This window comes from Aequorivita lipolytica (genome assembly GCF_007997135.1).
In the GTDB taxonomy this organism is placed as follows: domain Bacteria; phylum Bacteroidota; class Bacteroidia; order Flavobacteriales; family Flavobacteriaceae; genus Aequorivita; species Aequorivita lipolytica.
The window spans coordinates 1-57,671 of the sequence record NZ_VORU01000011.1 but is presented as its reverse complement, the minus strand read 5'-3'; the positions used below and the strand labels follow the sequence as shown (position 1 = coordinate 57,671).

Sequence of the window (57,671 nt, the reverse complement as noted above, 5' to 3'; positions counted from 1 at the left end):
CCAATAATAGTTCTGGATTGTTGATTTGTTGAAAGTACGAAATAAGAGCGACGAAATTTTGAATTATTCACCTTCTTCAATTTTGGTATCTTGCATTAATAAATCGGTATTATGAAATTAAAATTATTGTCTTGTGATGCGCAGCGGCCAGATAGAAGAGCGATAGCCCAATCTATTGTAGCGATTTCATTAAACATAAACGAATCCTTAGCCAATGAACTTACAGATATCCTCTTAGAAGGAGACGCTGTAGAAATTGAAGTGGAAGACAAAGACAGTGGTTCTGCTTTGAGAGCACTGCGAAAACTAGCTATTGACTATGAGATTATAGAATGAATTAAATTACTATTTTCAAATTACTTAGAATTCAAAAAAGAACATTTAAATGATCTACAGACTTATACTATTCTTAATACTTAATTTTGGTTCCATTGGCCTTGGAAGTTTAATGGCAGGAAAAGGTCCACGGTCTGAATGGTATGCCGGTATTAATAAAGCCCCTTGGACTCCCCCAGGTTGGGTCTTTGGTGCCTCGTGGACCGTAATTATGATTTGCTTTAGTATTTATCTGGCGTATTTATGGCCTGTGGTGGAGAATAAAAAACTGCTTATCGGAATGTTGATTCTTCACTATATTTTAAATCTAGCCTGGAATCCAGTTTTCTTTTATTACCACCAACTTTTGGCGGGACTCTTTATAATATCGGCGTTAACGCTAGTTATTGCGTTTTTTATGTTTTTCTATTGGCCAGAAGTAACGTATAAATCCCTTTTAGTAGCTCCATATTTTATTTGGTTGCTTATTGCTACTTCCTTAAATGCGTATTCTTTAATAAAAAACTAATCAGAAAAATCTCCGTAGGTATAAGGATCTTTAGTATGGAGGATTTTGATTTTGCGGCGAAAGGCTACACCAAATTCTGCGAGTATGCCTTAACGCTTGTTACATCCATATATCTTGGTTTTGTAGTTAATTTAATGATTTAATAAATTCATATTTGGAATAGAAATGAATACCAATTGAATTTTTAAAAGGAAGTTGAATTCACGAAAACCTATTTGAATTTTAGAAATGTATTTTATTCCAAATGGAATCACTACACAATTAAATAAAAAAAGCCATTGCTGGAATGCAATGGCCTTAATCTTCTTTTTCAGACTGCGTTTCTTATTTCGGCATCACCACAGCATCCAGTGCGTGAATAACCCCATTTGAGGCTGCAACATCGGCCATAACCACCGTAGCGGTTCCGCCCTGGGCATCTGTCAATATTACATTACCATCTTTTAGGCTCAAAACAATATTATCCCCTTGAACAGTAGTTACCGTAAATTTGCCTTTGTTTGAATTAATGGCTTCAATAACCGCCGCTGCCTCAAATTTTCCCGATACCACATGGTAGGTCAAAATTTTAGATAGTGTTGCATTATTTTCAGGCAGTAAGAGACTCTCTACTGTTCCAGCAGGTAATTTTGCAAAAGCTTCATTTGTTGGAGCAAATACCGTAAACGGACCATCACTACTTAACGTTTCAACCAATCCTGCAGCTTTTACCGCAGCCACCAAGGTGGAAAAGTTCTCATTTCCTGCGGCAACTTCTACAATATTAGGTGCTTTCTGTTCCTGAACTTCCATTTCTGTAACTTGAGCAACAGGCTCTTCTGTAACTTCTTTTTGTTTTTCGCCACAGGACAAAAATAATAGTCCCGAAAGAGCGAAAAAGCTTAGTACTTTCATTGTTCTCATAATATTTAAGGTTTTTAAGTTGTGTTAAAGATACACGGACTTTTTATTTGTTTAAACTATTTAACAAAAGATTAAACAAAATTATTAAGCTTTCATATTTTTGTATTCGAAATTTATGCTCCTTAAGCAATACATAGTTTGTACTAAACCCTAGTTTAAACTAATCTCCTAAAATATTGAATCAGAAAATTTCATAAAAAAATATTGGCTTTAAATTTCGCCTATTCCTAGATATTTCACATATAAGGAATTTGCACACCTACTGGCTATCTTTTAAGATACCCAAAGAAAGTCTGTTTTGAAAATAAGGCTCGGGATTATAGCCGATTGGTTTTTTAAAAGGTTTAGTTCCATACCAATTAATCGTTTTTGTACTATAAATATTAATTTGAATTGCTTAGAAATTTTCTTTTCTTTAATTGAAGATTAACTTTATTAATCTACCATTAAGCATATTATATCAATCCTGATACGCGCAATAGAATTACGTATCTTTGATAAAAACAATTGGATTTACTTACTGTACTAACTTGGTTCTCAAGTCTAGCATTTATTTACTTCGGTATTAACTGCTTTTATTCACAGTTTATTATTTCAGAATTTAGTAGGTATGGGTTGCCGACGTTTAGAAAACTGGCTGGATTTCTTCAATTAATAGGATCAATGGGATTGTTGATTGGTCTTTATTTCAGTCCAATATTACTCGTAGCAGCTTCCCTAGGATTGTGTTTATTAATGCTGGCTGGATTTATAGTTAGATTAAAAATTAAAGATAATTTTATTAAATCTTCACCAGCTTTTACTTTTGCAGTTCTAAATTTAATTATTGCCTTAATAACCTTAACTAAATACTTTTAAATAGTGCAACGCTATAACAAGATTCATTACTATAAATAAAAAGGCAGGAAATGATTTATACAATTCGTCTTTTACTTTAAGATGCATAATTATTGATCCTAACAATAAAACGGCCAATCCTAAACTTCCAATTAAAGTTAAGTTCACAAAGGCAATTGAAGCCAGCAGAATTAATGCTAAACTTACCTTTAAAAAGCCAATGATGTAACAAAATGTCTTTGATAAACCATAAACTTCAAATTCTTCAACAATAGTTTTTGCGTCACCGCCTCTCCACTTTGAAGGTTTTTTTGGCTGGATTAACCACACATTTAAAATGCTGATTCCAACAATTACTTTTAATGCAATAATTATGTAGTCAATTAGGTCCATTGGTCTTTATTTATGTACTGTTTCATTTTAACGAATTTATAAAAATAGATCAATTTAAACGATTTTAACTGGCGTTGAAATGAATATTTCTGTTAAGCATTCTGAATTTCACATTTGGTCGAAATGAATTGTTAGTTTATCTTATCACAACCATCTCTTCCTTTTAAAATACCAAAGCATCCCAATAAACACCACGATCATTGCACCCCAGAGGTAATAGTAACCGTATCTAAAGTGTAGTTCGGGCATATGGTCAAAATTCATCCCATAAATACCAGCCATAAATGTGAGGGGAATGAAAATGGAAGCCATAATGGTCAATACTTTCATCACCTCGTTCATTTTGTTGCTGATAGTGGTCATATACATATCCATCAAGCCCCAGATCATATCGCGGTAAATCTCTACACTTTCATTCACCTGAATAATGTGGTCATACAAATCGCGGATGTATTTATTGGTACGTTCTTGAATAAGTGGGGTTTCTATTTTCTCCAATCTATTTATTACTTCACGTAAAGGCAGTACGGCGCGACGAATTTTTAGTATTTCTTTTTTAAGTTCTTGGATTTCCTCTGTAATGTTTGAATCTTCTTTATCGTCAAAAAGTTTGTCCTCTAGCAATTCTACTTTATTGCTCAGAAATTCAATAACGGTGAAGTAATTATCAACCACAGCATCAAGAATCGCGAACATTAAATAATCTGCTCCAGCGCCTCGTATTCTCCCTTTGCCGTGTTCCAAACGTTCCCGAAGGTCTCCAAAAACATCACCTTCGGCTTCTTGAAGCGTGAGCACGTAATCTTGGCCAACTACCATACTTATATGCTCAATTGTGAGGTGTTCTTCATCATAGTGCAGCATTTTGAAAACTATATACAAATACTCTTCGTACTCATCTATCTTTGGGCGTTGGTTGGTAGAAACTATATCTTCCTGAATAAGTGGGTGCAGCTCAAAATGATTTCCGAGGGTAATAATATCTTCTGTATTGCTTAGTCCGTTTACGTTTATCCAAGTAATGCGTGTTGAGTCTTCATACTTAAATACGTCTTCAATATTGTTTGTTTCAAAACGGTCATACGTATCTAAGGAATAATCTATTATATCAAGTTCCGTAACCGTAGTAGTTTTTTTTCCGGTATAGGCAACGGTTCCCGGCGAAAGATTCCTGGCTCTTTTGGGTTGTATTTTTGTAGTTTGAGCCTTTTTTCTTCTTTTTGCAGCCATAAAAAGTGGATTATTTTTTAAAGGTAGGAAAAAGTATAAAGATTATTCGGCTTTATGACGCTGCCGAAGAATTTTCTCAACATCTTGAAGTGTGAAACCCTTTGCCTGAAGCAAAATCAAATAGTGAAAAAGCAAATCTGCGCTTTCATCTAGAAAAAGATCATCATTATTATCTTTCGCTTCAATAACCACTTCCACAGCCTCCTCTCCTACTTTTTGAGCAATTTTATTGATGCCTTTTCTGAAAAGTGAAGCAACATAGCTATCTTCATTTTCAGCATTTTCTTTTCTATTTTGAATTATATTTTCTAATTCTGAAAGAAAGCCAAAATCTGAAACATTTTCTTCCTGCCAGCAAGTATCAGTACCTTTGTGGCAAACGGGGCCTTGAGGATTTACTTTTATTAATAGCGCATCATTATCACAATCTACCGCAATGGAAACCAGATTTAAAAAATTGCCACTTTCCTCCCCTTTTGTCCAAAGCCTTTGTTTGCTTCTACTATAAAAAGTAACTTTTTTTGACTGATTGGTTTTTAGAAACGCTTCTTCGTTCATATAGCCAAGCATCAGCACTTTATTCGTTGTGTTATCTTGAATTATTGCAGGAACAAGCCTATCGTTGTATTTTTTAAAATCTATATTCATATTTTACTTTTTTTACTTTTTACCCAAATTATATGCCTAACGGCATTCCTTCCTTGTGGTACGCATTATTAATAACCATAATAAAATCAATATACGGTAGGCATATCTTATTAATTCAAATAGCAAAATAAAACTTCAGAATTCTTAATTTATTTTTTCGTCATTCGTCATTCGTCGCTCGTCGTTCATCAATCGCATTGGAATTCCCTGAATTAATAATTCATTTTTTAAATCTGAAATGGTAATCTCCTTAAAATGAAAAACGCTGGCAGCCAAAGCCGCATCTGCCTTTCCTTCAATAAAAGTATCAGTAAAATGCTGCATAGTTCCTGCTCCACCTGAGGCGATTATCGGAATATTTAAATCTGTTGAAAGTTTTGCCAAGGCTTCATTTGCAAAACCATTTTTGGTGCCGTCGTGATCCATAGAAGTGAAAAGAATTTCTCCAGCACCGCGACGTTCCACTTCTTTTGCCCAATCAAACAAATCCAACTCGGTTGGCACCTTCCCTCCTACTAAATGAACCTTCCAGTTCCCGTCAATCTGTTTTGCGTCAATGGCAACAACTATGCACTGTGATCCAAACCTTGAAGCCAGCTCATTAATCAACTGCGGATTTTTTACTGCGGAAGAATTCACCGAAACCTTGTCTGCACCGTTATTTAAAAGAATTTCTACGTCTTCCACGGAAGAAATGCCGCCTCCCACCGTAAAAGGAATATTGATTGTTTCGGCTACTTTTAATACCAAATCTGCTAATGTTTTTCTGCGTTCTTCGGTTGCTGAAATATCCAGAAAAACCAACTCGTCCGCTCCGTTTTCGGAATAGAATTTTGCCAACTCCACAGGATCTCCAGCATCGCGTAAATCCAGGAAATTGATTCCTTTTACGGTTCTTCCGTTTTTGATATCTAAACAGGGTATTATCCTTTTACTAAGCATTTAGTATATAGTTTTCAAGTTGTTTTAAACTTATTCTATTTTCATAAATTGCTTTCCCTATTATTGTTGCCTCACAACCTATTTCTGCAAGTTTTGGAAGTTCTTCGAAAGTTGATATTCCACCGGAAGCGATTAGTTTAATTCTGTTTCCATTAGGTCTTCGACACTTCGACAGGCTCGGTGCGGCGCTGAGCTCAGACTGACATTCGCTAATTATTTTTTTATATAACTCAAACGAAGGGCCTTGTAACATTCCATCTTTGCTGATGTCTGTACAGATTACATAGCTAATGCCTTCTTCAACGTATTTTTGGATAAATGGAATGAGGGCTTCATTTGAATCTTCGGTCCAACCGCTTATTGCTACTTTTTCATCTTTGGCATCCGCTCCCAAAATTATTTTTTCATTTCCGAATTTTTGCAACCAACTTTTAAAAACTTCTGGATTTTTAACAGCTATACTGCCGCCGGTAATTTGACTCGCGCCACATTCAAAGGCTATCTTTAAATCTTCATCAGTTTTTAACCCCCCACCAAAGTCAATTTTTAATTTGGTATTTGAAGCGATTTCTTCCAAAACCTTATGGTTTACGATGTGTTTACTTTTGGCGCCGTCCAAATCCACCAAATGTAAATATTGAATTCCGTGTGCTTCAAACTGTTTGGCAACCTCTAGCGGATTTTCATTGTAAATCTTTTTTGTACTGTAATCGCCTTTTGAAAGGCGAACACATTTGCCGTCTATAATGTCTATTGCTGGTATTATTCTCATAGATTTTAGATTTTAGACGTTAGATTTTAGATTTTAGATTTAAAAAGTTCTTTAAAATTTGTTCTCCTGCAGTGCTGCTTTTTTCAGGGTGAAATTGTACCCCGTAAAAATTGCCCTTTTGTAAAGCCGATGAATATTGAATTCCGTATTCACTGCTTGCAATCGTTCCTTCACATAGCGGCGCGTAATAGCTATGCACCAAATACATAAACTCATTTTCTGAAACATTTTTGAACAGGCCTGATTTAAGATTCTGAATTTGGTTCCACCCTATTTGCGGCACCTTTACTTCGTTAGAATATCGTATTACATCTACATCAAAAACTCCCAAACCTTTAGTATTTCCTTCTTCGGAAGAATTGCAGAGCAGCTGCATTCCCAAACAGATTCCCAAAACGGGTTGTTTTAATGTGGGGATTACTTTGTCCAGTCCACTAGCTTTCAACTTTTGCATCGCGCTACTCGCCTCGCCAACACCTGGAAAAATTACCTTATCTGCATTTCGGATTTCAGTTTCATTGTCGGTCAAAATAGCTTCCACGCCCAGTCGTTTCAAAGCAAATTTGATACTTTGAATATTCCCTGCGCCATAATTAATAATTACGAGTCCCCCCACCCCCAAAGGGGGAGTATTTTCCATTATTTTTTTTAATTCCTTTTTCATAAGAGTTCCCCCTTCGGGGGTTAGGGGGCTTTACAACAATCCTTTAGTAGTTGGCAAAATCATTTTTTCAGCATCGCGTTTCACTGCCATTTTTATTGCTTTTGCAAAAGCCTTGAATATTGCCTCAATCTTGTGATGCTCGTTGGTTCCTTCGGCTTTAATGTTGAGGTTTGCCTTTGCGCCATCGGTAAAACTTTTGAAAAAATGGTAAAACATTTCAGTAGGCATTTGGCCAATCATTTCGCGTTTAAAATCTGCATCCCAAACCAACCAATTTCGTCCGCCGAAGTCAATAGCCACCTGCGCCAAACAATCATCCATTGGCAAACAAAAACCGTAACGCTCCATTCCCAACTTATCTCCCAGAGCCTTGTTGAAAACTTCACCTAGCGCAATAGCTGTATCTTCTATGGTGTGGTGCTCGTCTACTTCTAAATCGCCTTTTACGGTGATTTCTAAGTCCATTTGACCGTGCCGTGCTAATTGGTCAAGCATATGGTCAAAGAACGCAATACCAGTGTTAATTACGCTTTTTCCAGTTCCGTCTAAGTTCAATCTTATTGAAATATCGGTTTCGTTTGTTTTGCGATAGATTTCAGAAACACGTTTATTTAGTTTTAAAAATTCATAAATATATTGCCAATCGTTTGTTTCCAAAGCGATGTATTTTTGAAGTTCTTCAGCTTTTACTGAAACTTCATCAGTTCCCAAGTTGGTATTATCATTAATAAAAATTCCTTTGGAACCCAGGTTTTTGGCCAGTTCTATATCGGTAAGCCTATCCCCGATTACAAAAGAATTTTCAAGATCATAATCTGCTGAAAAATATTGCTGCAATAATCCCGTTCCAGGCTTGCGGGTATCAGCATTTTCATGTGGAAATGTTCTGTCAATCAACACATTTTTAAAAACAACACCTTCGTTTTCAAAAGCTTTCATTATAAAATTATGTACTGGCCAAAAGGTAACTTCAGGAAAAGAGTCTGTTCCCAAACCGTCTTGGTTGGTTATAATAACCAATTCAAAATCTAATTCCTTTGCGATTTTTCCGAGATAGGTGAACACTTTAGGATAAAAAATCATTTTATCAAAAGCATCAATTTGTTCATCCACGGTTTCTTTTATGATGGTGCCGTCACGGTCTATAAACAGTACGCGTTTCTTCATTATTTAAATGTTTTTAGAGTGGTGATTAGTTTTTTATTTTCTGCATTTGCGCCAATAGTTATACGAAGTGTATTCTCACAAAGCGGTTGCGAACTTCTGTTTCGCACTACGATGCCATTTTCCAACAATTGTGTGTAGCGCTTTTCAGCATTGTCAACCTTTAGAAGTATGAAATTAGCATCTGTTGGATAAACTTTTTCAACGAATTTGACTTTAACTAAAGCTTTAAGTAATATTAACTTTTCCTCTAATAATGAAAAAATATCATTTTTTAACTTCACAGTATTCTGAAGTTGTTCAATTGCACTTTGTTGCGTAAGTTCATTGATGTTGTATGGAGGTTTGATTCTTTTTAATACCGAAATTATTTCTGCGGAAGCATAACATATCCCTAATCGAATTCCTGCCAATCCGTATGCTTTTGATAGTGTTTGGGTAATAATTAAATTAGGGAATTCATGCAGTTTTGTAATCCAACTTTCCTCGTTTGCGAAATCAATGTAAGCCTCGTCAATTACTACCAAGCCATTAAAGGTTTTCAACAGTTTTAAAATCTTTTCCGAAGCTATTAAATTACCCGTTGGATTATTGGGAGAGCAGATAAACAAAAGCTTGGTACGAGTATCTGCTGTTCTTGAAATTTCGTCCATATTGGGTTGAAAATCTGAATCGAGCAGCACTTCTCTATTTTCAATATCGTTCAAATTTGCTAAAACGCTGTACATTCCATAGGTTGGCGGCAAAGTGATTATGTTGTCTTTAGAAGGTTCGCAGAATGCCCGGAAAATTAAGTCGAGCACTTCGTCGCTTCCGTTCCCCAAGAGTATTTGATCGGTAGTAATATTTTTTTGTTTTGAGAGTATGCTTTTCAGTTTTCGCTGTTGCGGATCGGGATAGCGATTCACATTAGTTTCAAAAGGATTTTCGTTTGCATCAAGGAAAATCATTTCACTATCAAAATCTTTAAATTCATCGCGAGCCGAGCTATACGGCTTCATTTTGGCCACGTTTGGACGGATGAAAGTTTGTATATCAAATTTGTTCATCATATATCTTAATTAAGGTCTCGACCCTTCACAGGCTCAGGATGACACTGCGCTCGACCTGACATTTTCTCTAAGCTCTTTAATCGTAAAGTAACAGCGTTTTTGTGCGCTTGCAGTCCTTCGGCTTCGGCCATTATTTCTATTGCCTTCCCAATATTTTGAATTCCCTTTTCTGAAATTTTCTGAAAGGTCATACTTTTCATAAAACTGTCTAGGTTTACACCGCTGTATTGCTTTGCATATCCATTGGTGGGCAAAGTGTGATTAGTGCCCGAAGCATAGTCACCCGCACTTTCGGGGGTGTAGTTTCCTATAAAAACCGAACCTGCATTTTGAATGTTTTTGAGGAAGAAGTCTTCGTCTTTTGAAACGACTATAAAGTGTTCTGGGCCGTATTCATTTATCAAATCGATGGCTTCAGAAACTGTTTCTACCAAAATCAATTTTGAGTTGTCAATAGCTTGCTCAGCCGTTAATTTACGCGGTAACACTTGAAGTTGTTTTTCAATCTCCTTTTCTACTGAATTCAAAAGCTTTTCGGAAGTTGTAACCAAAATTACTTGGCTGTCAGCGCCATGCTCCGCTTGCGATAAAAGATCTGAAGCAACGAAAGATGGATTGGCGGTTTCATCTGCAAATACCAATAATTCCGAAGGGCCAGCAGGCATATCGATTGCCACGCCATATTTGGTGGCAATCTGTTTTGCAACGGTTACAAATTGATTTCCCGGTCCGAAAATTTTATAAACAGGAGCAACGCTTTCTGTGCCAAAAGTCATTGCGGCAATGGCTTGGATTCCGCCGATTTTAAAAATTTTGGTGACTCCGCACAGCTTGGCTGTATATAAAATAGCAGGATTGATACTACCATTTTTATCGGGTGGCGTACATAGAACAATTTCGTTGCAACCTGCAATATTTGCTGGAATAGCCAACATTAAAACCGTTGAAAATAAAGGCGCAGAACCACCGGGAATATAAAGACCCACTTTTTGAATTGGCCGTTTTTCTTGCCAACAACTGACGCCTTCCGTAGTTTCGATGGTTATTCTTTCAGTTTTTTGTGCGCTGTGGAATTTTTCAATGTTTCCTTTTGCAAGATTGATAGCGTCTTTCAATTCTTCGGAAACTTCATTTTTTGCAGAATTAATTTCTTCTTCACAAACCAATAATTCTTCTATTGAAACTCCATCAAAAAGTTGGGTGTATTTCGTTACAGCTTCATCGCCTTTGGTTTTTACTTCAGAAAATATTTCTTTTACCGTCGCCTCTATATCGGCAATGGTTTTGGTGGGCCTTTTTAAAAAATCTCTCCAAGTTTCAGGTTTTGGATTGTATATTTTGTTCATTTTTTCAATTTAAAGTTTATTGCTTAAAGCCTATTTCGTAGTTCGTCGCCCGTCGTTCGTCGCTCGTAGTTCGTCGCTCGTCGTTCGTCATTCGCACCTCGTCGTTCGCACCTCGTCGTTCGCACCTCGTCGTTCGCACCTCGTCGTTCGTCGTTCGCACCTCGTCGTTCAAAATATCATTTTTTCAATTGGGCAAACTAGAATTCCTTCTGCGCCGGCTTCTTTCAGTTCTTCAATTACTTCCCAAAAAGTATCTCTGTTAACAACGGAATGGATGCTGCTCCAGCCCTCTTCGGCCAAGGGAAGTACAGTGGGACTTTTCATTCCGGGGAGGATTTTGATTATATCGTCAATTTTATTGTTGGGAGCATTTAAGAGCACGTAACGAGAATCACGGCCTTGTAAAACCGATTGAATTCTGAAGTGAAGTTTGTCCAAGATATTATTTGTGCTTTCTGAAATATTTGGAGATACGGCAAGCACGGCTTCACTTTTCAGAATTACCTCCACTTCCTTTAAATTGTTTTTGAACAGGGTGCTGCCACTGCTCACAATATCGCAAATTGCATCTGCCAGGCCTATATTTGGTGCTATTTCAACACTACCGTTAATAATGTGCAGCTCTGCTTCTACTCCTTTTTCTTTTAGGTAATTTCGTGTTGTTTCAGGGTAGCTAGTGGCGATTCGTTTTCCGTTAAAATCGTTGATGGAATTGTATTTAAAAGTTTTTGGCACTGCGAGGGAAACTCTACATTTTGAAAAACCCAATCGGCCTACTATTGAAATTTCTTCGCCTTTTTCAACCAGGAGGTTTTCGCCAATAATAGCACAATCTACCACGCCATCTTTTAAGTATTGTGGAATATCACCATTGCGCAGGTAATATATTTCCAGAGGAAAATTAGTGGATGTAGCCTTTAATTGTTCACGGCCATTGTCTATGTAAATCCCGCAATCCTTTAACAAGGCAAGCGATTCATCGTGAAGTCTTCCTGATTTTTGTACCGCAATTTTTAACTTTTTCATTTTGATATTTTATTTGAGTTTTGAGTTGAGGGAATAAAAAAAACCCGTTTGATTGCTCAAACGGGTTTTTGAATATTGTTAAGTTATACAACAGCCATATCACCTCGCGAGCGCGCGGAAAAAAATATGATGATGATGTAAAATTGTTTTGTTCATAATAGCGAGGGCAAATCTAAACAAAAATTATGTTTAAAAAACTGTGAATATAAAATTTTAACGGTTTATTAATTTTTAATGCAATTTCTTTACTTTCACCCGAGCAATTTTGAACTGCTGAAAAATCACTATATATTATGCAACTAAGCACCATCGATTGGATAATTATTATTTCTTTTTTTATTGTTTTCATTGCTATAGGATTAATTGTAGCAAAAAAATCTGGGAAAGATTCAAAATCCTTTTTCCTTTCAGATAGAAATATGCCTTGGTGGTTGCTTGGGGTAAGTATGGTTGCGACAACCTTTGCGGCCGATACGCCCAATTTTGTTGCTGGCGTTATTCGCGAGGATGGCGTTTTTGGAAACTGGATTTGGTGGAGTTTTTTATTAACGGGAATGTTGACCGTGTTTTTTTACGCCAAACTATGGCGCAGAAGTGGAATAACAACAGATCTGGAGTTTTATGAATTGCGCTATAGTGGCAAAAGCGCCGCTTTTTTAAGAGGATTTAGAGCAATTTATCTTGGGGTGTTTTTCAATATCATTATTATGGCAAATGTTTGCTTGGCTGCTATTAAAATTGGCCACGTAATGTTCGGCTTATCTTCTTATGAAGTTTTATTGATTGCCTCCCCAGTAGTGGTAATTTACTCAGCTTTTGGTGGGTTTAAAGGCGTTTTGTTGACAGATTTTGTTCAGTTTATTATTGCGATGGTTGGTAGCATTTGGGCAACCATTTATATTGTAAATATGCCTGAAATTGGCGGAATTGAAAAACTACTCTCCACCCCTGCTGTTGCAGCTAAAACAGCGATGCTTCCAGATTTTTCAAAACCTGAATTATTGATTCCGTTGTTAATAATTCCGCTTGCTGTGCAATGGTGGAGCGTTTGGTATCCGGGTGCAGAGCCTGGCGGTGGTGGTTATATTGCCCAGCGAATGCTTGCGGCAAAAGATGAAAAACACGCTACTTATGCAACCCTATTTTTCAATTTTGCGCATTATGCAATTCGTCCGTGGCCTTGGATTGTTATTGGGTTGGCGTCAATAATAGTTTTTCCAAATCTTGAAAGTTTACAAGCAGCTTTCCCAGACTTGAATCCCGCTTTTGTGAAAAATGACTTGTCGTATCCTGCAATGCTTACGTTTTTACCGGCGGGTTTATTGGGAATTGTTATAACATCGCTCATTGCGGCATTTATGAGTACCATATCAACACACTTAAACTGGGGAAGTTCTTATGTAGTAAACGATTTCTATGTTCGCTTTCTTCGGAAAAAAGCAACAGGTAAAGAACAAGTAGCCGTTGGAAGAATTTCTACGGTTGTAATGATGATTTTTGCAGGATTACTAGCACTCGTTTTAGAAGAAGCTCGGGATGGTTTTAATTTGCTGCTTTCAATTGGCGCTGGAACTGGTTTGCTATTTATTCTACGCTGGTTTTGGAGCAGAATAAATCCTTATAGTGAAATTGCTGCAATGCTAATTTCTTTTATAATCGCAGCTTTCTTCTTTATAAACGGAAAAATGGAAACACCTATGTTTGAATTGGCTGGCCATTGGCAATTGGTTTTAGGCGTCGTAGTAACAACAATTGGTTGGGTAGCTGTAACGCTTTTAACAAAACCATCAAAAGCAGAAACCTTAAACAGTTTTAATAGCTTAATCTTTGGAAATGAATCTAAATTTAAAGGTTTTGGAATGAAGATACTTGGATTCTTTGCTGGTGTTGTTGGGGTTTATTGCACGTTGTTTGCCATTGGAAATTTCATTTATGGAAACAATATTTTAGCCTTCAGTTTATCTGCTGTGGCTGTAGTTTGTGGATTGGTGATTATTAAATCTTTTCAGAAGACTGATTTATAGATAGAATTTATTTTATAATATCAAATATATCATCATTCAACTGTAGGTTATAGTTGTAGACAAAATTCATCCCTTGAACAACTTATTGAAATAGTTTGAGTGCAAAAATAGCAAATCTTTAAATTTGAATGAAATACTAAAAACGTAACTATAAAAACGATATTGAAAGTATTTGGTGCATTAAAAACCAATGTAAAATTTAGCGTTAAAATGAACGAATCTCAATTTAACGTGGCGTAATCCACTTTTAATAATTATGGTTAGGTCTCCAGATTAATTATTAAAAAAGGGTTAGACTTTAAAAAAGTCTAACCCCTGTTTTTTCAACCTACACTCTTTGTGGTATAGTGTTGCCTATTTTATTTTAATAGCGAGTTATAGCTACAAAGCCATTGAAATCTGCTAATTCTCCTTTTGGCAAGAACACCGTATCACCTCCAAATTTCATATTGGCTTCAATTAGTTCGTCGTATATATCATCAGTTACGGATTTTTTGGTTCTTTCTTCTTCTGTAACAAAGCTTATACTATTGCCATCTATAATACCAGGCTGAAATAGGCCTTCCTCTAAAAACAGTGTTTGAACTTTACCTTCAAGAATTGCCCTATAAATGTCATTAATATCGCTAAAAAATTTGTCGCTGTTTTGTGCGTTTAGCAATTCTTGTTTTCTAGAATTATTTTTTTCAACGGTTAGCTTTTTCACTATTTCCCAAGCGTGTTCTACAATTTGGTGTGCTTTTTCGTCCAATCTATTTTTGTTGAGGTACGCTTCAAAAATGCTTTGTTTTTGGTCAGCTATTTTTAAATATTCGTGGTAATTACTTTCTTCAGAGCAAATGAGTACTGGAAGTGGGTTTTCATTTCTTATATTATTTACTTCTTTATCAACCCTATTGAAAAATTCTGCAATCAAGTTTGTTTGCCTGCTTGCGTTTGATAATTCTACTTTGTTAGTAGAATAAAATTGGCTGTTTTCCATGGGGAAGCTATCGTCATATTCCTTTACAACCTTACCATTAAAAGCCTCAATTAATCTAACTTTATGATGACTTAACAAAAGAATGAGGTAATTTGCCTCTTGGTGTAATGCCCTAATTAAATCTCTTGTAGCAAAGGTGTTATCTATTATTACGCGATCTTCTACTGAAATGGGTAAGCGTGTATATTCCGCAATATTTTCATTTACAAATAAAACCAAACTTTCCAAGTTATAATTATGGTCTATTTGTGATGTTAATTCATGCATCCGTTTTATTAAATTTTTCGCATCTCTTTTGTCTTCATCTACCAAAAGCCTATCTTCTGCTTGTTTACAGAGATTTTTCAAAGTTATGGCATCTTTTGCACTGTCGGGACTGGTTCTGTGTGTATTTAATATTATTGTAATACAGCTTTCAGAATTGATGTTTTTAAGTTCTTTTAATGTAATGTTCATATATCAGTTTCTTTTAAATGAGTGCTAGAGTGTAGATAAAAACATCTAAATCACATTTTTCATAAATATACTCCGTAACGCATTGTTTAATTTCAATTTTAACATAACAATATAATATTTATGAGCTTGTTGGTGATAATAAAATCTTTTCAGAAAACTGATTTGTAAGGTGTAGAAAAATCTAATTGAAAATATTTTTTAGAATACTAAAATATGCTTAAAACGCTCGATTTATTATTTAGATGTTACCTTGGTTCTTTTGCCAAATAGCCACATTAAAATTCCACCAGTTATAAACATCCATATTGCATAGGCAGCTGTTGGAATGCCCATTTCTACATTATTTAGTATTGTTGTAGCTATTATGATTGCTAAAGTTCCGTTCTGAATTCCGCTTTCTACAGTAATTGAAATTGCACTTTTTAAATTCAATTTAAACAATCTAGCTGTTAGATATCCCAATCCCATTGTTATACTATTTAATAGCAAAGTAACTATTCCCACTTGTTTCATTGCTGCACCCATTATTTTGAAGTTTGCAGCTATAACCGCTATAAATACTAAAATAAAAATTACGGTTGAAGCTATGCGCATTGGCTTTTCCATTCGCTTTGCAAAGTCTCTTTTGTATTTACGAATTATCATTCCAATTGCAATAGGAATAACTGTAATAACCATTATTTGAAGAATTGTATTTAGTATAGGTAATTTTATGGTAACGTCTGTGCCACCAGCAAAATATTCCAAAGCATACGCCAAAATAAAAGGGATTGTTATTATACTAACAATACTGGCAATAGCGGTTAATGTTACCGATAATGCAATATTGCCTTTGCAAACTTGTGTTATTAAATTACTTGTTGGACCGCCCGGGCAAGAAGCCAAAATCATCAATCCAACTGCCATTATTGGACCTAAATTAAATACAATAGCCAATGAAAAACCAATAATTGGCAAAAAAATAAGCTGATTTGTAAGCCCTATTAAAATGGCTTTGGGGTATTTAAATATTCTTGTAAAATCTGCTGAAATTAAAGTCATTCCCATGCCTAGCATAATAATGGCGAGCGATAATGGTAGGAATATTTTACTTACAATTTCGGCTGTGGTCATTTATAGGTTGGTTTTTTATTTATTTGAGTATATTCATAAAGTTTAGGTTTTAGGGGAAACTAATACCTGCAACTAGTTACTTTAAATATATTAAAATTTAGCAAAACAAAACAATATTCAAACCCTAGTATAAGTATAAAGAATTTCAGAAAACTATAGACAAAAAAAACCTTCCATAAGGGAAGGTTTTAGTTTCTAGTAAAAATATTTTAAAGAGGTTTTGACTGCGCTCAACCTGACATAAATTTTAGTTATTCCCCAAAATCAATGGCATTCCACTATCGCCAGAACCAACAATTACCACTTTGGCATTTGGTGATTTGGCTAGTTCTAAAGTAGCATCAATACCTTTATCTTGAAGAACTTTATCTGTAAGTGAGGCGCTCAAAATGGCGTTTGCATCTGCTTTACCTTGTGCCTCTATACGTACTTTTTGGGCTTCTTTATCTGCTGTTACCAATCTAAATTCATATTCCAAAGATTCCTGTTCTTGTTTCAGTTTACGCTCTATTGCATCTTTTATTGTTGCAGGCAGCGTTACATCGCGAACCAAAATTTGGTTTAGTTGTATGTGCTGTTCGTCTAAAATTTTCTTTGTTTCTTCAAAAATCTCTGTTTGAATAGCGTCACGCTTGGTAGAGTAAAGTTGTTCTGGAGTATAACGTCCTACAACACTTCTTGCCGCACTTCTAATTGCAGGCTGGATAACGCGTTGCAGGTAGTTTTCACCCTTCTCTTGGTGCAGTTTTGCAACATCTGTAGCTATAGGTTGATACCACGCAGAGGCATCAAGCTTTATTTCAAGTCCGTTAGAAGAAAGTACTTGCATTTTTTCGCTAAGTTCCTGTTGACGTATTTCGTAAACAAAAACTTTGTTCCAAGGTGCGATTATGTGAAAACCTTCGCCAAGTGGCGGCTCATCAGTAACCACACCATTGCTGAATGTTTCATAGAGCACTCCGGCGTGACCAGAGTTAATAGTGACCGACGATTTTGCTACTAAAATAATGAGTAGAATGACCCCTACGACTACGGGTATTGTGAGTTTTGGTAATTTTTCCATATATATTATTAAATTATTAAGTTTTAAATAAGTCCGTTATATTTTCTGATAAACCATTCTGCAGCGAGGGCAAGAACGATAAGTGCAAGTAGCTGTTTCCAATCGATCAAAGGTACTACTTTTTGCTCGCTTCTTTCAATGTTTTGGTAGTTAGTATTCCCAATTAACGCATTAATTAATGAATCGCTCTGTGTTGCGAAATATGCCATTCCCTTGGTATTTTCTGCAAGCCGCCGAAGTTTGGAAACATCAGCATTAAGAAATTGCTGCTCTACATTGAAATCTAAAATGGTAAAGCTTCCACTGCTGGAAATCGCTTCATTTGAAACCGAAACAGTATAGCTGTACTCTCCGGCCGGCAGACTGTTAAGATCAACTTCATAATAATTGTTGCGTAAGAGCATCGGGAAAACGGTCTGTTTTTCGGTCTCTTTATCTTTCACTGAAATATTTAGCGAGGAACGACCGTCAAACACATAGTTTTTATCAAAAAATTGCGCGGAAATCTTGATGGGATTGTTATTATAATAAAATGTTTCCGAAGAAACTTCCAGCCTACTTCGTCTTTTGTTTGAAGCCAAGTATTGAACAAGATTACCTATGAAATCATCAAAATTCTGAAAGCTTTCCGTTTCAATAAAACTGCGTGCTCGCCAACGCCAAAAACCTTCACCATCCCAAATAGCATTTCGTTTGCCGTTTATTTCCATTGTGGCCAGTAAAGGATTACCGTTAGTAATGCCACTTACGGTTTGTTCCAGCATTACTTCGTTCGGGGCGCTTATAGTTAATGTTCCAAACGCTGTATGCAGGGGCGGAAGATTATCAAAACCAATATCATCCACAGCAAAGGTACCATAATTGCTATTGAGCAAGGCTTGCACGTTATCGCTTTGGTTTGAGGCCTCTTTGTTGAAATTATCCTGTGCTCCGTTCAAAAAATACCAATCTGTTTGCAGGCCTGAAAATACTAAAGTGTTTTTATTGAGTTTTTCAATTTCTGAAAATACCGCTGCAAAACTTCTGTCAGGTTGATAAAGCATCACAAGCTGATAATCATTCAAAATGCTAGTAGCTTCTGCTGGCTTTTTGAAAGTAACCGTACGCCGCTCGTTGGTGGTAATTGCCTTCTTTAGGGCTCCCAAATCTGGATGTGTAATTTTGCTTATTACCAAAACATTAGTAGCTTGGTCTATCACTTCAACGGCGAACTGCTTGCTGTTATTGGTTTTGTTTTTTTCGTCTGCAAGCGGTAGTATTTGTGCCGTATATTTTTGAAGTCCGACGCTATTAGCAGAAAGCGTAAAATTCAGCGTTTTTGAGGTTTCATTTTCAGAGAAGGAAACATTTGTTCTGTAAACAGCTGAAGGGCCCTGGGTAACGACAAACTCTGAATTCACAGGGTTTGTGCCACTGTAAGTTAAAATAACTTCAACGGGAAATTGATTTTTTAAGAAAGCGTAACGATTGGTGTTTAGCTGCTCAATTTTTAAGTCGGTATATTTTATGGAATCACCCAGAACTACTGGAAATATTTGATTTTTAAAAGTTGCCGAAGAAAATTCATAATCATTCCCAAGGGTTTGGTTTCCGTCGGTAATCAGGATTGTTGGCGCAGTTTGATTTTTGAAAAGCTCATTAGCCGAAGTAAGTGCTTTTGAAATATTGGTATTTTTTTCTTCAAAAGAAAGAGTATCGCTTTCGCGGAAATCATTTCCAAAGGAATAATACGATATGTCAAATTTATCGTTCAGCTCACTGTTCTCTTTCAGCTTTTGTAGAAACTGTGAAACATTTTCTTTTTGGTTCAACTCCCCTACCGAAGCCGAATTATCAATCAGCACAGGTAGTTTCGGCTTTTCAATGATATAGGTTTCGCTTTTCAATTTTGGATTAATGAGCAAAATTAGAATAGAAAAAAGTGTGATAAACCGCAGCACTCCAAAAATCCATCGCAACGAAGCTTTCTGTTTTGACCTGTAGCCATACATAAAAACCGCCAAAGCAATTGATATTACTCCGGCGAGAATTATGTAAAGTATGGTTTCTGTGGACACTAAAAGAGTTTATGTGTTTAAATGTTTAAAGTCGATGAGTTGGGCGTTGAGAAGTCTAGAAATTAAAGAAATTTTTGTGTTTTATATTATCTATTACCAATTAACTAATGCCTATTAAGTAAGCATTCCTCCATCAACATTCAGCACTTGGCCGGTAACGTAGGCAGAGAGGTCGCTTGCGAAGAAAACGCAGGCGTTTGCAATATCTTCGGGAGAGCCGCCGCGTTTTAACGGAATGGCATCACGCCAGCCTTGGACGGTGGCATCGTCAAGCTTTCCAGTCATTTCAGTTTCTATGAACCCAGGGGCAATTGCGTTGCAGCGAATATCGCGGGAACCAAGTTCTAAAGCAACCGATTTTGTAAAGCCTATTATACCTGCTTTTGAGGCTGCATAATTTGTTTGTCCAGCGTTTCCTTTTACACCAACTACGGAACTCATATTTATGATTGAACCTTTGCGTTGTTTCAGCATTGCACGCTGAACAGCTTTGGTCATATTGAAAACTGACTTTAAGTTTACTTCTATCACCTTATCAAAATCTTCTTCGGAAATACGCATTAGGAGGTTGTCTTTGGTGATTCCGGCGTTGTTCACAAGAATGTCGATACTTCCGAAATCTTTTAAAACTTCTTCAGCCAGTTTTTGGGATTCGTCATAAGAAGCTGCGTCACTTTTATAGGCTTTTGCTTTTACTCCAGTTTTTGAAACTTCGTCTGCCAAAGCGTTTGCAGCTTCAGCCGAGGAACTATATGTAAAAGCTACATTGGCGCCGTGTTGCGCGAATGTTTCAACAATTCCTTTTCCTATTCCGCGGCTACCGCCGGTGATGATTGCTGTTTTTCCTTCTAATAATTTCATATAAAAATATTTCGATTTAAACTAAAATTCTCGATTTCGCTTCGATTGCACTTTGCCTGCGCTCAGTGTGACATTTAAAAAACCGCAAAAAAGACGGGGATTCAAATATAACAAAAGGTTGCGGGTTCTCCATAAAAAAAGCCCTGCGAATTTCGCAGAGCTTTTTTTGTATAATTTCGAAGAATTAACCTAAAACTTCCTTTACTTTCTTTCCAATTTCCGCTGGAGATTCCACTACGTGGATGCCACATTCTCGCATTACTTTTTTCTTTGCTTGTGCTGTGTCATCACTTCCGCCAACAATTGCTCCAGCGTGACCCATAGTACGTCCCGCAGGCGCTGTTTCACCAGCAATAAAGCCAATTACAGGTTTTTTAATGCCGCTGTTTTTGTACCAGTTGGCTGCGTCAATTTCTAGTTGACCGCCAATTTCTCCAATCATTACTACAGCTTCACTTTCGGGATCCATAATCAGCATTTCTAGTGCTTCTTTTGTTGATGTTCCAATAATTGGATCTCCACCAATACCTATTGCGGTAGTGATTCCAAGACCCTGCTTCACCACTTGATCTGCTGCTTCATAAGTAAGTGTTCCTGATTTTGAAACAATACCCACCGTTCCTTTTTTGAAAACGAAACCTGGCATAATACCAACCTTTGCTTCACCCGGAGTGATAACGCCTGGGCAGTTAGGGCCAATAAGACGACAATCTCTATCTTTTATATAATCTGAAGCGATAATCATATCTTTCACTGGAATTCCTTCGGTGATAGTAATGATTACTTTAATACCGGCATCAGCAGCTTCCATAATGGCGTCTGCAGCAAATGCTGGCGGTACAAAAATAATAGATGTATCTGCACCAGTTTTTTCGACTGCTTCAGAAACCGTATTGAAGACAGGTAGGTCAAGATGCTTTTGACCACCTTTCCCTGGAGTAACCCCTCCTACTACATTGGTTCCGTATTCAATCATTTGCTCGGCGTGAAAAGTACCTTCGCTTCCTGTGAAACCCTGAACAATTATTTTTGAATTTTTATTAACTAAAACGCTCATTTTTAAGTATTTTCTATTGTTTATTTATATTTATTATTCAAAAGAAATGTTTTGAATTTTTTATCAGAATTATCGCAAAGATACAGCTTTTGGCAAGGGTTTTAAAAGATATTACACTTTAACTCTGTGATAGCTTTCATTGGTATCATCTTTATCTGTTACAGGCTGGCTCACTTGGTAGCCTCTGTATAGCTTATCATCTTTCACCTCCCAAATTGCGATAAAATGAGCAATGCCCAACTCTTCATCTTCGTTTTCCATAGTGCGGATATAATATTTATAGCGAATGGTTACATGATTGTCATCAGCCAGTAAATGACTTACCTCTATCCTTAAATCATTATAAGAACGCTTCACTTCGTCGAAGAATTTTACAATATCCTCATAATTCATAATTGATAAACCGTTAGCGCTGTTCCAAATAAGGACCAATTCTGGATGGAAAAAACGCTCCATTACCGTATCATCCTTTAAAATATCTGACTTATAAAAGTCTCTTACTATGTCTTTTGCTTTCTTACTCATGATAATTCATCCAATTTTTTTATTATGTCCGGAATAAGCTTTATGGAAGCTAATTCCTTGTATTTAGTTCTGAAATCATCTGCAGGCGTGCCAAAATATGCCTTGTTCCCCACCAATGATTTACTAACTCCGCTTTGCCCCGAAATAACGGCTTTTTCACCAATTGTGATTCCGCTGGTTATTCCAGCCTGTCCCCAAATGGTTACAAAATCTTCAATCAAAACGCAGCCCGCTATACCAACCTGTGAAGCGATCAAACAGCGTTTACCTATAACGGTATCGTGCCCAACGTGAACCTGATTGTCCAGTTTGGAACCCTCACCAATGGTGGTTGAAGCTGTTACGCCCTTATCTATAGTGCATAAAGCGCCCAGATCTACATTGTCTTCAATAACTACGTTGCCACCGCTTAGAAGTTTATCAAACTTTTCGGGACGATTTTTATAATAAAATGCATCGCTACCCAACACAGTGCCGGCATGGATAGTCACATTATTGCCGATAATCGTGTTGTCGTAAATGCAAACATTTGAGTGAATAACACAATTTGTGCCTATTTTTACATTATTGCCAACAAAAACATTTGGTTGAATAATGGTGCCTTCGCCTATTTCTGCATATTCTGAAATTGCACTGTTAGAACTTCGGAAAGGCTTGAAATAATGAGTGAGCTTATTAAAATCACGAAAGGGATCTTCGGAAATAAGAAGCGCTTTCCCAACGGGGCATTCCACTTCTTTGTTTATAAGAATTACGGTTGCTTGAGATTCCAGCGCTTTGTCGTAATACTTCGGATGGTCTACAAATACTATATCTCCCGGCTGAACCACGTGAATTTCATTCATCCCAAAAACTGGGAAATTAGGCTCACCCACATAATCTGAACCGATTATGACGGCAATATTTTCAAGAGTCTGGGGAGTTGGGAATTTCAAAATAATTAATAATGTTTAATGAATAATGAATAATTTCAACATAAAGACACAACTCAATGCTGAATGCACGCGATAGATCGTTAATCTACTCCTTCACACGTTCTTGATATTGACCCTTTTCTGTATCAATTTTTATTTTATCACCTTCGTTAATGAAAAGCGGTACATTTATTTCTGCTCCTGTTTCAACAATTGCAGGTTTTGTAGCGTTTGTAGCTGTGTTTCCTTTCACGCCAGGTTCGGTGGAAGTTACTTTCAAAACAACGTGGGCGGGCATTTCAACAGAGAGCGGAGAACTGTCTTCAGTATTTATAAGCACGGTAACAACTTCGCCTTCTTTCATCAATTCTGGCGTGTCTAGAATTTCTTTCATCAAACGAATTTGGGAATAATCTTCCGTGTTCATAAAATGGTACATATCTCCCTCGCTGTATAAGTACTGAAATTTATGTGTTTCAACCCGCACATCTTCTATTTTATGACCTGCGGAAAAAGTATTATCGAGGGTTTTGCCCGTGGTTACACTTTTCATTTTAGTGCGCACAAATGCAGGTCCCTTTCCCGGTTTTACGTGAAGGAATTCAGTAATTTTAAAAATGTCGTTGTTATAGCGGATGCAAAGTCCTTTTCTAATATCTGATGATGTAGCCATAGTATTGCCGTATTTTCGACTCCGCTCAATATAAACTTCGGCGGGTATCTGTTAATTGTTATCTGTTAATTGTTTTTCAATCAATCGTTAATCGTAAAAATTTTAAATTTAATTTGATTTAAAGTAGCCTTTCATAATTCCTCGTTTGGAATTTTTGATGAACTGGAGTATTTCGTCCCGTTCTGGCGTGGCTTCCATTTCGGCTTCAATAATTTCAGTAGCCTGAGTGGTATTGTAATTTTTTTGGTAAAGAAGTCTGTAAATGTTCTGAATCTCCGAAATTTTCTGCGAAGTAAAACCTCTTCTTCTTAAGCCAATACTATTAATACCAACGTAGCTAAGCGGCTCACGAGCGGCCTTTACAAATGGAGGGACATCTTTTCTCACCAAAGATCCTCCCGTAACGAAGGCGTGATTTCCAATCATACAAAACTGATGTACTGCAGTCATTCCTGCCAAAATTACGTAATCGCCTACGGTTACGTGTCCAGCCAACGTACTGTTGTTGCTGAAAATACAATTGTCGCCCACTATGCAATCGTGTGCAATGTGGCAATAAGCCATTATCCAGCAGTTTTTACCAACTACTGTTTTTCCGCGGTCAATAGTACCACGATTAATAGTGACATATTCGCGAATTGTAGTTCCGTCGCCTATTTCAACAGTGGTATCTTCATCCTTAAATTTTAAATCCTGCGGAACTGCAGAAATTACAGCCCCGGGAAAAATATTGCAATTTTTACCGATACGGGCACCTTCCATAATCGTTACATTACTGCCTATCCAAGTTCCCTCCCCAATCACAACATCGTTATGAATGGTTGTGAAAGGTTCAATCACAACGTTTTTGGCTATTTTAGCGCCCGGATGGACGTATGCAAGTGGTTGGTTCATTTCTCTCGTTTATAGATTTTTATAGTTGAAATGTATTTTCGCCATAAAATTTTGACACGGTTTCCAATTCATCTATAGATTTTTTGTTTTTACCATTTGGGCCATTAGTTCGGCCTCTGTAACCAATTTGCCATTTGCATAAGCGTTTCCGCTCATATGAACAATTCCGCGGCGAATTGGCGACATAAGTTCAAGTTTAAATATAAGGGTATCGCCCGGATTTACCTGTTGTTTAAACTTCACATTATTTATTTTCATAAAATATGTCAGATAATTTTCAGGATCTGGAACAGTGCTAAGAGCTAGAATACCACCGGTTTGGGCCATTGCTTCTACAATCAATACTCCAGGCATTACAGGCGCGCCAGGAAAATGGCCTACGAAAAACGGTTCGTTCATCGTAACATTTTTCAAACCTACAACGCTAGTTTCTGTCATCTCCATGATTTTATCTACAAGCAAGAATGGCGGTCTATGCGGAAGCATAGCCATTATCTCGTTTACATCCTTAACTGGAGGTTTATTGATGTCAAAAGTAGGAATATTGTTTCGAGCTTCAATTTTTATGATTTTTGAAAGCTTTTTGGCGAACTGTGTATTTACGTGATGGCCAGGTTTGTTTGCAATCACCTTTCCGCGAATGCGTGTACCTACCAAAGCTAAATCGCCTATTACATCTAAAAGTTTATGTCTTGCGGCCTCGTTTGGATAATGTAGGGTAAGGTTATCCAGAATACCATTAGGCTTAACCGAAATGGAGTCTTTCCCAAAAGCGGTACGCAGCTTATCCATTGTGCTTGGCGAAAGCTCCTTGTCTACATAAACAATAGCGTTGTTTAAATCGCCACCCTTTATTAAACCGTGCTCAAGCAACATTTCAATTTCGTGAAGAAAGCTGAAGGTTCGCGCATTTGCAATTTCACCTTTAAAATCTGAAAGATGCTTAAGTGAAGCATTCTGCGTGCCCAAAACCTTTGTGCCAAAATCTACCATAGTGGTAACTTGGTATTCATCAGAAGGCATGACGATTATCTCGCTTCCTGTTTCCTCATCTAAATACGAAATTACTTCTTTTACCACATATTCATTCCGTGCGGCATTTTGCTCCACTACTCCAGCATTTTCAATGGCTTCAACAAAAAACTTTGAGGAACCATCCATAATTGGAGGCTCGGAGGCATTGAGCTCCATGATACAGTTATCAACCTCAAGTCCCACCAATGCAGCAAGCACATGTTCTGATGTTTGTATTTTTACCCCGTGCTTTTCCAGATTGGTACCGCGTTGGGTATTCACCACATAACTAGCATCTGCTTCAATTACTGGATGTCCCTCCAAATCGGTTCTTACGAAAGTATATCCATGATTTTCGGGTGCGGGTTTAAAGGTAATTGTAACTTCTTTCCCTGTATGCAATCCCACACCGGTAAGGGAAATTTCCTTACCAATGGTGCGCTGTTTTACCAAACATTCATTCATTATCAAGCTTTTTTTCAACTATACTAAACCTTTCCATTATTTTAGGAAGATTTTTAAAATACACATAACTTTTATTAAAATCACCATAACCGAATGCGGGGGAACCCTGCAAGGTTTCGTTGTCTTTTACATTTCTTCCAATTCCGCTTTGGGCCTGGATTTTTACATTATCGCCAATAACTATATGGCCCGCAATGCCTACCTGCCCACCTATCATGCAGTTTTTTCCTATTTTAGTGGAACCCGCAATGCCCGTTTGTGCAGCAATCACAGTATTTTCACCAATAGTCACGTTGTGGGCAATTTGAATTTGATTGTCTAGCTTTACGCCTTTTTTTATTACGGTCGAGCCCAAGGTTGCACGATCTATTGTTGTGCCCGGACCTACATCTACATTGTCTTCAATTATAACGTTGCCTGTTTGCGGCACTTTGTGGTATTCTCCTTTTTCATTTGGGGTATAGCCGAAGCCATCGGCGCCTATAACCACACCGCTATTAATAACGCAAGATTTTCCAATAACTGTTTCTGAATAGAGCTTAACGCCAGTGAACAAAATAGAATTGTCACCCACAGTTACGTTATCGCCAATATACACATTGGGATATATTTTCACATTATCTCCTATTTTTACATTTTCTCCTAAATATGAAAAAGCGCCTAAATACAAATTTTCACCGTACTTGGCACTTTCTGAAATATAGACCGGCTGTTCAATTCCCGTCTTGTTCATTTTCACTTGGTTGTAATATTCCAAGAGTTGCGAAAACGCTTTGTAAGCATTATCCACCCGAATTAATGTAGTTTCAATTTTATTTTCCGGAACAAAGTCATTGTTAACTATTGTAATGGAAGCCTGAGTGGAATATATGTAGTGCGTATATTTTGGATTGGCCAAAAAGGTTAAACTGCCCTTACAGCCCTCTTCAATCTTTGCCAGTTGCGAAACCTCTGCCCCTTCATCTCCATCTACGGTGCCGTTCAATATTCCTGCTATTTGGGCTGCTGTAAATTTCATTGGGTGTTCGGGTTTTTTATAATTGAATTACATATAATTGGCAACTGCAAAATAGCATTTTTTAAGCGAATTGAATTTCGGCCGTTAATTTTCATTGCTGCAAAAATAGAAAAAAAGGATTTAGCCTTGATAGCTATCTTTATTGTTTTTTGGATAGCACATATAGTATTTTACCACAGACTTGGAAAGTGCCTCCAAATTCAGCTGATCGCTGGCCTTTGCTACCTCTATAATCTTTCCATTTCTTTTTAGGAGGTTTATAGTGTCTTTTTCCATACTGTAGGCTTGGTTTTCAAGTTTTCCGGTGAAAACAAAAAAGGAGGCCTCCTCTTCAGAAATATTATATTTTTCAACCAGCTGGATTCTTTTCTCATTCACCTTCTGAAGTGAAAAGTCTTCCGATTTCACCTTCACCTTCAATAAATCGCGGTTGAGAAGCATTTTTGAAAGATTTTTTAATACGAAGTCATCATTGCCCACCCATATTTTCATTGCTGAAATAATATCGTAATCGTCTAACTTTGAAAAGGTATCAAGTACTTCTTCTGAAAAGTCGCTCAAATTTATGTTGTTATTCAGAAAAAATTTTAAACCCTGACTCGCCGGTAGCTCAACACCCATTACCGAAAGTTGCTTCGCGCGTTTAAGCACTCGAACCAATAACTGTTCAGCCACTATGCCCGTTTTGTGAAGGTAGACCTGCCAATACATTAAACGGCGAGCAACGAGAAAATTTTCAACAGAATAGATACCCTTCTCCTCCACTACAAGTTCATCATTTTTTACATTCAGCATTGCTATTAAGCGCTGTGCGTTTACCGTACCTTCAGGCACGCCGGTGTAGAAGCTATCACGTTTTAAATAATCCAAACGATCCATATCAAGCTGCCCAGAAACCAATTGGTGAAAAAATTTCCGAGGATGCTCGTCTTTGAAAATTTGAATGGCAAGCGTTAATTGCTTGTTAAATTTCTGGTTTAAATCTTCCATAAAAAGCAGAGAGATTTCCTCGTGACTCACGTTTTCAACAATGCTGTTTTCCATAGCATGTGAAAAAGGACCGTGCCCAATATCGTGCAAAAGTATGGCTACATAGAGCGCTTCCTCCTCCTTTTCAGAAATGTGAACTTCCTTTGATTTAAGTACTTGCACAGCCTTTTGCATCAAGAACATTGCTCCCAGCGCGTGATGGAAACGCGTATGATGGGCGCCCGGATATACAATATATGAAAACCCCATCTGTGAAATTCTACGCAGCCGTTGAAAGTATTTATGTTCCATTAAATCAAAAACCAACTTGCTGGGTATGGTAATAAAACCATAGATAGGATCGTTTATAATTTTGTGCTTAGGAAGGGTTTTCAAACTTTAACTTTAAATTAGTAGCCTCAAAAATTGTTTAAAATAATTCAGGTTTATTTTTGAAGAAAATTCTTCGCAACGGTGCAGAATTATTTATAAATATAATTTAACCATACTCCTATGCTAGCCTCTTTCGCTGTGAAAGAATTGCTATAAAGGCCAAAGGCTTCGGAGTATAAAGACAAATATACATATATGAGCGACATAAAAGTACTATGGGTAGATGACGAGATTGATTTGCTTAAACCACATATTCTGTTTCTTGAGAATAGAAATTATAAAGTGACTACGGCACAGAGCGGTACAGAAGCTTTGGAAGAAATAAAAAAAGAAAACTTCGATATTGTTTTTCTGGATGAAAATATGCCCGGGCTTACAGGCCTGGAAACACTTGCTGAAATTAAGGAGCAACAAGCCTCCATTCCGGTGGTGATGATAACCAAAAGTGAAGAGGAATATATAATGGAAGAAGCTATAGGTTCTAAAATAGCCGATTACCTAATTAAGCCTGTAAACCCGCACCAAATATTGCTGAGTTTAAAAAAGAATTTAGACCACAGCAGGTTAATTTCAGAAAAGACCACTTCAAACTATCAACAGGAATTCCGAAAAATTGCAATGGATCTTTCTATGGTTAACAGTTTTGAAGAGTGGAAAGACCTCTACACAAAACTGATTTATTGGGAATTGGAACTTGAAAACATTGAAGATTCCGGAATGTTTGAAATTCTTGAATCACAAAAAGCCGAGGCTAATAACCAGTTTTGTAAGTTCGTTGACAAGAATTATCCCAAATGGTTTGAAGATCCAAGCGATGCGCCTACCATGTCTCACACGCTATTCAAAGAAAAAATCCAGCCACAGTTACAACAGGGAACTCCTACATTATTAATTGTAGTTGACAATTTACGATTTGATCAATGGAAAGCTTTTGAGCCTACTGTTGCAAATATTTACAAAAAAACCAAAGAGGAACTTTTCTGCAGTATTCTGCCCACGGCCACGCAATATTCACGTAACGCTATTTTTTCTGGACTAATGCCCAGCGAGATGGAAAAATTGCATCCAGATCTTTGGCTGAACGATACTGAAGAGGGTGGAAAAAACATGAAAGAAGCGGAGTTTTTGGAAGCCCAACTTAAACGTTTGGGACTTAAACTTAACTGGAGCTACCATAAAATATCCAGCCTAAAGCAAGGCAAAAAACTTGTAGAAAATTTCAAAAGCCATAAGGATGAGGACCTAACGGTGGTTGTATACAATTTTGTGGATATGCTCTCCCATTCCAAAACTGAAATGGAGGTTATAAAGGAGCTGGCCTCAAACGACAAGTCATACCGATCCCTTACGCAGAGCTGGTTCAAAAATTCACCCTTGTTAGAGATTATTCAGCAGGCGGCTCGTTTGGGCTTTAAGTTAATTATAACTACTGATCACGGAACTATCAATGTTAAAAACCCATCAAAGGTTATTGGAGATAAAAACACAAGCCTTAATCTCCGCTATAAAACGGGCAAAAGCTTAACCTACGAAGACAAAGAAGTTTTGGCGGCAAAAGACCCTAAGACAATTTATTTGCCGACGATTAACATGAGCAGTTCTTTCATTTTTGCAAAAGGCGACTACTTCTTCGCCTATCCCAATAATTACAATCACTACGTTAGCTACTATAGAAATACGTACCAACACGGTGGCGTTTCTTTGGAAGAGATGATAATTCCTTTTTCTGTGTTTACACCTAAGTAATTCTTTTTAAAATAATTGCACAATAAGCATTATGGAATTAATTGATAATTTCGGTTATAATCGATAAATTATCTATATTCGTTCCGTTTTTACTATGGAATTTACATATACTCAAAACGAAATTAGTAAGGTTGCTAAAGAAATTATAGAAAATTCTTTTACAAGAATTTTCCTTTTTTATGGCGACATGGGCGTTGGGAAAACCACTTTGATAAAGGAGCTTGTTAAGCAACTTGGAGTTTCAGAAACTTCAAGCAGTCCGTCGTTTTCAATAGTAAACGAATATAATACGCCACAGGGTTCAATTTATCACTTTGACTTTTACAGAATAAACGATGTTGCCGAGGCTTATGATATTGGCCTGGAGGATTATTTATATAGCGGAGATTATATATTTATAGAATGGCCTGAGAAAATAAATTCGCTCTTACCAAAGAATGCAAACAAACTAATCATTAATATTAACCAGAACGGAAGTAGAACCCTAAAAATTTTGCCAATGGAATAAAATTGTAGCGAGACATTTTTGTTTATAATTTCCTTTTTAATCGTTTGCCCCAAATCGCAAAAATTATAAAGCAGGGATTATTTTAGAAAAAAATTTATAAATATATAGTAAAAATAATTGGTTTTTTTTTCTTTTTTCATAGTAGGTTTGAAGTGTTATTAACCTCACAAAACATATATTATGAAAACTGTAAAGTACTTATTTATCGCAGCAATTTTTTCATTAGGAACATTTGCTTCTTGCACCCCAGAAAGCATCCAGGATGAGCAAACACCACAACAAATCAAAAAGAGCGACATCATCATACCTAGTCACGGGTAGTATTATTGCGCTTATCATAGCAGCAACACCCTATATTTTTTATTCATACACAAGTTTCCCACAAGACAAAACGTGGGAAACTTTTTTATTTACGTACCACGCCGATTGGTATCAAAAAGTTCAAGTTTCAGTATGGACGATGATGGGAAAATTTGTACCACTTTTACTTTTGGTTATTTGGTTCATAACATGCAAGCATTGGTGGTATCACGTTATCCTGATTCCGACAGGTATGTTTGCCTTCCAGCTTTTTAATGTCATTAATGACGATGTGCATATTACCGATGAAGTTGAAATATGGTGGCTCTTCCCTATTATGTTAGTTATAGTTCCGCTGGTCTATCTTATTAAAGCTCAATTGTCAAATAAACTGATTGGTAAAGATCTGAAAAGCTTTGAAGAAGAACTTGGGGCTCAAAAATCTTTCTGGCAGCAGATAAAGGATCTTTTTTGAAAATTTAACCACTGTTAAATTTCAAATTTTATATGTACCTTGGTACTCGATTTGTGTTTGAAAATTAAACCCTCCAAAGCATTGAGGCATTAATTAGAAGTTCAAATTAATAAATAGTACCTAACAAAAAAACGATAATTACTAACTAAAAAAACGAAGCTACATAAAGCAAAAAGTATATTGCCGGCAAGGTATATTATAAACAGCGTTTGAATATCTGTTAAAAAATTAAGCCCATATTGAGATTTTAAATGAATTTCGAAGGATTTAATTGCATTATAACCTGTAAAGATACAATTAACATAATTATTACATTTAAATTTTTTCATTGTAAGTTTGATCCATATTAACCTCACAAACACTTATTATTATGAAAAATTTAAAAGTTATTATTGTAGCCGCAATTTTTGCCGTAGGATTATTTGCTTCTTGCACCCCAGAAGGAATCCAGGATGAACAAACCCCACAACAAATCGACGTTAGGACGGTCACCGTTCCGCCAAACGGATAGAAAGAGTTTAATTCAGGGAGGTATTATCGTTTTGATAATTGCTTGCACTCCTTTGATATATTACGCATATGAAAGTTTCCCGGCCAATTCCCAGGTTTGGGAAACTTCCTTTTTTACACTAACCACAAAATACCCATCCTTTTACCAATTTGCTTGGTTTTTTACTGGAAAATTAATTCCTTTAATTATTTTAATGCTTTGGTTTTTTACCTGTAAACATTGGTGGCACTGGATTATTTTGGTTCCACTCTCAATGTATGTTTTTCAAATGTTTAGTATCATCAAACAAAATTACAACGTTGATGAAGTGGAGATAATCTATGTGGTTCCTATAATGATGGTATTGGTTCCATTTGTTTATTTAATCCGCGCCAAACTTTTCAGCCAAATGCGGCAGAATGATCTAAAATCTTTTGAAGAAGAACTTTTACAAAAGCAATCGTTATGGCAACAGTTAAAGGATCTCTTTCGATAATCACACTTTCTTAATTCTCAATATTATTCCGTAAATTGAAGCTGCCAAGTTTTTATTATGTCTAAACCAAAATCACCATTTACCAGAGCGCAACTGCTTCCGCAGGAAGAAACGCTCGAAATATCAAGACAACGCGGAGAACTTTATATAGGAATTCCAAAAGAAGCTTATTTTCAAGAAAAGCGTATATGCTTAACACCCGATGCCGTTAATGCTATCGTTAATAATGGCCATAGGGTACTTATAGAAAATGGCGCGGGCGATGAAGCCGGGTTTTCAGATAAAGATTATTCTGAAGCTGGTGCTGAATTGACTTCCGATACAAAAAAGGTATTCGGTTGCCCCATGGTTCTGAAAGTAGAACCCCCTACCCTGGAAGAATTGGAACTGATTAATCCTAAAACTGTTTTAATTTCTGCCCTACAATTAAAGACAAGGCAAAAATCATATTTTAACGCACTGGCGAAAAAGAAAATAACCGCCTTAGCTTTTGAATTTATCAAGGACGAAGACCACAGCTACCCTGCTGTAAAGGCTTTAAGTGAAATAGCAGGAACTGCATCTGTACTTATTGCTGCAGAACTTATGGTTAATGCGAAAAAGGGAAATGGTTTGCTCTTTGGAAACATCAGTGGCGTTCCTCCTATTGAGGTAGTTGTTATTGGCGCTGGTACCGTAGGTGAATTTGCCGTCCGATCTGCCCTCGGCTTGGGTGCAAACGTAAAAGTCTTTGATAGCTCAATTACAAAACTGCGAACTATTCAGACCAACGTGGGTAGAATTTTATACACTTCCACAGTACAACCAAAAAATTTGATGAAAGCACTATTGCGCTGCGACGTTGCAATTGGCGCGGTGCGCGGTCACAACCGTGCGCCGATAATTGTAACTGAGGAAATGGTTCGGAATATGAAGAAAGGTGCTGTTATTATTGACGTTTGCGTAGATATGGGCGGCTGCTTTGAAACTACAGAAATGACAAGTCACGACAACCCCACATTTATAAAACATGAAGTAATCCATTACGGAGTTCCAAATATTCCTGCACGCTATCCAAAAACAGCTTCTGTTTCAATAAGCAACATCTTCACTCCCTATATTTTAGAAATTGCAGAAAGCGGCGGACTTGAAAATGCCATCCGCTTTGATAATGGTTTGAAAAATGGTTTGTACTTTTACCGCGGAATTCTAACAAATAAGGCTGTCGCAGATTGGTTTGATATGCCGTACAGCGATCTTAACCTATTGATTTTTTAAAAATTATTCCACAATTATTTTAAATTGAAAATAATCAGCATCCAAAATCCTAAAAGGATTGCTAATAGATGTATAAATTCTAAATTGACAAATCCCTAATTCCCAAACATGAAATTAGCTTACAGACTGGTTTACTTTTCAGGTGGCTTTATAATTGGAATAGCCCTTTTGTTTTTTATCCTAAGTGGAAAAAAGACATCTTGCTCTTATGGTCCCGAATCGAGAACTCTTAAAAATATTAGTCTGAAGAAACGCGCTTTTTCAGATAAAACGCTGAATACGCTTCGAGACAATCAAATGGATACTTCGGCAGTTTCCATTCTTTTAAAGGATGGCGACGTGCTTTTTTCAGAAAGCAATACCGAATTGGATTCCTGTAGAATCTATGTAATTGAAGGCGAAATTTCAGAAAAAAATATCAAAATCACAATTGAAAACTGTGAAGAACTTGCTACCGTTCTGGAAGCAAGAGTCAATGAAAACTAGCAATATAGACCAACTTATAGTTTTCTTCTTTTCTTTTCTTTTTTCAAAAGTGTAAGCTCCCTACTTGTTTGTCCAGCAACCGAAGTGTTTTCTTCCGCACGACGTATTAAATAAGGCATCACATCTTTAACGGGACCAAATGGAATATACTTTGTAACATTGTATCCCTCTGCACCAAGGTTGAAAGTAATATGATCGCTCATCCCAAAAAGTTGCCCGAACCAGATGTGGTTATCGCTCTTGGAAATACCTTTTTCCTCCATCATTTCCATAGCCAGATAATTACTCAATTCATTATGTGTACCTACGAACAACTGTATATCTATTAAGTTGTCCATTATGTATTTCATAATTTCATTAAAATTGTCGTCTGTAGCTTTTTTACTTTCACAAATAGGAGTTTTGTAGCCTTTCTCTGCCGCACGTTCATTTTCCTTTTCCATGTAGGCGCCTCGAACAATTTTGAAACCAAGCTTATAGCCTTTTTCCTTGGCTCGTCTGTGCATTTTTTTCATATAATCCAATCGGTCCCATCTGTAACATTGCAATGTGTTAAAAACGATGGCTTTTTCCTTGTTATATTTTTCCATCATTTTTTCGCAAAGATCATCTGCTGCATCTTGCATCCAGGATTCTTCTCCGTCAATCAACAACCTAATATTACAATCGTGGGCCACTTTGGAAACCTGATCATATCGTGCCTCCAGCTTTTGCCACTCCAGCGTTTCCGCTTCGGTCAAATCCTGTTTTTCAGTGACTTTCTGTAAAAGTTTAAAACGCCCAAAGCCTGTTGGTTTAAATACCGAAAAAGGCATTGTCTTTTTATTTTTAGCAAACTGTGTAAGCTCTATAACCTTAGCTGCAGCTGAATCAAAATATTTCTCTTCTTCCTTCCCTTCAACAGAAAAATCCAAAACCGAACAAACCCCAACGTCCGAAAGTTTTTCAACGGTAGCCATGCAATCGGTTTCACTTACTCCCCCACAAAAATGGTCAAAAACCGTTGAACGAATAAGTCCCTCAACCGGAAGATTTATGTTGAGCGCAAATTTTGTTACTGCCGTACCTATCTTTACAAGCGGCTCTTTAGAAATCATTTTGAAAAGAAAATAGGCTCTTTCCAGTTCGGAATCACTCTTCAGCCTAAAAGCAGTTTTAGTATTATCGAATAGGGAATTTGAGATCATATAATTATAATAAAGTGTGCAAATATAGTTAGATTTGAATTCTGAATATGCGACTTAAATCAATAATTAATGGAAAATATCCTAGAGGAAAAAGGACTGGTTTACAACAATGGAATGGCTTGGGAGGTATTTTCAAAACACCTTGACCAACAGGGAAATACAAAAGTTTTTGTCATAATTGACGAAAACACTCAAAAACATTGTTTGCCCTACTTCCATAAAAATTATCCATCTGAAAATGGGTTTGAAACAATTACTATCTCCGCAGGTGAAAAGTTTAAAAACATTGAAACCTGTCTAAATGTTTGGAATACACTTTCAGAAAAAGGTGCTGATAGAAACAGTCTTATTATAAATTTGGGCGGCGGCGTAGTTACCGATCTTGGTGGTTTTGTAGCCTCAACCTTTAAACGCGGACTTCAATTTATTAATATTCCAACCTCACTTCTTGCTATGGTAGATGCATCTGTGGGAGGAAAAAACGGAGTTGACCTTGGGCATATAAAGAACCAAATCGGCGTAATAAATCTTCCGGAAATGGTTATTCTGGACACTAAATTTTTAGAGACTTTGCCTCAGGCACATATTATATCAGGTCTTGCCGAAATGCTAAAGCACGGCCTGATTCACGATAAAGCTTATTGGGAACGTATAAAAACTGCTGACTTTTCAAATAAAATTGAATTTGAAAAATTGATTTGGGATTCGGTTGAAATAAAGAAGAAGATAGTAACTAAAGATCCCTTGGAGAAAAACCTTCGTAAAACCCTGAATTATGGCCATACGCTCGGGCACGCGATTGAATCTTATTTTCTTGAAAACGACAACAAGCCAACCTTGCTTCACGGAGAAGCCGTGGCAATTGGAATTGTTTTGGCTACTCACATTTCAGAAGAAAGTTTAGGGTTTCCCAAGGAAACTCTTAAAGATGTTACCCAAACTATTCTGCACCATTTCCCCAAGCAAACGTTTACTCAAAATGATATTAAAGAAGTGATAAAACTGCTTGTTTTCGACAAAAAAAATCGGAATGGGAAAGTGCTGTTTGTACTTTTGGAGGACATTGGGCTTTACAAAAGTGACTGTGTGGTAAATAACACGCTTATTTACAGTGCTTTTGAATATTATAAAAATTTCTAAAAATTTTCTTGAAAATATTTTTATCTCCTCTATTTTTGAATAGTTTTATAACCACAAACCTTAAGATTGAATTGTAAATGAAGCGAATTATTGTAGACTACCGAAAGTTAACCCCAGAAATACTTTCTTTATTAGTGGAAAAGTATCCCGATGGATATGATGACGACCATGTTATAACTTTTAAAAATGCTAAGAATGAAACCGTTGAAGCTGTTGAGGTAAGAACGGATGACACTATTTATCTAGTAAAAGTGAGTTCTCGTTTAGAAATAACAATGGCCAATTTTGATGAAGATGACTACGATGATGCAGACTTCAATGAACCTATAAGCGAAATCCCAGAGAGAAAAAAAATGGACGAGGAGGAATGATAATTTCCTTCCATAAAAAAAGAGGCTAGAGAGCCTCTTTTTTACTTTTATAAACTTTTATTGCTATTAAGCGTGTTGAAGTTCGTGCTTACCTTCTTTAATCTCTTCAATTAATTTTGAATTGAAGGCTGGTAAATCATTTGGGTTTCTACTTGTAACGAAACCTTCATCTACAACTACTTCCTGGTCTACCCAATTTGCTCCGGCATTTATCAAATCATCTTTGATGGAGCTAAAAGAAGTCATTTTTCTTCCCTTAACTACTCCAGCAGAAATTAGTATTTGTGGCCCGTGGCATATTGAGGCAACAGGTTTTTTCTGCTCAAAGAAATGCTGTACAAATTTCAATGCACTCTCGTTTCTTCTTAATTTGTCAGGGTTTATTACGCCTCCTGGAACTACCAGTGCGTTATAGTCTGCCGGAGATGCGTTTTCAATAGTTTTGTCAACATTATACTCATTGCTCCAGTTTCCATCTGCCCAACTTTTAATTTTCCCACTCTTTTCACTTATAATCTCTACGGTGAAACCTTCTTTTTCCATCGCCTCTTTTGGTGATTTCAATTCAGATTCTTCAAATCCGTCTGTAGCTAAAATTGCAATTCTCTTATTCATAATTTTTTCTTTTTAGTTAAACAATTAATTCAAATTAAAGATAACGTAGAGATTGTGTCTTATCAATTATATGGTATTAATCTTTTACTAATCTTTGTTAAGAAATGCTAAGAAGAACTATTATTCTCTAAGGTTTGAGCTTTTTTTTTATCCTCTTCAACTTTTTGTTTGAATGCACGAAGTTTTTCCATTTCCAACTCGTAGGATAATGTAGCATTGCTGCTTGGCTCAATTTTAATATTTCGAAGTAGTGCCCAATTCACCGTAAATTCAGCTCCAAAGAACAGTATTAGACAGGTGTAATAAACCCACAGAAGGATAAGCACCAAACTTCCGGCAGCACCATAGACAGAAGCTGGGTCTGATGCGGAAAAATAAAAACCAATCAAATATTTACCGGCAAGAAAAAGTAGCGAAGTCATAAAAGCTCCAATAAGATTAGTTTTCCACTTTATCTTAACATCTGGCAACAAAGTAAAGATTGTAGCAAACAAAGCGGTGATTATTATTTGTGAAAAAAGGAAATTCAGGATTTGTACTACTTGAGATGAAAGATCGGTGTAATAATTTCCTATTAAATCGCTTAAGGCATTGATTGCGCTGGTGATTACTAAGGAAATTAACAACAACAGCCCAATCGCTAACACCATTCCAAATGAGATAGCCCTTCGCTTTAATGTATCTAATAAAGTATTTTTTTTTGCGCGCACGCTCCAAATATTATTTAAGGCTTTTTGAAGTTGAAAAAATACACCTGTTGCTCCAAAAATTAAAACTCCTACTCCAAATAACACAAAAAGAACCGAACTTTCTGATAATGCAGAGTTTATGATCATAGCTTGTATTAGCTCTGCACTTCCCTGCCCTATTAGACCACTAATTTCACCAGTTATCCTACCTTCTACAGCTTCCCTACCAAAAAATACACCCGCAAAATGAACGGTTATAATTAGCAGAGATGGTAATGAAAATAGGGCATAATAGGCGATTACAGCACTTTTTGCCCAAGGATCATTTTTATCCCAACTTAGATAGGTATCTTTTAAAAGTTTTAAAAATTTCATTTAAAGGTAACGTTCGTTAATAATGTTAACATGATGTAATTCGTGACCGCAGATTATAAAACCAATTGCAGCAACGGACATATCACTGCCATTAGCTGTTCCGGTGCGTTTAAGCTGGATATCTTCAAATGCTTTAAAGAGACAAATACTTGCATTCCGAACTGCGATATATTCCTGTAAAATATTTTCGGGAGTTTTGGTATTTGCCAATGCATTATCAGCAAAAAGGTTTTCATCGAAACCTATTAAATTAACGTCATCTGCTCTTGAAAAATATAAAGCTCGATATGCAAAAACTCTTTCGGTATCAATTATATGCTGTAATATATCTTTGGGCGTCCATTTATTTTCAGCGTAACGGTATTGCCATTTTGAAATGGGTAATTCTTTAAAAAACTCTACAACTTTTGCCATTCCTTCTTCCAAAACCGGGACTAGGGGAGCTTCCTTCACCAAATCAATATATCCTTTATAATAAATATTATATTCTGAAGAACTAAGCTCAGTGCTTGTCATAGTTTTATTTTAAAGATAAAAAAAACCTTTGCCGCAAAGCAAAGGTTTCCAATTAAATAAGTTTGAAAATTAAATTTCATTGAATATGGAATGCAGCAATCTCTTTTTGTCATTAATGCTTTCTTCCATAGAAATCATAGTTTCAGTGCGGCTTACTCCCTCAATATCATCAATCTGATAGATAATATCTTTTGCGTGGGCAGTATCACGTGCTCTAATTTTACAGAAAATATTGAACTTTCCGGTAGTTACGTGCGCAACTGTTACGAAAGGAATCTCACTGATACGTTCCAAAACGAATTGGGTCTGTGAGGTTTTGAATATAAAAACACCCACGTAAGCTATAAATGAATATCCAAGTTTTTTATAATCTACCTGGAGAGATGATCCTGTTATGATACCTGCTTCTTCCATCTTTTTAACTCTCACGTGGATTGTTCCGGCAGATATTTCTAATTTCTTCGCAATATCAGTAAAAGGTATTCTTGTATTGTCTATTAAAAGGTCAAGAATTTTGTGATCTGTTTCGTCTAATTTAAACTTTGGCATATTTCTTATTTTTTTTGCAAAACTAGCAAGTTTTACTGTAAAAATGAATTTATTTTTTGAAAATAAATCATTGATTTATCTTTTTTATCAATAATTTCTGAAATATTTGTGCCAACTGTTAAATTTTCTTGCGGATTTGTTAAAATTTCACTACCCTTCGCATTTTCCTCAACATAGCCATATTGATTTTCCAAGTTTCCAATTTTATCGATAAATGGCTCAAATACAATTATTTCATTTCTCAAAATTTCACGATATTGGATTGTGATTGAAACTACTTCTTGCCTATTTTCCAATTTTACATTTCTCAAAATAAAATCATTGTAATTTTTTTTATTCTCAGGAATTCCAAAATAATCTTTATAATTTAATGAGTCAATATCCCTATCGGTAATATTGAATAACGCAAGCAGCGCATAAAATATATATTCTCTTGTTTTTTCCCGGTTATAGTCCTGATCATAGTGACCAGCTTCAAACAAAATAGTTGGCACACCCATATTTTGAAACGTATCGCCAACACAGGCTTCGTTAAAGCTATCATCATATCTGCCTATCTGCCCAGGAATGTATTTTTGAAGCGTATGATTCATTTTTAATATAAACTGCATTGCAATTTTTCTCGCATCGGTTACGGTTCTGTTTTTATCAGCAGCAGGCGATAGAAATGAAACCGTAGCCGGTTTACCTCCTTTAAATCCATAAATGGAACGCTGATCGTGAAGATTCAAACAAAGTGAGGGTTGAAGCTTGTCAAAAGCTCCTCGAAGACATTGACTTTCCATTTGCGACAAGTCTTGGGCATCACGATTTAAATCTACGCCATTAGCGTTTTCACGCGTGTAAAGTTCTGCGCCATCTGGATTAAGTATCGGGAAAACGTAAAAAGTATAAGAATTTAAAAATCCTTCAATTTCTGACTGGAAAAATTGCTTCTGATTTATAAATTTCAGAAAATCAAAAATTGCTTTGGTGGTTGTGGATTCATTTCCGTGCATTTGGGACCAGCCCAAAACTATCTTATCACCATCCCCAATTTTAATCAACGGAATGTCCTGACCCATTTCCGAAAGTCCCTCCACCGAAATTTCATACGTCCGTTTATAGAGATCCAACAATGGATATATGCTCTGCATGGATATATATCTACCTCTTAAATGAGTCTCAAAATGATTACCGTACCAACGATCAATTTTCATATTTCTAATTATAGTTTACAAAGTTAAACAATGACTTGTTTACAGTTGTAACCGTTATAATCTTAGATTTGTGATTACAACAGTAAACAGGTTTCTCTCTGACTGACCGCTACAGTATATTAATTAGCGCCTTATTTTCAAAAACAATATTAGTTTATTTAAAACTATATAGTTAAGCATATTCATTTAAAGTAAAAATTTAAATAATAACTTATTCCGTAAGATTTATTTACGTAGTTATTTTAAAATATTATACATTTGTAACCATTATAAAAATAAAATTATGTTACAATGGTAAACGGTTCTGATTTCACTAAAAGACTTGAAAAAATTCTGGAATATTACAGTCTAACGGCGGCGGCCTTTGCCGAAGAAATTGATTTTAACCGCTCCACTATTTCACATTTATTGTCTGGGAGAAATAAACCAAGCTTGGAATTTATAATGAAGCTCTATCAAAAATTTCCGGAGGTAGATATGGATTGGCTACTTTTTGGAAAAGGAAACTTCCCTTCTACTTCGGATAATAATTTGGATAAAGCTCCCAAAGAAAAATCTGTAATACGAAAGGAGCCAACGATGGATTTATTTTCTAAAGAGAATATTTCAGAAATACCGAATGCCGTTCATGCCAATAAAAACCAAAAACAGATTGAAAAAATTATAATTTTTTATGTGGATGGAAGTTTTAATGTTTACCAAAACTGAGCCGTTTCAGTAATTTTTCGGAAATTCGCATAAAATAAAAATATGCGTATTCTTCTAGTTTTAATGGGTTATTTTCTTTGTACCGGTTGTTACGAAAAACAACGGGTATGCTCAGACTTTAGAACAGGAACCTTCGAATTTGAAGCGCTATCGGGCACAGAGGTTTTTAAGACAACCATAACTCGCAACGATTCCATAGAGATAGATTTCTTTCAAGGAAAGAGTGATACCTCTTCCATTAGGTGGATAAATGACTGTGAGTATGTCCTGAAAAAGATAAACCCAAAGAACCAAGCCGAAAAAAAAGCCATTCTTATCAAAATTCTAACAACCGACAAAGACGATTACACTTTCGAGTTTAGTGAAGTTGGTAAGACCCAAAAGAGTAAAGCGACCGCAAGGAAAATAAAATAATATTTTAATTCCTAAAAATTTTGCATCAATGTTTATGTCCTCATAGCTACATTTTCTCCCGTGAAGTAACTTTTCGGTAGGATTTTAGAAATTATTATAACTAAAATTCTTAATTTAAGAGAAGTATTGATTCAAAACCGCAAATAATGTTTCTTGTTCTATTGGTTTTGTGAGATACGCATTCATTCCTGCCTTTATGCCTCGTTCAATGGCTTCTTTAGTTACATCAGCCGAGAATCCCAAGATAACTGCCGTATTATCAATTTTTCGTAAATATTGAACTATTTCAAATCCATCTTTTCCGGGCATGTGTACGTCCATAAAAATAAGGTCGTAATGCTTAGAAGCACACTTCAGTAAAGCGTCGTCACCATCTTTTGAGAAATCTGGTTCTATATAACTTCGTGAAAGAATTTTTGCCAGGATTTTTTGATTCAGAAGATTGTCATCAACAATCAATACACTTAAATGACTTAAATCTCGGTACTGTCTTAATTCTTTATTTTCATTGCTACCCACTATTTTCGGAAACTCTAGTGATACCTTAAAGGTGGTTCTTTACCTTCTTTGCTTTCCACTTCAATCGTTCCATTCATTAATTCTACTAGTGTTTTTGTGATAGCAAGACCTAAACCGCTTCCTTGATGCTTTTTTGTAATTCCAAAATCCAATTGTTTAAATCTTTCAAAAATAACGTCAATTTTGGAGGGATCAATCCCTATTCCTGTATCGGCCACCGTAAAATTTATTTTTAGCTTTCCATTTTCCTCTTCTTCGTTATAAAAAATTGTAATTGTTCCGACTTCGGTAAATTTTGTAGCATTATTTATGAGATTCGTAAAAATCTGTTCGGTGCGTGAAACATCACCGATCACATTTTTCGGATTTTTAATATGCTCGAAATTTGTAATAATTTCAATCTCTTTCATTCTTACCGTTGGGGCGTATATTTCAACAATTTTTTGAAGCGTTATAAATGGACTGAAAACTTCTTTTGACAACTCTATTTTTCCCGACTCAATTTTGTCTATATGCAGAATATTATTGACTAAGTGCAGCAAAATCCTTGATGAATTTTGCATTAATTTTAGAAATTCCAGCTCACTTGCTGAAAGTTGTTTGCCTTCCAGAATTTCAGAAATACTAAGGATTGCACTCAGCGGTGTTCTAATTTCGTGACTCATATTAGAAAGAAATTGCGATTTCGCAATAGAAGCATCCTCAGCTCTAATTCTTTCTTTTTCAAGATCTTCGTTAAGCTCATTTAGCTTCTGGTTTATAAGCTTATAATTACGTGACTGTTTTTTGGCTAACATGAAAAAGTAGGCTAGCAGTCCAATAAGAAATGACAAAAATATACCCAGTGCCAGTATGAACTTTTGCAATGTAGTAGCTCTCAACTCGCTATTTGTGTAGTACATAAATTCAAATTTCCAAGTGACCGCTGATCTTTGCGAAATTGGTTTTAACTTCCTTTCAAAAACCTGATCTCCCTTGAAAGTATCAGGCTTTGGATTATTGGAACTGTAAAAAACATTTCCTAAATTGTCCGTAACCTGCACACTGAAAAGGTTTAGTTTGGAACTAATATTGTCAAACTCCTTTTTAAAATCCATACCGGCAGAAATTGTTCCCTGAAAACTATTGTCATAATATACTGGAACATCTACCAAAAATGCTTTTCCTTCCTGAGTAAGATTTACCCAGGAAGTGATGTTTGTTAGGGTATCTCTAGAGTTTGCAAGCCAACTTGGGTAACGATATCCTATTTTTTTTAGGTCCAAATAGAGCACTTCTCTATTCGCCTCAAAAGGAGTTACAAAGTTTATAATTCCCGTACTGTCTATATACTCAATAAACTTAATTGATTGATTTTGTTTGATAATCCTTTCCGTATCGGAATTCAAGTAGCTTTTGAAGTTGCCATTGCTCTCAACAATCCGGTCGCGCAAATCCTCCAAAGAGATAACGTTGCGCCTTATTATGCTCTTAAAATCCAGATAGGTTAATTTGCCCGCAATCTCCAATCGCTCTAATTTGGCTTGTTTTTGGTCATCGATAGTTCTGTAATAGCTCAGAACACATAGTGCAGACAAGAGCAAGAACAAAAACAATGAAAACAAGCCAAATTTATATTTGTGGAAAGATTCAATTATATGGTTAGATAGCATTCTTAAAGTTACTAAAATATTTTTGAAAATAACTTTATGAATTCTATTTTGAGGTGATGTCTTTGCTTTTGATAAGGGAATTCTGTTCTTCCATCAGTTTTTCAATGTTAGACAAAATCTGAATATTTTTAGGGGTTTCCACGGTTTTATCGTGCGGATCCTCAGATTTTTTCTTGAAACGGTTGATGAATTTAATAACTATGAAAATGGTTAGTGCAATGATAAAGAAATCAATGAAAGCCTCCAATAGCTCACCGTAGCCGAGAGCAATCTCCTCTGCAGTGTCTGAAGCTGTACGGAGTATGTATTTTTTATCTGAAAGCTTAACGCCGTCGGTAAGCATTGATAGCGGAGGCATCACCACCTTTTTTACAATTGTACTGATAACGTTATTGAAGGCGGTACCTATTACGATACCTACCGCCATATCAATCATGTTGCCTTTTATGGCGAAGTTCTTAAACTCTTGAAAAAATGAAGCCACTGTTATAGTTTTAGGAAAGCGCAAGTATAATAAAGATTTCAGATATAGGAAAGGAAAAATATTCAGCCAAACCTATATGCGGCCGGCAATTCTATCTTTTGCAAGTTGGAGTACTGTGTGAAATTGATCTTCAAGATTCATTTCAGAATTATCAATCTCAATTGCATCAGCTGCTTTTACTAATGGAGAGTCTTGCCGAGTAGTATCAATATGGTCGCGCTCCTGAATGTTTTTTAAAACTTCATCAAATTGAATGTTTTCACTGCGCTCTAAAAGTTCCTTATATCTTCTTTGGGCACGCTCTTGGGCAGATGCGTTCATAAATATTTTAAGCTCAGCATTTGGGAATACTACAGTTCCAATATCGCGACCGTCCATAACCACACCCTTCTCGAGACCCATCTGTTGTTGCTGGGCAACTAATTTTTTTCTCACTTCGTGAATGGTCGCAATCGGGCTAACAAATTCTGAAACTTCCAGATTTCGGATTTTATCTTCCACATCTTGTTCGTTTAAAAAAATATGCGCTTTGCTCCAGACGTATTCTTTTTTGAATTTCAAATCAATCGAACCAAGAGACTGTTTCAATTTTAAAGTATCAAAATGATTTTTTGAAATAATGTCGTGCTGCATAGCATAAAGAGTGACCGCACGGTACATCGCACCACTATCCACGTACACATAGCCCAAATGATCTGCCAGCTGCTTTGCAACCGTACTTTTCCCTGTAGAGGAATATCCATCAATGGCTATGGTAATTTTTTTCATTACTGAAGATCTATGTTTAGCCCAAAAAAGCTCGATGAGGCTGCGGTGCTGTATTTTGAATAAGAATAACTCAATCTTAGTTTGTTCAGCTTAATAGCAAAACCGGCGCTCAATCCTGCAAATGCACGTTTCTCGACTATTAGCAATTCTTGGCCTCTCCTGAAATTATACCCGAGCCGAATATTAAAACCGCTTTCTGGAAATAATTCAATTCCTACAATCATATGCTGAAAAGCGTTGTCGATAAAATTTATATTTTCTTTTTTGGTGTTTCCTTCCAAGTCGGTTTCTTCTCTTGCAGGGTTTGAAAACGCAACGTTCCATTGTTGCATATTTTCCAAAGTGAAATGCCAACGAATAGGTACATTCTGCAGTGTTTGTGAAATTCCAAAGATAAGTTCAAAAGGCAAAGGTTCGTAATCCTCAAAATAAGGCGTAAACTGAGTTCCAATATTTCTGGCAACCCCTGTAATATTAAGATCCCAATCTTCGTAAACGTACATAACCCCAATATCCAAAGCACCTCCAAATGAGGAATAATTCTCTAATGTTGAAGATATTAATTTTAAGTTCACGCCTACGTGAAAGTTTGTAAAAGCAATATTTCGTGCGTGTCCCAATGAAAGTGCTACTTCCCCTCCACTGAAACTGCTTGTGGGGTTTCCCGCTTCGTCATAGCCATCAAATTTTCCGTAGTTAACATAAGTAACACCTCCGTGTAAAACCTGCGTTCTTCTGTCCCAAAGGTAGGCATAGGTGGCAGTTCCATAATTTACATCGCCAATATAATTTGTGTAGTTGAGCGAAAGTTGATTATCCATCTCCGGATTGATACTTGCAGGATTGAATAAAGCTTGCGTAGGATCGTAGTCATAATTAGTAACCACTTTTCCTCCCAAAGCCGCCATTCGCGGGCTGTTTACAAGGTTTAAAAATTGATAGGTTGCCTTACCTCCTATCTGCGCTGTTATAAGCTGAGATACTAACAGGGAAACAACTAAGAAAACCTTTTGGGTCATAGACGCGAGTTACCGTAACTAAAAACTAAACGAATGCAAGTATAATTTATTTTTGTAGAGGAAAGAAACATCCATTATTAATTTTTAATAACATTTGGAAAATCGCAATGATGTTCCATCTAGCTATGCAATAGAAATCAAATATTTTAATCACATAAAACGATTAAGGATTAGCGTACAATTTTTTATGTATTTGTACACCAATCCTTATTCTTTAATATCCTAATCCTTAAAGTGTTTTGGCATTTTTCACTTTTTCTTTGGTAAGTGCCAAATCCAAAACATCACTCATGTCCTTTACATAGTGAAAGGTAAGTCCCTTTAAGTATTCAGGTTTTATTTCATCTATGTCGCGTTTGTTGTCCTCACAAAGAAGAATTTCTTTGATTCGCGCACGTTTTGCAGCAAGTATTTTCTCCTTAATTCCACCCACTGGCAGTACTTTTCCGCGTAGCGTAATCTCGCCGGTCATAGCCATGGATTTCTTCACTTTTCGTTGGGTGAAAAGCGACACCAGCGAAGTTAGCATCGTTATTCCCGCACTTGGTCCATCTTTTGGGGTTGCGCCTTCAGGCACATGAATGTGGACATTATAATTTTCAAAAATATCGGGATTGACACCTAATTTTTCAGCGTTACTTTTTATGTATTCCAAAGCAATAGTTGCAGATTCCTTCATTACCTTTCCAAGATTTCCGGTCATATTCAGCGTCCCCTTTCCCTTGGATAGTGTAGATTCTATAAAAAGTATATCACCGCCAACTCTAGTCCATGCAAGCCCTGTAACTACTCCTGCCACATCGTTGTTTTCATATTTATCGCGTTCCATTTTCGGAGCGCCCAATACTTCAACAACTATATCATTGGTTACTTTTACTTTGTATTCTTCTTCCATTGCAATTTTCATTGCTGCATAACGAACCATTTTGGCGATTTGCTTTTCCAAACCACGCACACCGCTTTCACGAGTATAACCTTCAACTATTTTCTCTAATTGTGGTTTTGCTATTTTTAAATAACTGCTGTCCAGTCCGTGTTCTTTTAGCTGCTTCGGAAGCAAGTGACGCTTTGCTATTTCAACCTTTTCCTCTATTGTATAGCCTGTAACACTTATAATCTCCATCCGGTCGAGCAATGCAGGCTGAATAGTGCTCAAACTATTGGAAGTAGCAATAAACATAACTTTAGAAAGGTCATAACCCAACTCCAAAAAGTTGTCGTAAAAGGAACTATTTTGCTCAGGATCCAAAACTTCCAGCATAGCCGAAGAAGGATCTCCTTGGTTACTTGCTGAAATTTTATCAATTTCATCCAACACAAAAACGGGATTGCTTGTTTCAGCTTTTTTAATGCTCTGAATAATTCGACCCGGCATTGCGCCTATATATGTTTTTCGGTGTCCGCGTATTTCGGCTTCATCGCGAAGTCCGCCCAAACTCATTCGTACATATTTTCTGCCCAAGGCCTCTGCAACAGATTTTCCCAAAGAAGTTTTACCAACTCCCGGAGGTCCGTAAAGACAGAGTATTGGCGATTTCATATCGTTACGAAGTTTCAAAACGGCCAAATATTCTATGATTCGTTTTTTAACATCATCAAGACCATAATGGTCGCGATCCAATATTTTTCGGGCGCGTTTTAAATCGAATTTATCTTTGCTGTATTTATTCCAGGGGAGTTCCAAAAGCAAGTCCAAATAATTGCGCTGAATACTAAATTCCGCAACCTGTGGGTTCATACGCTGCATTTTTGAAAGTTCTTTCAGAAAATGTTTTTCAACGTCTTTACTCCATTTTTTCTTCTTTGAACGCTCGCGCATTTCCTCTATTTCTTCTTCCATAGAAGAACCTCCCAACTCTTGTTGAATGGTTTTCATCTGTTGCTGAAGGAAATACTCGCGCTGTTGTTGGTTTATATCGCTTTGAACCTTAGACTGAATATCATTTCGAAGCGAAAGCTTCTGAATTTCCATATTCATATAGCGCAGTGTTTCCAGTGCCCGATCTTTCAGATTATTTATCTCTAAAAGCGTTTGCTTTTCTTCAACATCAATATTCAGATTAGAAGAAACGAAGTTTATCAGAAAACTTGAGCTTTCAATATTTTTGATTGCAAAAGCAGCTTCCGAAGGAATGTTCGGGCTTTCCTTTATAATCTTCAGCGCCATTTCTTTTATGGAATCTATAATCGCCCTAAATTCCTCACTTTCCTTTTCAGGACGCGCTTCGGCAACTTCCCTTATGGTAGCGGTCATATAAGGGTCGGTAGTAATAACTTCAGTAACCTCAAAGCGTTTTTTCCCCTGAATAATAACTGTAGTATTACCATCAGGCATTTTAAGGACACGCAGAATTTGCGCCACAGTACCAATAGTATTTATGTCTTCAATTCCGGGTTCCTCTTCGTTCTCATCTCTTTGGGAAACCACACCAATAACCTTATTTCCTTTATTGGTTTCATTGATAAGTTTTATTGATTTATCGCGACCCGCAGTAATAGGTATTACTACACCCGGAAACAACACTGTGTTTCGAAGGGGTAAAATTGGAAGTATTTCAGGAAGCTCTTCTTTGTGCATAGCATCCTCATCTTCAGCGGACATTAACGGAATAAATTCTGCATCCTCATTTAAATCCTGAAATGACAACTTGTCTAATGATGTAAGTTTTGAATTCGCCATATATTGTTTTAAGACATTGTGTCACAAATGTAGCGTACACAATGTGTTCTTATTTAAAAGTTTAGGTTTTATTAACTAAAAGAGCATTGACATTCACGCGTTTTACTGGCTCTTTTTCAATATAATTCAAGAGTTATGCCAGTTATACTTTCAGGCGCGCAAGCTTTCTTTAAAAGTGGAAATTTCACATCGATCCAAATTTAAGACGTTCAGAAAAAGCTAAATCTAATTAAGTTATGAGGTGAGATGTTTAAATAATAAAGCCGTCTTTAGAAGAACTAAAAACGGCCTTTATGTAAAAATTATTTCAACTACGGAAGCACTGCCAAGAATTCTCCGCCAGTTATTTGATAAACCGTTGGATCTTGACCTGTTGCATCTACGGCACTAAAATTAAATGTTCCTTCAATAATACCATTGGCAATATCATAATTGGTGATTGTGATAGTCCCGGGGTTTGAAACATACGTGATTGAAGTTCCAACTTCGGGAGTATAAGTTCCTACTATTTCATCTCCAATAACTACTTCAGTAGACATTTCAAAAGTGCCTTCGGTGAGCGTTGCGGGAAAGGTAAGTATCATCCTTTGATCGCCTACGGTTGTTGTAATAGTTATTGTTGGGTATTGATTGAAAACATCTGTTGTTATAACAAGATCTTCTGCATTATAAGCTGCGCCATCAACGTTTGCTCTAAATACATTATTTGCTCCAGGAACACCTTCAAAGTAAACCGTAAAACTACCTTCGGTAACTTCAACAACATCTGGAAGTTGGTTTAATGGATCAGTTCCCGTGAAAGCAAAAGTTGCTTTTAAAACACCTAATTCCAAGTCAAATTCAGTGATAGTAATTATTCCCGGATCAGAAGTCAAGTTTTCATCACCGCCGCCTGCATTGTACAAACCAATTAATTTTGTTCCGTCAGAAATCCTTACCATATCAAAAGTACCGACACCCAAGGAACGTGGCACGTCAATGCGCATAAACTCTCCTGTATTGGATCTTGCTTCAACTTTAATCATATGCACATCACCAACCATTGGTTCTGAAACGTATATGCTATCTGCAACAAAATCAACACCGTCTATTTTGGCGAAAAATTCGTTCTCAGGATTTCCTCCTCCAGTTCCACCGCCAGTGTCATCAATTATAAATGGAATTGCATTAAAAGCTCCATTAGTTATTGCGATATCTTCCATTATAGGATCGCCGTTTCCATCAAGAATTGGGTTTCCATCGCCATCAACTTTTATGCGCGATCCTACAAAACTAAAAGTTCCAGTAACCGTCTGTGCACTAACATCTAGGGAGGTTATATTCATTAACCCATACCCACCCAAAACGTCTGCAGAAATATATGGTAGAGGATTATTAGAACTATCGAAATACGTACCTGCGTTTAGATTAGCGCCACCTAGCGAAAGATTGAAAGAGCCAACCGCTGCTTGTGTAACTGCTAGAGAAATATTTTCGCCGCCAGGTTTAGAACCTGTTATTACTAATTCATTATCTGTAGTAAGAATAGCAGAAACGGAATTTGCAATAAACTCCTGACCTTCAATTTGGGCTCTGAATTGTCCTTCATCTGCGTTGTTTTGTTCTTCTTGAATGAATTCGCCTGTTAGGGGTTCGTTTTCACAGGAAAAGAATTGAAATGCTAGAAACGCTAAAAGCATTCCTTTCAAAAAATACATTTTCTTCATAAATAAGTAGTTTTGTAGGTAGTAAACGCAAACTTAAACAAAAATTGTTTAATGGTTTTTATTTCTTGGCACTCTTAATAATAAAAATACACCGGTTATAAAAAATATTATAAGAAACAAGATTGAGTTACGCATACTTCCTGTTATCTGATCAATAAACCCATAAATAAGCATTCCTATTACGATTCCTATTTTTTCAGCAACATCATAAAAGCTGAAATAGGAAGTGGTGTCTTTGGTTTCTGGCAAAAATTTTGAATAGGTTGAGCGCGAAAGTGATTGTATCCCTCCCATTACCAAACCTACAAACCCTGCAGTAATGTAAAATTGAATGGGAATTTCAATAAAAAACGCCACGATACAAATACCCACCCAAATAATATTTATTACGATTAGTACGGGGATATTTCCGAATTTCTCTGAAGCACGTGAGGTTAAAACAGCCCCAATTACCGCTACTAATTGAATGATCAAAATACTTACAATCAATCCCAAAAGTTTTGCATCATCACCGCCCCAATCAATTTCCTGTTCGCCAAAATAGGTGGCAACGAGCATTACGGTTTGCACAGCCATGCTGTAAACAAAAAACGCCGCCAAAAATCTCTTTAACTGAATATTCTCTGAAAGGGAACTGTAAACACTTTTTAATTCCCTGAAACCGTTCAAAAGTATTTTAGCGGTTACCTTTTTTTCGCTTTTGTTTCCCTTCGGAAGAAAATAAAAAGAATATTGACTAAAAAGAATCCACCAAATCCCGACGGTAACAAAGGACCAGCGCATTGCCTGCATGCTAGCTCCCTCCTCCTCACCAAAACCGAAATATTTGGGAAACATAACCATCCCTAAATTGAAAAGCAATAAAATCACGCTTCCTATATAACCCATAGAATATCCCCGGGCGCTAACTCTATCTTGCTGTTCTGGAAATGCAACATCGGGTAAATAGGAATTGTAAAAAACAAGACTTCCCCAAAAGCCTACCAATCCAAAAAAATAGAATAGCAAACTAATGTGAATATTTTCTAGGCTGAAAAAATAAAGCCCCATACATGACAGCGCTCCCAAATAGCAGAAGAATTTCATAAAATTCTTCTTATTTCCAACGTAATCGGCGATCCCCGAAAGTAAAGGCGAAATAAATGCAACCAATAAAAAGGCTGCCGCAGTGGTATAACTAATTAAAGGTGTGCTTCGTATTGCCCCTCCAAAAATTGAAATCGTTGTTATATCGGCAACTTTAAAAAGTGCCTGATAATAAATAGGAAAAATAGCTGATGCAATTACCAAGCTATAAACCGAGTTTGCCCAATCGTAAAAAGCCCAAGCATTTAGCAGTTTTTTACTTCCTTTAAGTAAGTTGGGCATAGTGATGATTTAGTTTTAAGGTTACTAAACTAATAAAAAATCCCACTCAAAGTGGGATTTTAAAATTTTCAATTAAATATTTATTTCGCTTATTTTACTTCTTAAAAGTAGTAACACCAAACTTTCTGGCTTCTGCTCTAGCTTCAGGTGCCCAGGTTCGAATATTTTGTATTCTGGTTGCACTGGAAGGGTGTGTGCTTAAAAATTCTGGTGGCTTATTGCCACTTTCCTGTGCTTGCATACGTTGCCATAATTCTGCTGAAACAATTGGATCATAACCAGCTATTGCCATTAATATAAGTCCAATATGGTCTGCCTCTATTTCATGGCTTCTACTAAATGGTAACATAACCCCAAGGTTTGAACCCAATCCATAAGCTGTATTAAAAATTTGTTGGTTTTGAGCGTCACCGCTCAATGCAATATTTCCCGCAACTGCTCCCAGTTGCTGTAATTGGCCCGCACTCATGCGTTGTTGTCCGTGATTGGCAAGTGCGTGGGCAACTTCATGACCCATAACTGCTGCTAAACCGGCTTCATCCTTCGTTATTGGCAAAATACCAGTATAAACCACAATTTTTCCGCCGGGCATACACCAAGCATTAACTTCTGGACTGTTCACCAGGTTGTATTCCCAACGATATTCCGTTAAATAGCCCGCGTATCCATTCGCAGTTAAATATCTTTCCGCTGCTGAAGCTATTTTTTGTCCAACATTCTTTACCATATTCGCTTCGGCCGTTCCCGTTACCACTTTGTTTTCAGACAAAAACTCATTGTATTGCTGAAAAGCCATCGGTAAGATCTGTGAATTTGGAACCAATGCTAAAGTTTGTTTCCCAGTAAACGGATTGGTACTACAGGCAACTACTAGCACTCCTAATAATAATATGGAAAGTGATTTCTTAAGTTTCATATACTATGGTTTAGTTTAAATGTTAAAATTAGAAATATAAAATTAGTATTCTCCCAAAATTTTTCTAAAATTGAATTTTCAAAAAAATTAACTATAAACTTTAATGTTTCTTTAATAGTGATATGCAATGGAAGCCTTTAAATTTATGCACTTTTAAAAGTTGGAACGACTTTTGAATACCTTAAAGTTGTAATCTTAAAATACTTATTATGAAAAATATATTTCTTTTTTTAGCACTTTCTTCAACCATATTATTCACTTCCTGCGAAGGCGATCCGGGACCTCCGGGACTGGATGGCACTTCTTTCTTAGGGCAGGTTTTTGAAGTTAGCCCTAATTTCAGTTACGATGATTATCCGGCTAACATCTATTTTAGCCCAGTATATTCATATCCATTTGATGTTTTTGAAAGTGATGTTGTATTGGCTTATCGTTTATCGGGGCAAGATACCACCGTAAATCCACCGGCCGATGTTTGGACCCAATTACCTCAAAATGTTTTCTATCAAGATGGAACTGGAGATACTTTCCAATATAATTTCAACCATACATTCGTTAGTGTTCAGTTTACAATTGAAGGCAATTTTGATTTAACCAACATTGCTCCTGAGGATGTGACCAACCAAATCTTTAGAATTGCAGTGGTTCCTGCCGAATTTGCAAGAACCAATCCTTCAATGAAAGATGTTTTGGAAATGATGCAGATAGAAAATTCACAAATTGAAAAAATAGAACTTTAATATGAAATGATTAAGCAAAGCGCATTTGAAACATTTCTAATAATTAAATAATTGAGAATGAAAATTTTAAGCACACTTATTATATTGAGTACTTTCCTGATCAGTTGTAACTCTCCTGCACAAAAAAGTAAGGAAACAAAACAACAAACTTTTGAGATTACTAAAACCGATGCTGAATGGAAAGCACAGCTTTCACCAGAAGCCTATAACGTTATGCGCCAGGAAGGAACAGAACGCGCCTTCTCCAGCCCGCTGAATGATAATCACAAACAAGGAACATACGTATGTGCTGCTTGCGGAACACCGCTTTATGAAAGCGAACATAAATTTGAAAGCGGAACGGGATGGCCAAGCTTTGATCGCGTAATTGAAGGAAACGTAGCGTTCTCAACCGATAATAAACTTGGCTATACAAGAACTGAAGAGCATTGTGCCACCTGTGGCGGGCACTTGGGCCACGAATTTGACGATGGACCAAAAGAAACCACTGGCAAAAGACATTGTATAAACGGCGTTGCACTAAATTTTATTCCCGATAATGGAGAGTCCAAATAAATATCCCGTAAAAAAATCTGAAGCTGAATGGCGCGAAGAGTTAGGCGACAAACGTTACCACATTCTTCGTGAAAAAGGTACAGAGTTTCCCAGAACTGGAGAGTACAATCTAACTTTTGAAGATGGCACATACGTTTGTGGTGCTTGCCACACACCCCTTTTCAAAAGCAACAACAAATTTGAGAGCAGTTGTGGATGGCCTTCTTTTGATGATTCAATTGAAGGTGCTGTTGAATATATTAAAGACACTACCCTCGAAATGATGCGTACAGAAATTCTTTGTTCCAACTGCGGAAGCCATTTAGGGCACATCTTTAATGACGGCCCAACAGAAACTGGACAGCGGTATTGTGTAAATTCGCTTTCGTTGGGATTTGAGAAAAACAACGAATAAAGAAATTTCAAATTTCAAGCACCAAGTTCCAAATAAATAACAAAACTTAAAAACCAAAAATCCAAAGGAGCGCCCCTTGGATTTTTGGTTTTTTTATTAATTTTTCCGTTTTGGAAGTTATTTGGAATTTGGAATTTGTGATTTCTAATTTCACATTTCTAATTTCACATTTCTAATTTGTTATTTGGAATTTTTCCTTTAGTATTTCGTAAATTCGTTGCTTCAATAAAAATATACATAAAATTAAGTAATGAGTAAATACGACGTAATAGTTTTAGGAAGCGGTCCCGGTGGTTATGTTACTGCCATAAGGGCTTCACAATTAGGTTTAAAGACCGCCATTATTGAAAAAGAAAGCCTTGGGGGCGTTTGCCTAAACTGGGGATGCATCCCTACAAAAGCGCTTTTGAAGAGTGCTCAGGTTTTTGATTATCTAAAACACGCAGATGATTACGGCCTTACAGTAAAGGAGTTTGATAAAGACTTCACAAAAGTAGTTGACCGTAGCCGCAACGTAGCCGACGGTATGAGCAAAGGCGTTCAGTTTTTAATGAAGAAAAACAAAATTGACGTCATCAATGGCTTCGGAAAAATTAAACCTGGAAAAAAAATAGATGTTGACGGAAAGGAATACTCCGCAGACCATATAGTTATTGCAACCGGAGCACGTTCCCGCGAATTGCCAAACCTGAAACAGGACGGCAAGAAAGTGATAGGCTACCGCGAAGCAATGACCCTAAAAAAACAACCCAAGAGTATGATAGTTGTGGGCAGTGGCGCTATTGGCGTTGAGTTCGCACATTTCTATAACTCTATGGGAACAGAAGTTACTATAGTTGAATTTTTACCAAACCTTGTTCCTCTGGAAGATGAAGACGTTTCAAAACAATTTGAGCGATCCTTCAAAAAAGCAGGTATTAAAGTAATGACGAATTCTTCCGTAGAAAAATTGGATACTTCCGGAAAATTGGTAAAAGCAACCGTAAAAACAGCAAAAGGTGAAGAAACCATTGAAGCTGAAATAGTACTTTCAGCTGTTGGAATTGCTACCAACATTGAAAACATTGGATTGGAAGAAGTGGGTATTGTAACCGATAAAGGAAAAATAATGGTGAATGATTGGTACCAAACAAACATTCCTGGCTATTATGCTATTGGAGATATAACCCCTGGTCCTGCCCTAGCCCACGTTGCTTCTGCCGAAGGTATTACTTGCGTTGAAAAAATTGCAGGTCTGCACGTAGAACCTATTGACTATGGAAATATTCCAGGCTGTACCTACGCTTCGCCAGAAATTGCAAGCGTTGGTATGACTGAAAAGCAAGCAAAAGAAGCTGGCTACGAAATTAAAGTTGGAAAATTCCCTTTCTCTGCTAGCGGAAAAGCAAGTGCTTCCGGTGAAAAGGATGGTTTTGTAAAAGTAATTTTTGATGCCAAATACGGCGAATGGCTAGGCTGCCACATGATTGGCGCTGGCGTAACCGATATGATTGCAGAGGCAGTTTTAGGAAGAAAACTAGAAACCACAGGCCACGAAGTGCTAAAAACAATCCACCCACACCCTACAATGAGCGAAGCAGTAATGGAAGCCGTTGCTGATGCTTATGGGGAAGTTATTCACTTATAGATGTTAGGCATTAGGCATTAGGCATTAGGCATTAGGCATTAGGCATTAGGCATTAGGCATTAGGCAAAATAATAAAACCGCAATATTCTTGCGGTTTTTTTTATGTCTTTTTTCTTTGCTCTTGGTTCTTGGGTCTTTATTCTTGACTCTTTTTGAGAAAACTCTGCAACGCCAACTCATAACTCTGCAATCCAAAACCAACGATCACCCCTTTTGCATTTGGCGAAATGTAGCTTTTATGCCTAAAATCTTCTCTTGAAAAAGTGTTGGAAATATGAACTTCCACCACAGGCGTGGTTATTGCTTTCACAGCATCTGCAATACCTACGGAAGTATGTGTGTATGCAGCGGCATTCAAAATGATGCCATCAAATTTGTAGCCCACTTCTTGAATTTTATCGATCAATTCGCCTTCAATGTTGGATTGAAAATAGGAAACTTCCTGGTTGGCATATTTCTTTTGCAACCTTTCAAAAAAATCATTAAAAGTTTCGTCTCCGTAGATATTGTTCTCCCTTCTGCCAAGCAGATTTAGGTTTGGGCCGTTGATTATTATTATTTTCATATTTCAAATATATGTGAAATTAAAAATAGAAAATTTTTTTTAGAACAAATATCCCACAGATATTTGGAATACATTGTTCTTAATTTTTGAATCTTTAACACTATCATCATTTATATCTAAGATTCCAAAATTGTATCGAAGCCCAAAAAATAAATCCGATTTCAATTTATAAGAAGCACCTAAACCAAGGCCTACATCAATAGATTTATAATTTTCGGTAACATCAACAGTTTCTCTTCCACCTTCACTAGTTAATGTGGCATTATATTTTGCAGATATCAAATAACCTAAAACAGGCCCAGCCTCAGCACTCAACCCATTTATGATATAGTACTTTCCCAAAATAGGCAACTGTAAATAGTTTAGCGTAAATTTTCTTTCGCCATAATTAATATTCGCTCCTTGAAAGGAACAAAGAAGCTCTGGTTGTATTGAAAATTTGTCATTTAGAGGAACTTCAAGAAGACCTCCTAAGTGAAAACCTACCCGTCCATTATAATCTGAATAGGGATCATTAGTATTGCTACTAAATTTTGAAATATTCATACCAGCCTTTAAACCATATTTTAAACTTTGAGAATTGGCCGTGCTATAAATTAGAGCTATTAAAATAAATGTAAAAAATTTGTTCTTCATAATTCGTTAATTAAATTGGCAGTGTTGCGGAATAAATATAATTAAAAAAAGCAGGAACATATTTCCTGCTTTTATAAAATATAGTGTTGATCAATTTAAAACGAATATCCCGCTGATACTTGAAAAACATTGTTTTGGTTTTTCCCATTATAACCATCGATGTCGTTAACATCCAACAATCCCTTATTATAACGAAGGCTAAAGAAAACCCCCATATTTAAG

The 57,671-nt window shown here is 36.5% G+C and carries 60 protein-coding genes; 19 read left to right on the top strand and 41 right to left on the bottom strand.

The features are described 5' to 3' along the window. Positions 1 to 111: 111 nt before the first annotated feature. Positions 112 to 336: a hypothetical protein gene (locus tag ESV24_RS12195; RefSeq protein ID WP_111816008.1), complete on the top strand. Its 225-nt coding sequence runs from the start codon at positions 112 to 114 to the stop codon at positions 334 to 336. A 49-nt stretch (positions 337 to 385) separates the two neighbouring features. After that, the gene (locus tag ESV24_RS12190) at positions 386 to 844 is read left to right on the top strand and encodes a TspO/MBR family protein (protein WP_111816009.1); all 459 of its coding nucleotides are present in this window, start codon (positions 386 to 388) and stop codon (positions 842 to 844) included. 324 nt (positions 845 to 1,168) lie between these two features. Here the strand turns inward: ESV24_RS12190 and ESV24_RS12185 are convergent, their stop codons facing one another. Beyond that, entirely contained in the window at positions 1,169 to 1,747 is a 579-nt protein-coding gene (locus ESV24_RS12185; protein WP_111816010.1) for a fasciclin domain-containing protein, read from the bottom strand. Positions 1,748 to 2,254: 507 nt separating this feature from the next. Between ESV24_RS12185 and ESV24_RS12180 the strand changes: the two genes are divergently transcribed. Next, positions 2,255 to 2,605: a DoxX family protein gene (locus ESV24_RS12180; RefSeq protein ID WP_111816011.1), complete on the top strand. Its 351-nt coding sequence runs from the start codon at positions 2,255 to 2,257 to the stop codon at positions 2,603 to 2,605. Here the strand turns inward: ESV24_RS12180 and ESV24_RS12175 are convergent. The 10 genes from ESV24_RS12175 to hisG form a co-directional block, all read right to left on the bottom strand. Then, on the bottom strand, positions 2,588 to 2,977 hold the full coding sequence (locus ESV24_RS12175) for a DoxX family protein (RefSeq protein WP_111816012.1): 390 nt from the start codon (positions 2,975 to 2,977) through the stop codon (positions 2,588 to 2,590). The two genes, ESV24_RS12180 and ESV24_RS12175, sit on opposite strands and share 18 nt — an antisense overlap. Positions 2,978 to 3,121: 144 nt before the next feature. After that, positions 3,122 to 4,207 (bottom strand): magnesium/cobalt transporter CorA, encoded by a 1,086-nt coding sequence (gene corA, locus ESV24_RS12170; protein WP_111816013.1) that lies wholly within the window; start codon positions 4,205 to 4,207, stop codon positions 3,122 to 3,124. 42 nt (positions 4,208 to 4,249) lie between these two features. Beyond that, positions 4,250 to 4,855 carry a bifunctional phosphoribosyl-AMP cyclohydrolase/phosphoribosyl-ATP diphosphatase HisIE gene (hisIE, locus tag ESV24_RS12165; protein WP_111816014.1) on the bottom strand — a complete coding sequence of 202 codons (606 nt, stop codon included), beginning with the start codon at positions 4,853 to 4,855 and terminating at the stop codon, positions 4,250 to 4,252. Positions 4,856 to 4,999: 144 nt separating this feature from the next. After that, complete coding sequence (gene hisF, locus ESV24_RS12160; protein WP_111816015.1) at positions 5,000 to 5,797, bottom strand: imidazole glycerol phosphate synthase subunit HisF; 798 nt, start codon at positions 5,795 to 5,797, stop codon at positions 5,000 to 5,002. Continuing rightward, a complete protein-coding gene (locus ESV24_RS12155; protein ID WP_111816016.1) occupies positions 5,790 to 6,569 on the bottom strand; it encodes a 1-(5-phosphoribosyl)-5-[(5-phosphoribosylamino)methylideneamino]imidazole-4-carboxamide isomerase in 780 nt (259 codons plus the stop codon). The genes hisF and ESV24_RS12155 overlap by 8 nt, the downstream gene beginning before the upstream one ends. A 19-nt stretch (positions 6,570 to 6,588) precedes the next feature. Next, a complete protein-coding gene (gene hisH / locus ESV24_RS12150; protein WP_111816109.1) occupies positions 6,589 to 7,209 on the bottom strand; it encodes an imidazole glycerol phosphate synthase subunit HisH in 621 nt (206 codons plus the stop codon). 54 nt (positions 7,210 to 7,263) lie between these two features. Next, entirely contained in the window at positions 7,264 to 8,400 is a 1,137-nt protein-coding gene (gene hisB, locus ESV24_RS12145; RefSeq protein WP_111816017.1) for a bifunctional histidinol-phosphatase/imidazoleglycerol-phosphate dehydratase HisB, read from the bottom strand. Then, entirely contained in the window at positions 8,400 to 9,446 is a 1,047-nt protein-coding gene (gene hisC, locus ESV24_RS12140; RefSeq protein ID WP_111816110.1) for a histidinol-phosphate transaminase, read from the bottom strand. Before hisC ends, hisB begins: the two co-directional genes overlap by 1 nt. 8 nt (positions 9,447 to 9,454) lie before the next feature. Continuing rightward, positions 9,455 to 10,795, bottom strand: a complete 1,341-nt coding sequence (hisD, locus tag ESV24_RS12135) for a histidinol dehydrogenase (protein WP_111816018.1) — start codon at positions 10,793 to 10,795, stop codon at positions 9,455 to 9,457. A gap of 168 nt (positions 10,796 to 10,963) precedes the next feature. Then, complete coding sequence (hisG, locus tag ESV24_RS12130) at positions 10,964 to 11,821, bottom strand: ATP phosphoribosyltransferase (protein WP_111816019.1); 858 nt, start codon at positions 11,819 to 11,821, stop codon at positions 10,964 to 10,966. Between the two features lie 293 nt (positions 11,822 to 12,114). Between hisG and ESV24_RS12125 the strand changes: the two genes are divergently transcribed. Then, positions 12,115 to 13,845: a sodium:solute symporter family protein gene (locus ESV24_RS12125; RefSeq protein ID WP_111816020.1), complete on the top strand. Its 1,731-nt coding sequence runs from the start codon at positions 12,115 to 12,117 to the stop codon at positions 13,843 to 13,845. Positions 13,846 to 14,209: 364 nt separating this feature from the next. On the opposite strand, the gene ESV24_RS12120 is transcribed toward ESV24_RS12125, so the two are convergent. The 13 genes from ESV24_RS12120 to ESV24_RS12060 form a co-directional block, all read right to left on the bottom strand. Further along, positions 14,210 to 15,283, bottom strand: coding sequence for an AOC03_06830 family ribosome hibernation factor (locus ESV24_RS12120; RefSeq protein WP_111816021.1), 1,074 nt, complete (start codon positions 15,281 to 15,283; stop codon positions 14,210 to 14,212). 234 nt (positions 15,284 to 15,517) lie between these two features. Next, positions 15,518 to 16,396, bottom strand: a complete 879-nt coding sequence (locus tag ESV24_RS12115; protein ID WP_111816022.1) for a bile acid:sodium symporter family protein — start codon at positions 16,394 to 16,396, stop codon at positions 15,518 to 15,520. 247 nt (positions 16,397 to 16,643) lie between these two features. Beyond that, complete coding sequence (locus ESV24_RS12110; RefSeq protein WP_111816023.1) at positions 16,644 to 17,459, bottom strand: prohibitin family protein; 816 nt, start codon at positions 17,457 to 17,459, stop codon at positions 16,644 to 16,646. Between the two features lie 23 nt (positions 17,460 to 17,482). Next, on the bottom strand, positions 17,483 to 19,516 hold the full coding sequence (locus tag ESV24_RS12105; RefSeq protein ID WP_111816024.1) for a vWA domain-containing protein: 2,034 nt from the start codon (positions 19,514 to 19,516) through the stop codon (positions 17,483 to 17,485). Between the two features lie 114 nt (positions 19,517 to 19,630). Further along, entirely contained in the window at positions 19,631 to 20,377 is a 747-nt protein-coding gene (fabG, locus tag ESV24_RS12100) for a 3-oxoacyl-[acyl-carrier-protein] reductase (RefSeq protein ID WP_111816025.1), read from the bottom strand. 184 nt (positions 20,378 to 20,561) lie between these two features. Next, positions 20,562 to 21,434, bottom strand: a complete 873-nt coding sequence (sucD, locus tag ESV24_RS12095; RefSeq protein ID WP_111816026.1) for a succinate--CoA ligase subunit alpha — start codon at positions 21,432 to 21,434, stop codon at positions 20,562 to 20,564. A 111-nt stretch (positions 21,435 to 21,545) separates the two neighbouring features. Next, positions 21,546 to 21,959, bottom strand: a complete 414-nt coding sequence (locus ESV24_RS12090; RefSeq protein WP_111816027.1) for a nuclear transport factor 2 family protein — start codon at positions 21,957 to 21,959, stop codon at positions 21,546 to 21,548. Then, positions 21,956 to 22,894, bottom strand: a complete 939-nt coding sequence (locus ESV24_RS12085; protein ID WP_111816028.1) for a UDP-3-O-(3-hydroxymyristoyl)glucosamine N-acyltransferase — start codon at positions 22,892 to 22,894, stop codon at positions 21,956 to 21,958. The genes ESV24_RS12090 and ESV24_RS12085 overlap by 4 nt, the downstream gene beginning before the upstream one ends. 85 nt (positions 22,895 to 22,979) lie before the next feature. Further along, on the bottom strand, positions 22,980 to 23,546 hold the full coding sequence (efp, locus tag ESV24_RS12080) for an elongation factor P (protein ID WP_111816029.1): 567 nt from the start codon (positions 23,544 to 23,546) through the stop codon (positions 22,980 to 22,982). Between the two features lie 108 nt (positions 23,547 to 23,654). Beyond that, a complete protein-coding gene (lpxA, locus tag ESV24_RS12075) occupies positions 23,655 to 24,440 on the bottom strand; it encodes an acyl-ACP--UDP-N-acetylglucosamine O-acyltransferase (protein WP_111816030.1) in 786 nt (261 codons plus the stop codon). Between the two features lie 72 nt (positions 24,441 to 24,512). Continuing rightward, a complete protein-coding gene (locus ESV24_RS12070) occupies positions 24,513 to 25,919 on the bottom strand; it encodes a bifunctional UDP-3-O-[3-hydroxymyristoyl] N-acetylglucosamine deacetylase/3-hydroxyacyl-ACP dehydratase (RefSeq protein WP_111816111.1) in 1,407 nt (468 codons plus the stop codon). Then, positions 25,912 to 26,937 (bottom strand): UDP-3-O-(3-hydroxymyristoyl)glucosamine N-acyltransferase, encoded by a 1,026-nt coding sequence (lpxD, locus tag ESV24_RS12065; RefSeq protein WP_111816031.1) that lies wholly within the window; start codon positions 26,935 to 26,937, stop codon positions 25,912 to 25,914. The genes ESV24_RS12070 and lpxD overlap by 8 nt, the downstream gene beginning before the upstream one ends. Positions 26,938 to 27,057: 120 nt before the next feature. Then, positions 27,058 to 28,302 carry an HD domain-containing protein gene (locus ESV24_RS12060; protein WP_111816032.1) on the bottom strand — a complete coding sequence of 415 codons (1,245 nt, stop codon included), beginning with the start codon at positions 28,300 to 28,302 and terminating at the stop codon, positions 27,058 to 27,060. A 192-nt stretch (positions 28,303 to 28,494) separates the two neighbouring features. Here ESV24_RS12060 and porX point away from each other — a divergent pair, with 192 nt between their 5' ends. The 7 genes from porX to ESV24_RS12030 all read left to right on the top strand — a co-directional run bounded on the left by porX (position 28,495) and on the right by ESV24_RS12030 (position 34,057). After that, positions 28,495 to 30,045 (top strand): T9SS response regulator signal transducer PorX, encoded by a 1,551-nt coding sequence (gene porX / locus ESV24_RS12055; RefSeq protein WP_111816033.1) that lies wholly within the window; start codon positions 28,495 to 28,497, stop codon positions 30,043 to 30,045. Between the two features lie 94 nt (positions 30,046 to 30,139). Continuing rightward, positions 30,140 to 30,553, top strand: a complete 414-nt coding sequence (gene tsaE / locus ESV24_RS12050; protein ID WP_111816034.1) for a tRNA (adenosine(37)-N6)-threonylcarbamoyltransferase complex ATPase subunit type 1 TsaE — start codon at positions 30,140 to 30,142, stop codon at positions 30,551 to 30,553. A gap of 262 nt (positions 30,554 to 30,815) precedes the next feature. Next, entirely contained in the window at positions 30,816 to 31,328 is a 513-nt protein-coding gene (locus ESV24_RS12045; protein ID WP_146743157.1) for a hypothetical protein, read from the top strand. Between the two features lie 370 nt (positions 31,329 to 31,698). Then, the gene (locus ESV24_RS15375; RefSeq protein WP_160110604.1) at positions 31,699 to 31,839 is read left to right on the top strand and encodes a hypothetical protein; all 141 of its coding nucleotides are present in this window, start codon (positions 31,699 to 31,701) and stop codon (positions 31,837 to 31,839) included. Positions 31,840 to 32,032: 193 nt separating this feature from the next. Then, complete coding sequence (locus ESV24_RS12040) at positions 32,033 to 32,314, top strand: hypothetical protein (protein ID WP_170227893.1); 282 nt, start codon at positions 32,033 to 32,035, stop codon at positions 32,312 to 32,314. 57 nt (positions 32,315 to 32,371) lie between these two features. After that, on the top strand, positions 32,372 to 33,571 hold the full coding sequence (locus tag ESV24_RS12035; protein ID WP_111816037.1) for an alanine dehydrogenase: 1,200 nt from the start codon (positions 32,372 to 32,374) through the stop codon (positions 33,569 to 33,571). Positions 33,572 to 33,679: 108 nt separating this feature from the next. Then, positions 33,680 to 34,057 (top strand): hypothetical protein, encoded by a 378-nt coding sequence (locus ESV24_RS12030; RefSeq protein WP_111816038.1) that lies wholly within the window; start codon positions 33,680 to 33,682, stop codon positions 34,055 to 34,057. A gap of 14 nt (positions 34,058 to 34,071) precedes the next feature. Here the strand turns inward: ESV24_RS12030 and ESV24_RS12025 are convergent, their stop codons facing one another. Further along, the gene (locus ESV24_RS12025) at positions 34,072 to 35,244 is read right to left on the bottom strand and encodes a proline dehydrogenase family protein (RefSeq protein ID WP_111816039.1); all 1,173 of its coding nucleotides are present in this window, start codon (positions 35,242 to 35,244) and stop codon (positions 34,072 to 34,074) included. Between the two features lie 69 nt (positions 35,245 to 35,313). Here ESV24_RS12025 and aroB point away from each other — a divergent pair, with 69 nt between their 5' ends. Continuing rightward, the gene (aroB, locus tag ESV24_RS12020) at positions 35,314 to 36,384 is read left to right on the top strand and encodes a 3-dehydroquinate synthase (protein WP_111816040.1); all 1,071 of its coding nucleotides are present in this window, start codon (positions 35,314 to 35,316) and stop codon (positions 36,382 to 36,384) included. 77 nt (positions 36,385 to 36,461) lie between these two features. After that, entirely contained in the window at positions 36,462 to 36,755 is a 294-nt protein-coding gene (locus ESV24_RS12015; RefSeq protein ID WP_111816041.1) for a hypothetical protein, read from the top strand. Between the two features lie 66 nt (positions 36,756 to 36,821). Here the strand turns inward: ESV24_RS12015 and ESV24_RS12010 are convergent, their stop codons facing one another. The 5 genes from ESV24_RS12010 to ESV24_RS11990 all read right to left on the bottom strand — a co-directional run bounded on the left by ESV24_RS12010 (position 36,822) and on the right by ESV24_RS11990 (position 40,698). Continuing rightward, complete coding sequence (locus ESV24_RS12010; protein WP_111816042.1) at positions 36,822 to 37,370, bottom strand: type 1 glutamine amidotransferase domain-containing protein; 549 nt, start codon at positions 37,368 to 37,370, stop codon at positions 36,822 to 36,824. 107 nt (positions 37,371 to 37,477) lie between these two features. Then, positions 37,478 to 38,434: a YihY/virulence factor BrkB family protein gene (locus ESV24_RS12005; protein WP_111816043.1), complete on the bottom strand. Its 957-nt coding sequence runs from the start codon at positions 38,432 to 38,434 to the stop codon at positions 37,478 to 37,480. Continuing rightward, entirely contained in the window at positions 38,435 to 38,950 is a 516-nt protein-coding gene (locus ESV24_RS12000) for a DinB family protein (protein ID WP_111816044.1), read from the bottom strand. 69 nt (positions 38,951 to 39,019) lie between these two features. Then, positions 39,020 to 39,499 carry an Lrp/AsnC family transcriptional regulator gene (locus ESV24_RS11995; protein ID WP_111816045.1) on the bottom strand — a complete coding sequence of 160 codons (480 nt, stop codon included), beginning with the start codon at positions 39,497 to 39,499 and terminating at the stop codon, positions 39,020 to 39,022. Between the two features lie 32 nt (positions 39,500 to 39,531). Next, entirely contained in the window at positions 39,532 to 40,698 is a 1,167-nt protein-coding gene (locus ESV24_RS11990; protein ID WP_111816046.1) for a M14 family zinc carboxypeptidase, read from the bottom strand. A 291-nt stretch (positions 40,699 to 40,989) separates the two neighbouring features. Between ESV24_RS11990 and ESV24_RS11985 the strand changes: the two genes are divergently transcribed. Further along, on the top strand, positions 40,990 to 41,406 hold the full coding sequence (locus tag ESV24_RS11985) for a helix-turn-helix transcriptional regulator (RefSeq protein WP_111816047.1): 417 nt from the start codon (positions 40,990 to 40,992) through the stop codon (positions 41,404 to 41,406). A gap of 42 nt (positions 41,407 to 41,448) precedes the next feature. Next, a complete protein-coding gene (locus ESV24_RS11980; protein ID WP_111816048.1) occupies positions 41,449 to 41,820 on the top strand; it encodes a DNA topoisomerase IV in 372 nt (123 codons plus the stop codon). A gap of 114 nt (positions 41,821 to 41,934) precedes the next feature. Here ESV24_RS11980 and ESV24_RS11975 read toward each other — a convergent pair whose 3' ends face one another. The 9 genes from ESV24_RS11975 to ESV24_RS11935 all read right to left on the bottom strand — a co-directional run bounded on the left by ESV24_RS11975 (position 41,935) and on the right by ESV24_RS11935 (position 52,932). Further along, positions 41,935 to 42,339 (bottom strand): response regulator, encoded by a 405-nt coding sequence (locus tag ESV24_RS11975; RefSeq protein WP_160110606.1) that lies wholly within the window; start codon positions 42,337 to 42,339, stop codon positions 41,935 to 41,937. A gap of 14 nt (positions 42,340 to 42,353) precedes the next feature. Further along, positions 42,354 to 43,991: a sensor histidine kinase gene (locus tag ESV24_RS11970; RefSeq protein WP_111816050.1), complete on the bottom strand. Its 1,638-nt coding sequence runs from the start codon at positions 43,989 to 43,991 to the stop codon at positions 42,354 to 42,356. Between the two features lie 43 nt (positions 43,992 to 44,034). After that, on the bottom strand, positions 44,035 to 44,475 hold the full coding sequence (mscL, locus tag ESV24_RS11965; protein WP_111816112.1) for a large conductance mechanosensitive channel protein MscL: 441 nt from the start codon (positions 44,473 to 44,475) through the stop codon (positions 44,035 to 44,037). A gap of 72 nt (positions 44,476 to 44,547) precedes the next feature. Continuing rightward, positions 44,548 to 45,243, bottom strand: a complete 696-nt coding sequence (gene cmk, locus ESV24_RS11960; RefSeq protein ID WP_111816051.1) for a (d)CMP kinase — start codon at positions 45,241 to 45,243, stop codon at positions 44,548 to 44,550. Beyond that, a complete protein-coding gene (gene porQ, locus ESV24_RS11955) occupies positions 45,243 to 46,262 on the bottom strand; it encodes a type IX secretion system protein PorQ (RefSeq protein ID WP_111816052.1) in 1,020 nt (339 codons plus the stop codon). Before porQ ends, cmk begins: the two co-directional genes overlap by 1 nt. Before the next feature lie 229 nt (positions 46,263 to 46,491). Further along, the gene (gene lon, locus ESV24_RS11950; RefSeq protein WP_111816053.1) at positions 46,492 to 48,942 is read right to left on the bottom strand and encodes an endopeptidase La; all 2,451 of its coding nucleotides are present in this window, start codon (positions 48,940 to 48,942) and stop codon (positions 46,492 to 46,494) included. A 311-nt stretch (positions 48,943 to 49,253) separates the two neighbouring features. Beyond that, positions 49,254 to 50,648, bottom strand: coding sequence for a DUF6252 domain-containing protein (locus tag ESV24_RS11945; protein WP_111816054.1), 1,395 nt, complete (start codon positions 50,646 to 50,648; stop codon positions 49,254 to 49,256). 48 nt (positions 50,649 to 50,696) lie between these two features. Next, a complete protein-coding gene (locus tag ESV24_RS11940; RefSeq protein ID WP_111816055.1) occupies positions 50,697 to 52,016 on the bottom strand; it encodes an MFS transporter in 1,320 nt (439 codons plus the stop codon). Positions 52,017 to 52,110: 94 nt separating this feature from the next. Then, positions 52,111 to 52,932 carry a M48 family metallopeptidase gene (locus ESV24_RS11935; protein ID WP_111816056.1) on the bottom strand — a complete coding sequence of 274 codons (822 nt, stop codon included), beginning with the start codon at positions 52,930 to 52,932 and terminating at the stop codon, positions 52,111 to 52,113. Positions 52,933 to 53,141: 209 nt separating this feature from the next. Between ESV24_RS11935 and ESV24_RS11930 the strand changes: the two genes are divergently transcribed. From ESV24_RS11930 to lpdA, 4 genes are all read left to right on the top strand, one after another. Continuing rightward, entirely contained in the window at positions 53,142 to 53,672 is a 531-nt protein-coding gene (locus tag ESV24_RS11930; protein WP_111816057.1) for a hypothetical protein, read from the top strand. Between the two features lie 57 nt (positions 53,673 to 53,729). After that, entirely contained in the window at positions 53,730 to 54,227 is a 498-nt protein-coding gene (msrB, locus tag ESV24_RS11925) for a peptide-methionine (R)-S-oxide reductase MsrB (protein WP_111816058.1), read from the top strand. Continuing rightward, positions 54,211 to 54,621, top strand: a complete 411-nt coding sequence (gene msrB / locus ESV24_RS11920) for a peptide-methionine (R)-S-oxide reductase MsrB (protein ID WP_111816059.1) — start codon at positions 54,211 to 54,213, stop codon at positions 54,619 to 54,621. The genes msrB (ESV24_RS11925) and msrB (ESV24_RS11920) overlap by 17 nt, the downstream gene beginning before the upstream one ends. Positions 54,622 to 54,871: 250 nt before the next feature. Next, complete coding sequence (gene lpdA / locus ESV24_RS11915) at positions 54,872 to 56,248, top strand: dihydrolipoyl dehydrogenase (protein WP_111816060.1); 1,377 nt, start codon at positions 54,872 to 54,874, stop codon at positions 56,246 to 56,248. Between the two features lie 136 nt (positions 56,249 to 56,384). On the opposite strand, the gene aroQ is transcribed toward lpdA, so the two are convergent. Next, positions 56,385 to 56,813, bottom strand: a complete 429-nt coding sequence (gene aroQ / locus ESV24_RS11910) for a type II 3-dehydroquinate dehydratase (protein ID WP_111816061.1) — start codon at positions 56,811 to 56,813, stop codon at positions 56,385 to 56,387. 39 nt (positions 56,814 to 56,852) lie between these two features. Then, a complete protein-coding gene (locus ESV24_RS11905; RefSeq protein WP_111816062.1) occupies positions 56,853 to 57,449 on the bottom strand; it encodes a porin family protein in 597 nt (198 codons plus the stop codon). Positions 57,450 to 57,671: the final 222 nt, after the last annotated feature.

Bases quoted from the DNA above. Each gene is read 5' to 3' on its own strand.
- ESV24_RS12010 (WP_111816042.1), bottom strand. From the start codon at position 37,370: ATGAATAAGAGAATTGCAATTTTAGCTACAGACGGATTTGAAGAATCT.
- ESV24_RS11970 (WP_111816050.1), bottom strand. From the start codon at position 43,991: ATGCTATCTAACCATATAATTGAATCTTTCCACAAATATAAATTTGGC.
- hisF (WP_111816015.1), bottom strand. From the start codon at position 5,797: ATGCTTAGTAAAAGGATAATACCCTGTTTAGATATCAAAAACGGAAGA.
- ESV24_RS12125 (WP_111816020.1), top strand. From the start codon at position 12,115: ATGCAACTAAGCACCATCGATTGGATAATTATTATTTCTTTTTTTATT.
- ESV24_RS11985 (WP_111816047.1), top strand. From the start codon at position 40,990: ATGGTAAACGGTTCTGATTTCACTAAAAGACTTGAAAAAATTCTGGAA.
- hisH (WP_111816109.1), bottom strand. From the start codon at position 7,209: ATGGAAAATACTCCCCCTTTGGGGGTGGGGGGACTCGTAATTATTAAT.
- ESV24_RS12120 (WP_111816021.1), bottom strand. From the start codon at position 15,283: ATGAACATTACATTAAAAGAACTTAAAAACATCAATTCTGAAAGCTGT.
- ESV24_RS12115 (WP_111816022.1), bottom strand. From the start codon at position 16,396: ATGACCACAGCCGAAATTGTAAGTAAAATATTCCTACCATTATCGCTC.
- efp (WP_111816029.1), bottom strand. From the start codon at position 23,546: ATGGCTACATCATCAGATATTAGAAAAGGACTTTGCATCCGCTATAAC.
- lpxA (WP_111816030.1), bottom strand. From the start codon at position 24,440: ATGAACCAACCACTTGCATACGTCCATCCGGGCGCTAAAATAGCCAAA.
- hisC (WP_111816110.1), bottom strand. From the start codon at position 9,446: ATGAACAAATTTGATATACAAACTTTCATCCGTCCAAACGTGGCCAAA.
- fabG (WP_111816025.1), bottom strand. From the start codon at position 20,377: ATGAAATTATTAGAAGGAAAAACAGCAATCATCACCGGCGGTAGCCGC.
- msrB (WP_111816058.1), top strand. From the start codon at position 53,730: ATGAAAATTTTAAGCACACTTATTATATTGAGTACTTTCCTGATCAGT.
- ESV24_RS15375 (WP_160110604.1), top strand. From the start codon at position 31,699: ATGAAAAATTTAAAAGTTATTATTGTAGCCGCAATTTTTGCCGTAGGA.
- ESV24_RS12035 (WP_111816037.1), top strand. From the start codon at position 32,372: ATGTCTAAACCAAAATCACCATTTACCAGAGCGCAACTGCTTCCGCAG.
- ESV24_RS12025 (WP_111816039.1), bottom strand. From the start codon at position 35,244: ATGATCTCAAATTCCCTATTCGATAATACTAAAACTGCTTTTAGGCTG.
- ESV24_RS11980 (WP_111816048.1), top strand. From the start codon at position 41,449: ATGCGTATTCTTCTAGTTTTAATGGGTTATTTTCTTTGTACCGGTTGT.
- lpdA (WP_111816060.1), top strand. From the start codon at position 54,872: ATGAGTAAATACGACGTAATAGTTTTAGGAAGCGGTCCCGGTGGTTAT.
- msrB (WP_111816059.1), top strand. From the start codon at position 54,211: ATGGAGAGTCCAAATAAATATCCCGTAAAAAAATCTGAAGCTGAATGG.
- ESV24_RS12175 (WP_111816012.1), bottom strand. From the start codon at position 2,977: ATGGACCTAATTGACTACATAATTATTGCATTAAAAGTAATTGTTGGA.
- ESV24_RS11990 (WP_111816046.1), bottom strand. From the start codon at position 40,698: ATGAAAATTGATCGTTGGTACGGTAATCATTTTGAGACTCATTTAAGA.
- ESV24_RS12015 (WP_111816041.1), top strand. From the start codon at position 36,462: ATGAAGCGAATTATTGTAGACTACCGAAAGTTAACCCCAGAAATACTT.
- ESV24_RS12190 (WP_111816009.1), top strand. From the start codon at position 386: ATGATCTACAGACTTATACTATTCTTAATACTTAATTTTGGTTCCATT.
- sucD (WP_111816026.1), bottom strand. From the start codon at position 21,434: ATGAGCGTTTTAGTTAATAAAAATTCAAAAATAATTGTTCAGGGTTTC.
- porQ (WP_111816052.1), bottom strand. From the start codon at position 46,262: ATGACCCAAAAGGTTTTCTTAGTTGTTTCCCTGTTAGTATCTCAGCTT.
- ESV24_RS11945 (WP_111816054.1), bottom strand. From the start codon at position 50,648: ATGAAGAAAATGTATTTTTTGAAAGGAATGCTTTTAGCGTTTCTAGCA.
- hisD (WP_111816018.1), bottom strand. From the start codon at position 10,795: ATGAACAAAATATACAATCCAAAACCTGAAACTTGGAGAGATTTTTTA.
- hisIE (WP_111816014.1), bottom strand. From the start codon at position 4,855: ATGAATATAGATTTTAAAAAATACAACGATAGGCTTGTTCCTGCAATA.
- tsaE (WP_111816034.1), top strand. From the start codon at position 30,140: ATGGAATTTACATATACTCAAAACGAAATTAGTAAGGTTGCTAAAGAA.
- ESV24_RS12155 (WP_111816016.1), bottom strand. From the start codon at position 6,569: ATGAGAATAATACCAGCAATAGACATTATAGACGGCAAATGTGTTCGC.
- ESV24_RS12185 (WP_111816010.1), bottom strand. From the start codon at position 1,747: ATGAGAACAATGAAAGTACTAAGCTTTTTCGCTCTTTCGGGACTATTA.
- aroB (WP_111816040.1), top strand. From the start codon at position 35,314: ATGGAAAATATCCTAGAGGAAAAAGGACTGGTTTACAACAATGGAATG.
- cmk (WP_111816051.1), bottom strand. From the start codon at position 45,243: ATGAAAAAAATTACCATAGCCATTGATGGATATTCCTCTACAGGGAAA.
- porX (WP_111816033.1), top strand. From the start codon at position 28,495: ATGAGCGACATAAAAGTACTATGGGTAGATGACGAGATTGATTTGCTT.
- ESV24_RS12005 (WP_111816043.1), bottom strand. From the start codon at position 38,434: ATGAAATTTTTAAAACTTTTAAAAGATACCTATCTAAGTTGGGATAAA.
- ESV24_RS12030 (WP_111816038.1), top strand. From the start codon at position 33,680: ATGAAATTAGCTTACAGACTGGTTTACTTTTCAGGTGGCTTTATAATT.
- lon (WP_111816053.1), bottom strand. From the start codon at position 48,942: ATGGCGAATTCAAAACTTACATCATTAGACAAGTTGTCATTTCAGGAT.
- lpxD (WP_111816031.1), bottom strand. From the start codon at position 26,937: ATGAAATTTACAGCAGCCCAAATAGCAGGAATATTGAACGGCACCGTA.
- ESV24_RS11930 (WP_111816057.1), top strand. From the start codon at position 53,142: ATGAAAAATATATTTCTTTTTTTAGCACTTTCTTCAACCATATTATTC.
- ESV24_RS12000 (WP_111816044.1), bottom strand. From the start codon at position 38,950: ATGACAAGCACTGAGCTTAGTTCTTCAGAATATAATATTTATTATAAA.
- ESV24_RS11905 (WP_111816062.1), bottom strand. From the start codon at position 57,449: ATGAAGAACAAATTTTTTACATTTATTTTAATAGCTCTAATTTATAGC.
- aroQ (WP_111816061.1), bottom strand. From the start codon at position 56,813: ATGAAAATAATAATAATCAACGGCCCAAACCTAAATCTGCTTGGCAGA.
- ESV24_RS12040 (WP_170227893.1), top strand. From the start codon at position 32,033: ATGCTTTGGTTTTTTACCTGTAAACATTGGTGGCACTGGATTATTTTG.
- hisG (WP_111816019.1), bottom strand. From the start codon at position 11,821: ATGAAAAAGTTAAAAATTGCGGTACAAAAATCAGGAAGACTTCACGAT.
- ESV24_RS11940 (WP_111816055.1), bottom strand. From the start codon at position 52,016: ATGCCCAACTTACTTAAAGGAAGTAAAAAACTGCTAAATGCTTGGGCT.
- ESV24_RS12195 (WP_111816008.1), top strand. From the start codon at position 112: ATGAAATTAAAATTATTGTCTTGTGATGCGCAGCGGCCAGATAGAAGA.
- ESV24_RS11935 (WP_111816056.1), bottom strand. From the start codon at position 52,932: ATGAAACTTAAGAAATCACTTTCCATATTATTATTAGGAGTGCTAGTA.
- ESV24_RS12070 (WP_111816111.1), bottom strand. From the start codon at position 25,919: ATGAATGAATGTTTGGTAAAACAGCGCACCATTGGTAAGGAAATTTCC.
- ESV24_RS12110 (WP_111816023.1), bottom strand. From the start codon at position 17,459: ATGGAAAAATTACCAAAACTCACAATACCCGTAGTCGTAGGGGTCATT.
- corA (WP_111816013.1), bottom strand. From the start codon at position 4,207: ATGGCTGCAAAAAGAAGAAAAAAGGCTCAAACTACAAAAATACAACCC.
- ESV24_RS12045 (WP_146743157.1), top strand. From the start codon at position 30,816: ATGAGCAAACACCACAACAAATCAAAAAGAGCGACATCATCATACCTA.
- ESV24_RS12090 (WP_111816027.1), bottom strand. From the start codon at position 21,959: ATGAGTAAGAAAGCAAAAGACATAGTAAGAGACTTTTATAAGTCAGAT.
- ESV24_RS11995 (WP_111816045.1), bottom strand. From the start codon at position 39,499: ATGCCAAAGTTTAAATTAGACGAAACAGATCACAAAATTCTTGACCTT.
- hisB (WP_111816017.1), bottom strand. From the start codon at position 8,400: ATGAAGAAACGCGTACTGTTTATAGACCGTGACGGCACCATCATAAAA.